Here is a 56,681-nt window from a genome sequence, read left to right on the forward strand (position 1 = left end):
GACGCGCCGACCGGCGTGGCGCTGATCGTCGTCGATGCGGCGAGCCAGAACGCCATCGTCATCGTCGCGGGCAGCAACGGGCAAGTCACGCCCGCCACGCTCGCCCGCCACGAAGCCGCGCTCGCGGCCGCCGACGTGGTGGTCTGCCAGCTCGAAACGCCCACCGACGCGGTGCAGGCCGCGCTCGCGAGCGCGCGCCGTCTCGGCAAGCTCACCATCCTCAATCCCGCGCCCGCGACCGGACCGCTGCCCGCCGACTGGCTGCCGCTCGTCGATTACCTCGTGCCCAACGAACTCGAAGCGGCCGCGCTCACGGGCCTGCCGATCGAGACACCCGCCGACGCCGCGCGCGCCGCTCAGGCGCTGCGCGACGCGGGCGCGCGCAACGTGCTCGTGACGCTCGGCGCGCAGGGCGTCTGCGCGCTGCTCGGCGACGCCGCGCCCGAACATCGGCCGGCGCCGCGCGTCGCGGCTGTCGATACGACCGCTGCGGGCGACACCTTCATCGGTGCGCTGGCCGCCCGGCTCGCGTCCGGCGCCGATGCCGCCTCGGCGATCGAATTCGCCCTGCGCGCGGCCTCGATTTCGGTCACGCGCGCGGGGGCGCAGCCGTCGATTCCCACGCTTGCGGAAATCGGTCTCGCACGTTGAACGGCGCGCCCTTTTTGCCGGGCGTCTTGTGGTCCCGATTTTGTAAATTCGTGGCCCGCGGGTTTTTCCTAATCTTCATACCATATAACTATTTCAAGCTCTCCAAACGTTTGCCGTAAACGAAATTAGTGCAGTTATTCAAATTTCGGGGCGGATCCACCGTCTCACGGCAGCAAGCAAGGAGAGCCATGAACAAGGGCATCAGCATCAAGGCACGCATCGGCATCACGATGGGTTTTCTCGCGGCGCTCATCGTCGCTATCAGCGCGGTGGGGATGCTCGGCCTCTCGCGTTCGAACGACGCGTACAGCAACACCTTTAGCAATCAGATGCCGAGCAGCCACGCGGTCAACATGGCCGAGATCTACGCGGCGCGCGAGCGTCTCGCGCTCGATCGCGCGGCGTTCCAGATCGGCACGCCCGACGCTGCCGCCACGATCGAACGCGCGCGCGCCATGCGCGCCATCTCGGACGACTTCTGGAAGAAGTACCTGAATCTGCCGCGCGGCCAGGAAGAGGACCGCCTCGCGCAAGACGCGGCCGCGCGCCGCGACGCGCTGCACCAGATGGCCGACAGCTTCGCGGCGACCGTGGCTGCGGGCGATCAGGCCAAGGTGCTCGACGGCGCCAAGGCGCTGCAAGCGGCCTACGACCAGCTCTCGAAGGCCGACGCGGCGCTCGACAAGATCCAGACCCAGCAAGCCCAGCAAGGCTTCGACGACGCCCAGACGGCGTTCAGCGAACTGCGCATCGCGGCCATCGTCGCGCTGCTGGTCGGCATCGGCGCCTCGGTGTTCTCGTTTCTCTCGCTGCGCCGCGCGATCGCCGAACCGCTCGGCGAGGCGCTGGGCGCGTTCTCGGCGATCGCGGCGGGCGATCTGCGCCGTCCGGTCGTGGTGCGCTCGCGTGACGAAATGGGCGAACTGCTCGGCGGCGTCGCGCAGATGCAGCGCAGCCTGACGGATACGGTGCGCTCGGTGCGCGCCGGCACGGAATCGATCGCGACGGCCACGCGCCAGATCGCGGCGGGCAATATCGACCTGTCGTCGCGCACGGAAGAACAGGCGTCGGCGCTGCAGGAAACCGCGTCGAGCATGGAGCAACTGACCGGCACGGTGAAGCAGAACGCCGACAACGCCCGCCAGGCGAGCGCGCTGGCCGCGAACGCCTCGGAAATCGCCAACAAGGGCAGCTCGGTCGTGAGCCAGGTCGTCGGCACGATGGGCGACATCAACCAGAGTTCGGCGAAGATCTCGGACATCATCACGATCATCGAAGGCATCGCGTTCCAGACCAACATCCTGGCGCTCAACGCGGCCGTCGAGGCGGCCCGCGCGGGCGAGGAAGGCCGCGGCTTCGCGGTGGTCGCGGGCGAGGTGCGCAGCCTGGCGCAGCGTTCGTCGGCGGCGGCCAAGGAAATCAAGGCGCTGATCGACAACTCGGTCGAGCGTGTGCAGGCGGGCTCGGCGCTCGTCGACGAAGCGGGCCGCACGATGACCGAGATCATCGGCGCGGTGCAGCGCGTGACGGACATCATGGGCGAGATCGCGGCGGCGTCGCAGGAGCAGTCGAGCGGCATCGACCAGGTCGCGCGCGCGGTCACGCAGATGGACGAGGTGACGCAGCAGAACGCGGCGCTCGTCGAGGAAGCGGCGGCGGCGGCGCAATCGCTCGAAGACCAGGCGAGCCGTCTGCGCGCGGCCGTGGCCGTGTTCCATCTCGACGACAGCGGCGTGTCCGCGCCGTCGATGGGCGCGTTCGGCGCGTCGAGCACGAAGGTAGTGTCGAAGCCGGTCGCGCGTGCGGCGGCCAAGCCCGCTGCCGCCGCTCCGAAGGCCGCACCGCGCGCCGCGGCGGCGGCACCGGCAGCGCGTCCGGCTGCCGCGCCTGCGGCCGCTGCGCCCGTCGCAGCCGGCTCGAACGACGACTGGGAAACCTTCTGACCGGTTTCGGGCGCGGCGAATCGAGAACGCATCGCGCGCTCGTGCGGGCGGCGCATGCCGCCGCCTGACCCTGGTCCGATCCGCCCCAACGCGCCGCTGCCTCGCAGCGGCGTTTTTTTTGCCAGTGCGGCACCACGCACGCCGCGCGGCTGCGGTTACGGTACATTGTGAGCCGTGTCACGCATGCGGACGGGGTCGCGCGGTACACTGCGCGGCGGTGCCCGATTAACGGGGCATGAAGCTGGGTACAGAGCGGGACACAACGCGAGGCACACGACGGAACGCAATGAGCGGCGTGATCGGAACGGTGCCGCGCGACGCGCGCGCCAGCGGGCGTGCCCGGCTGGAACGGCTGGCAGCAACGGGGTAGGACTGCGGTCAGGCAAGGGCGCCAGGGAGGGCGCACCGCAGTGCTGCGCAACATCATCGAGCGGCGCAACGCAGGGCGTGCGCGCCGCTTCGCATCACAACCACGCACACGACGGAACGCTACGGCCATGCGCGCCGCGCGCGCCGGTACGCGAACGTACAAAAAAGGACCCAGACATGACGCATGACGATCTCGCGCAAGGCCTCGTGAACGCGCGCCACCGCCATCAGCTCATCGAGACGCTGGAGCCCGAGCGCCTGCCGCCCGACGCCGCCACGGCCTACGCCATCCAGCAGGCGGTGATCGCCGGTCTCGGCACGGGAACGGGCGGCTGGAAGATCGGCGCACGCTCGCCCGGCGGCGCGGCGTCCGGCGCGCCGATTCCGGGCTCGCTCGTGCTGCCGTCGCCCGCACGCGTCGAGCGCCGAGGCTTCTTTCGCGTGCTCGTCGAACTGGAGATCGCGTTCCGTTTCGCCGAGCCGCTCGCGCCGCGCGCCGACGTCTACTCGCGCGACGAAGTGCTCGCGCACGTCGGGCACATTCTGCCGACCATCGAGATCGTCGACAGCCGCTTCGCCGAATGGCCGAACGTCGCGCCGCTCGCGCAGCTCGCCGACTTCCAGAACAACGGCGCGCTCGTGACGGGCCACGCGCAACCGTATGCGACGCTCGCGCGCGCGCTCGATTTCGTCGCCCCCGAACTCGAACTGACCTTCGACGGCACCTCGCTCGTGCCCGAGGCGCCCGGCAATCCGGCGGGCGATCCGCGCGAACTGCTGGTCTGGTTCGTCAATCATTGCGCGGCGTCGGGCATCACGATCGAGCCCGAGTGGACCATCACCACGGGTTCCTACGTAGGGGCGCACCGCATCGAAGGTCCGGGCCTGCTGCATGGACATATCGACGGTCTCGGCGAGGTCGAGATCGAGTTCGTCTGATCATCGGGCAAGGGCTTTCCCGAAGTCCTCGAATACGCTGTCATGAAAGGCCGTCGCGCGTCGTGCGTGACGGCTTTTTTATTGCCGCGCGAGCGGGCGTCCTGCACCGCGATCGCGCATGAAAGCGGCGCGCAAAGCCACTACTGCCGATAGGGGCAGTTTGCGTGCGATCCACTGCGTTTTCCGCCGCACACAGGCGCGGGCGGCAATGCGCGGCAGGTCACTGACGCGGTCGTTTTCGACGCGTAAAACGGGAAAAAATTATCCACGACGTACTCGGAAAACAACGTGGACACGCATGCGGACAACGCGCTCGCCATATCGCGTTACAACGCGTTTGCCGCTGCGTGTGCACGCGTTACGCGCCGATGCGTTTAAGGAGAAACGGCCTGGCTGCCGTAATGCTGTTTGAGCGTCGAACTTCGGCGCGATGACATGAAGGTGAAAAGCGCTTGAGGCGTGATTCTTGCGCGGGGTGGGAAGATCATTGTAAGACGCAGTTCCGCGTAGCTCCAAGCACTAAAACGAGCCCTTGAATCAGGCGCGATTTATGTGTGAAAAAAAATTCAAAAGGGTTTAGGATGAATTCGAGCGATGTCGTTTCCGATTAGCGCGCCGCGCACGACATCGGTCGCAGATCTCGGCGAGGAGGTAGCATGGATATCTACAGCAGCTTCGCGACCCGCTTCGAAAAAACGCGAGAGGAAGAGTTCTCGCTCGAGGAGTATCTCGCGCTCTGCAAGGAAGATCCCAGTGCGTACGCCACGGCTGGCGAACGCATGCTGACGGCAATCGGCGAACCTGAACAGATCGACACTCGCAACGACCCGCGCCTCTCGCGCATCTTTGCGAACAAGGTCATCAAGGTTTATCCGGCTTTCCGCGAGTTCTATGGCATGGAAGACGTGATCGAGCAGGTCGTCGCGTATTTCCGCCATGCGGCGCAAGGACTCGAAGAAAAGAAGCAGATCCTGTATCTGCTCGGTCCGGTGGGCGGCGGTAAGTCCTCCATTGCCGAGCGTCTCAAGCAGCTCATGGAGCGCGTGCCGTTCTACTCGATCAAGGGTTCGCCCGTGAACGAGTCGCCGCTCGGTCTGTTCGACTACGACGAAGACGGCCCCATTCTCGAAGAGCAATACGGCATTCCGCGCCGTTATCTCAAGAGCATCCTGAGCCCGTGGGCGGTCAAGCGCCTGCACGAGTACAACGGCGACATCCGCAAGTTCCGCGTGGTGCGCCGCTATCCTTCCATCCTGCGGCAGATCGGCATCGCCAAGACCGAGCCGGGCGACGAGAACAATCAGGACATCTCCTCGCTGGTCGGCAAGGTCGACATCCGCAAGCTCGAGCAATACGCGCAGGACGACGCAGACGCCTACAGCTATTCGGGCGGCCTGTGCCTCGCGAATCAGGGTCTGCTCGAATTCGTCGAAATGTTCAAGGCGCCGATCAAGGTGTTGCACCCGCTGCTCACGGCCACCCAGGAAGGCAACTTCAAGGGCACCGAAGGCTTCGGCGCGATTCCGTTCAACGGCATCATCCTCGCGCACTCGAACGAGTCGGAATGGAAGGCGTTCCGCAACAATCGCAACAACGAGGCACTGCTCGATCGTATCTTCGTGGTGAAGGTGCCGTACTGCCTGCGCTACTCGGAAGAGATGAAGATCTACGAGAAGCTCCTGCGCAATTCGTCGCTCGCCGAGGCGGTCTGCGCGCCGGGCACGCTCAAGATGATGGCGCAGATGTCGGTGCTCACGCGTCTGGCCGAGCCGGAAAACTCCAGCCTCTTTTCGAAGATGCAGGTGTACGACGGCGAGAATCTCAAGGACACCGATCCGAAAGCGAAGTCGTATCAGGAATACCGCGACTTCGCGGGCGTGGACGAAGGCATGAACGGCGTCTCCACGCGCTTCGCGTTCAAGATTCTGTCGCGCGTGTTCAACTTCGACTCGACCGAAGTGGCTGCGAATCCGGTGCATCTGATGTACGTGCTCGAACAGCAGATCGAACGCGAACAGTTCCCGCCGGAAACCGAGCAGAAGTATCTGTCCTTCGTGAAGGACGTGCTGGCCTCGCGTTACGCGGAATTCATCGGCAAGGAGATTCAGACCGCGTATCTGGAGTCGTATTCGGAATACGGGCAGAACATCTTCGACCGCTATGTCACGTACGCCGACTTCTGGATTCAGGACCAGGAGTTCCGCGATCACGACACGGGCGAGAGCTTCGACCGCGCGGCCTTGAACGCCGAGCTGGAGAAGATCGAAAAGCCCGCGGGCATCAGCAACCCGAAGGACTTCCGCAACGAGATCGTGAACTTCGTGCTGCGCGCGCGTGCGGCCAATGCCGGTAAAAACCCGGCGTGGATCAGCTACGAGAAGCTGCGCGTGGTGATCGAGAAGAAAATGTTCTCGAATACGGAAGAACTTTTGCCGGTCATCTCGTTCAATGCAAAAGGATCGGCCGAAGAACAGCGCAAGCATGAAGACTTCGTCAACCGCATGGTCGCGAAGGGCTACACGCCGAAGCAGGTGCGCTTGCTCTGCGACTGGTATCTGCGCGTGCGCAAGTCGTCATGAACACGCAGGCATCACCTTCCTGCTGCGCCGCCGCATCGCTCATGCGGCGGCGCAAAATGGAAATCCGGCGGGGCGCAGGCCACGCAGCCGCAAGCGGGTAAAGGCGGCACCTGGCACACAGACTGCGCACCTCGCCCATTCGAAACGTGAGCGGGAGACTGGATGTGCTTCATCAAATCATCGACCGCAGGCTGGCTGGCAAGAACAAAAGCATTGCCAATCGCGAGCGCTTCTTGCGCCGTGTGAAAAACTATATTCGTCACGCCGTCTCGGAAGCGGTGCGTGACCGCAGCATCAAGGACATACAAAGCAACCAGAGCATCACCATTCCGCGCAAGGACATCGCGGAGCCGTCGTTCCGGCACGGTCCGGGCGGGCGGCGCGAGATGGTCCATCCCGGCAACGAGGATTACATACGCGGCGACCGCATTCCGCGACCGCAAGGCGGCAGCGGCGGTGGCGGCAGTCAGGCGAGCAACGAGGGCGAAGGTCAGGACGACTTCGTATTCGAACTCTCGCGCGAAGAATTCATGCAGTACTTCTTCGACGATCTCGAACTGCCGCGTCTCGTCAAAACCCATCTGATGGCCGTGCCCACGTGGAAAAGCATCCGCGCGGGCTGGGCCGCCGAGGGCACGCCCAACAACATCGACGTGGTGCGCTCGCTGCGCAGCGCGCTCGGCCGGCGCATTGCGCTGGGCGCGCCGCTCGTCAACGAGCTGCATACGCTCGAAGAGCAGCTCGAAGCGCTGATGGCCGATCCGTCCGATCGCCGCGACGAGATCAAGACGCTCGAAGACGAAATCCATCATCTGCGTGGGCGCATCTGGCGCATCCCGTTCATCGACCCGTTCGACCTGCGTTACGTGAACCGCGTGAAGCAGCCGCAGCCGTCGAGTCAGGCCGTGATGTTCTGTCTGATGGATGTGTCCGGCTCGATGGACGAGCAGCGCAAGGACCTTTCCAAACGTTTCTTCATCCTGCTGTACCTCTTTCTTAAGCGCAACTACGAGAAGATCGAGGTGGTGTTCATCCGTCACCACACGCGCGCCGAGGAAGTGGACGAGGACACTTTCTTCCATTCGACGGAAAGCGGCGGCACGGTCGTGTCGAGCGCGCTGGAGCTCATGAAGAAGGTGATCGAGGACCGTTATTCGCCGAGCGACTGGAACATCTACGGCGCGCAGGCTTCGGACGGCGACAACTGGACCGACGACTCGCCGAAGTGCCGCAAGCTGCTCCAGGATGACATCCTGCCTCAGGTGCGCTATTTTGCGTATATCCAGGTGACGCCGGAGGAGCAGAACCTCTGGGTTGAGTATGCGCAACTGGCGCTCACCCAGCCGCAACTGGCGATGAAGAAGGTCGACACGGCGGCGGATATCTACCCGGTTTTCAGGGAGCTTTTCGAAAAGCAGGTGGAGCATTCATGACGACACGCCATCTGCACAACGAGGCGCGCGGCTATGAGCCGGAGCGCCGCAAGACGGGCGGCCACGGAACAGGACAGCACGGCGATCACGAGGCCGCCGCGGAAATGGGGGGACACGTTGCCGATCCCGGGCGCGAAGGCGCGCACGGGCTTGCTCAAGCGGATCTCCCTGAACGCCGGCTCCCGGACAGCAGGGAATTGCATATGAACGTAGCCGACAGACGGCCGTTGCCGTGCCCATCCGACTGGACCTTCGAACTGATCGAGGAATACGACACGCACATCTCGCATGTTGCGGAGCAATACGAACTGGACACGTACCCGATCCAGCTCGAATTGATCAGCGCCGAGCAGATGATGGATGCGTATGCCTCCGTCGGCATGCCGGTCAATTACCGCCACTGGTCGTTCGGCAAGCATTTTCTCTCCACGGAGAAAAGCTATCGCCGGGGTCAGATGGGCCTCGCGTACGAAATCGTCATCAACTCGAATCCCTGCATCGCGTATCTCATGGAAGAGAACACCATGACGATGCAGGCGCTCGTGATCGCGCACGCGGCCTACGGGCACAACTCGTTTTTCAAGGGCAATTATCTGTTCCGTCTCTGGACGGACGCGCACGCGATCATCGACTACCTCGTCTACGCGAAGAACTACATCGCCGAATGCGAGGAGCGCTTCGGGCTCGACCGCGTGGAAGAACTGCTCGACTCGTGCCACGCGCTGATGAATTACGGCGTGGACCGCTACAAGCGTCCGCAGAAAGTTTCGCTCCAGCGTGAGGCCGCGATGCGGCGCGAACGCGAGGCGTATCTGCAGTCGCAGGTCAACGAACTCTGGCGCACGCTGCCGAAAACGCAGCAGCCGCTCGTCGAGGAAACCGACGAACGCTATCCGCCCGAGCCGCAGGAAAACCTGCTGTATTTCGCGGAGAAAAACGCGCCGCTGCTGGAGCCGTGGGAGCGAGAAGTCATTCGCATCGTGCGCAAGGTCGGGCAGTATTTTTACCCGCAGCGCCAGACGCAAGTGATGAACGAAGGTTGGGCCACGTTCTGGCATTACACCTTGCTCAACACGCTCTATGCGCAGGGCAAGCTCGAAGACGGCTTCATGATGGAGTTCCTGCACTCGCATAGCAACGTCGTGTATCAGCCGCCGGTCACCAAGCCGTATTACAGCGGGATCAATCCGTACGCGCTGGGTTTTTCGATGATGAGCGACATTCGCCGCATCTGCGAAAACCCCACCGACGAAGACCGCAAGTGGTTCCCGGAACTGGCGGGCAGCCCGTGGCTCAAGGCGCTGCATTACGCGATGCGCAACTTCAAGGACGAGAGCTTCGTCGCGCAGTATCTGTCGCCGCATCTGATACGCGAAATGCGCCTGTTCTCCGTGCTCGACGACGACATGCGCGACGCGCTCGAAGTCTCGGCCATTCACGACGAGAGCGGCTATCAATACGTGCGTCAGGCGCTCTCGCGGCAATACGACATGCATCATCGCGAGCCGAATATCCAGGTGTGGTCGGTGAATACGCGCGGCGACCGCAGTCTCACGCTGCGTCATTTCATGAGCGACAATCGCCATCTTTCGGGCGATACCGACGAAGTGTTGCGCCACATGGCGCGGCTCTGGCAATTCGACGTCTACCTCGAAAGCGTCGATGAAAACGGCACGGTGAGGAAGCGCTATGATTGCCGTTATGTGCCGCCGCCGGTGAAGGTGTAACGCGGCGCTCGCGCATCGCTCACGCATCGCGTTGTTTGAAAAGGCCAGCTTCCACTCTGGCCTTTTTTCATGCCGATTTCCTTTGCCGATGAATGGCGAGTCTTTCCGCAGAGAATGTCGGCGCTGCCGGTTGCGGTGAGTAAAAGGGCGCAGCCGCGCTAACATAGCGGCACACCAAAAAACGTCACATCGCAACGCTACGAAGCGCGGCATCGAAACGCGAGGAGCACCAGACACGCATGCGCAGGCCCGAATCGAACACGAAGCCAACACAGCAGCCAGGACGCCGTCATGGCGTTTGAATTCTTCAAGGGCGGGCGGCCCCTCAACCGCGCCTCGGCGTTACGCGATGCCATCGCGGGCGTGCAGCTCGCGTCGATGAACGTGCCGCAACTGCTCGGCTATGCGCGCATCGCGGGCATGCCGGCCGTCACCGGCCTCTACACGGGCTTTCTGCCGCTGATCGCCTTCGCGCTGTTCGGCGCGTCGCGACATCTCGTCGTCGCCGCCGACTCGGCCACGGCGACCCTCTTCGCGAGCAAGCTCTCAACCATGGCCACGCCGTCGAGCGCCGAATACGTCGCGCTCGCGGGCATGACGGCGCTGCTTACGGCGTTCATGCTGCTGATCGCGCGCGTGTTCAAACTCGGCTTTCTCGCGGACTTTCTCTCGCGTACCGTGCTGGTCGGTTTTCTCACGGGCGTGGGCGTGCAGGTGGGCGTGGCGATGCTCGGCGACATGCTCGGCGTGCCGGTCACTTCTCGGCGCACGGTCCTGCAGATCAAGCAGATCGTGCTGCAATTGCCGCTGATTCATTGGGGCACGCTAGCGATCGCTGCGCTCGTGGTCGCGGCGATTCTCGTGTTCAAGCGCGTGCGGCCGCGCTGGCCGGTGCCGCTCGTCGCGGTGATCGGCGGCATCGTGGCGAGCGCGCTGTTCAACTTCCAGGGCCACGGCGTCGCCGTGATCGGGCCGGTGGAAGGGGGCTTGCCCCATATCGCGTTTCCGGGCGTCGGCTGGTTTCAGATGATCGACCTGTTGCAGGTCGCGGCCTCGTGCTTCGTCATCATCGTCGCGCAGAGCGCCGCCACGAGCCGCGCGTTCGCCGAAAAATACGGCGAGCGCGTGGACGAAGACGCGAATCTGCTCGGCCTCGCCGCCGCCAATGCCGCTGCGTCGATGAGCGGCGCATTCGTGGTGAACGGCAGTCTTACGCAAACCGCGATGGCCGATCAGGCCGGCGCGCGCAGCCAGTTCGCGCAGATCGTGTTCGCCGGCGTGGTGGTGGTCGTGCTGCTGTTTTTGAGCCGATGGCTCCAGTATCTGCCGCATTGCGTACTGGCCGCGATCGTCTTCACCATCGCCGTCGGGCTCGTTCATATCGGACAACTGATCGATATTCGCAAGGAAAGTCCCGGCGAATTCGGGCTCGCGGTAACGACGGCCGTCGCGGTGGTGGTGATCGGCGTGGAGAACGGCATTTTGATCGCCATCGGGCTCTCGCTGCTGCGTCATGTGCGCCACAGCTATCGTCCGCACACGATGGTGCTGGTGCCGAACGAGGCGGGCCGCTGGATGCCGGTGCCGTCTCACGCGGGCCTGCAAACCGAGCCCGGCCTGATCGTTTTTCGCTTCGGCGCAGACCTTTTCTATGCCAACGACCATCTTTTCGTCGATGAAGTGAGGCGCCTGGTCGACGGCGCGCCTGAGCCCGTGCGCTGGTTCGTGGTCGATGCCTCGGCGATCACCGATCTCGACTACTCGGCAGGTCGTTCGGTCAACGAACTATGCGAAGCGCTGCGCGAAAGCGGCGTCAAAGTGATCTTCGGCCGTGTCAACCGCTATCTGCGTTCGGACATGGACCGCCACGGCATCACGCCCGTGGTCGGCGCCGGGAATCTCTACACCACCTTGCACGAGGCGCTCGCCGCCGTGCATCCCGATCTCGGCGTGCACGCCGACGCGTGACGCCGCGCATCGCGCTCCATCCTTCCTGGCAGGGCGGCGCGGACCGATAATCCGCGCCGAATGCACCGCTGAATGCACCGCCGAATGCCCCCGGACACTCGCCAAGTAGTGAAAATCCAAAATCCGGTGCGCATAACCTACACAGGAACTACTTAAAAACGTCCAGAAAAACCCTGATTTACCGCGGGAATTAGCGGCTGATATCGTGCGCCTCAAGCGCTGTGGAAGCGCTTCCACCCAATCACTCGCCGGCACCCGCATTGCCCGGTTCCGACCCTCGCGCAGGAGCTTTCGTGACACACGATTCGCCACAATCCGCCTCGGCCATTCTCGAAGACGACGCCTTCACGCCGTCGCCCGATTCCGCGCTCTGGCGCCGCGACTTTCTGCTGGGCGCGGCCACCGCGTCGTATCAGATCGAAGGCGCCGCGACCGAGGACGGCCGTCTGCCGTCGATCTGGGACACCTTCAGCGCCACGCCGGGCAAGGTGCTCGCGGGCGACACGGGCGCCGTGGCCTGCGATCACTACCATCGCTGGCAAGGCGACCTCGATCTGCTCGGAGACCTCAATTTCGAAGCCTATCGCTTCTCGATCGCCTGGCCGCGCGTGATGGATGCGTCGGGCCGCCCGAACGCCAAGGGCATCGCATTCTACAAGCGTCTGCTCGAGCGCCTGAAAGAGAAGGGCATCCAGACCTACGCGACGCTCTATCACTGGGATCTGCCGCAGCATCTCGAAGACCGCGGCGGCTGGCTCAATCGCGACACGGCCTATCGTTTCGCCGATTACGCCGATCTCATGAGCCGCGAGCTGTCCGGTCTCGTCGACGCGTGGATGACGCTCAACGAGCCGTGGTGCTCGGCCTATCTCGGCTACGGCAACGGCCACCACGCGCCCGGCCTCGCGAGCCCGCGCTATCCGACCCAGGCGATGCACCATCTGCTGCTCGGTCACGGCATGGCGATTCCGGTGCTGCGCGCGAACGATCCGAAGTCGGCGAAGGGCATCGTCGCGAACGTGGGACGCGGCACGCCGAACTCCGATTCGGAAGCCGACATCACGGCCGCGCGCCGCTTCGAAGTCCAGCACAACGCGTGGATTCTCGACCCGCTGCTCAAGGGCGAATACCCGGCGGAACTGTTCGAACTGTGGCCGCACACCGAGCCGCTCGTGCTCGACGGCGACCTGGAGACGATTGCCGCGCCGCTCGACTTCCTCGGCATCAACTACTATTTCCGCACCAACGTAAAGAGCGATGGCGCGCACGGTTTCACCGAAGTGCCGCTGCCCGACGTCGAGCGCACGCAGATGGGCTGGGAAGTGCATCCCGACGGCCTGCGCGATCTGCTGATCGGCTTCAATCGCACGTATGAAAACCTGCCGCCGATCTACATCACCGAAAACGGCATGGCCTCCGACGACGACGTGATCGACGGCGAAGTGGTCGACACGCAACGCATCGCTTTCCTCAAGCGCCATCTGGCCGCCGTGGATGCGGCGATCAAGGCGGGCGTGAACGTGCGCGGCTATTTCGTCTGGTCGCTGCTCGACAACTTCGAATGGGCGTTCGGCTATGAGCGGCGCTTCGGCGTCGTGCATGTGGACTACGACACGCAGCAGCGCACCAAAAAACGCAGCGCGGAACTGATCGCGCGCTTCATCGCGGAACGCAACGCGCGCGGCGCCTGATACCGCGTCCACGCAACATCGATTTATCGATTTCCTCCACGCGAAATCGAAAACAAGAACGGTAGTTACCGTAATTGCCGTACCGGCTGCGCGCCGTGAGAATGCGCGACAGGGGAAAGTTGCACCAAAGCAGGATCGCGTGCGCGCAGCCACCCGCATCATCGCCAAGTTTGACTTCATCGACCAGCAGAGAAAACCGGAACAACCGGAGGAGACGCAATGAAGCAAAACGCACCCGTCCTGCGCGGCATCGCCGCCGCGCTGGCATTGGCCGGGGCTGTCGCGGCGCATGCCGCCGACGCACCGCTCAAGGCCAATGTGATTCACTGGTGGACCTCGGGCGGCGAATCGGCCGCCATCAAGCAGTTCGCGCAAGCCTACGACCAGGCGGGCGGCCAGTGGGTCGACAACGCGATCGCGGGCGCCGACCAGGCGCGCGCCACGGCGATCAACCGCATCGTCGGCGGCGATCCGCCCACGGCGGCGCAGTTCAACACCTCGAAGCAGTTCCACGACCTCATTGACCAGGGACTCCTGAACAATGTCGACGCGGTCGCGGCCAAGGAGAACTGGAACGGCATCCTGCCCGACTCGATTCTCAACCAGATCAAGGTGAACGGGCACTTCTACGCGGCGCCCGTGGACATCCACATGCAGGACTGGTTCTTCTACTCGAAGCCGGCGTTCGCGAAAGCGGGCATCGCTGCCGAGCCGAAGAGTCTGGACGAACTGTTCGCCGATCTCGACAAGCTCAAGAAAGCCGGCGTGATTCCGCTCGCGCTGGGCGGCCAGGCGTGGCAGGAGAAGATCACGTTCGACGCGATTTTCGCCGACATGGACCGCAACCTGTACATGAAGGTCTATCGCGACCGCGACGCGAACGCCGTCAATTCGCCCGCGTTCAAGAACGTGCTCGCGACCTTCAAGCGTCTGCATGGCTACGTCGATCCGGGCTCGCCGGGCCGCAACTGGAACGACGCCACGGCGCTGGTGATTTCGGGCAAGGCCGGCATGCAGATCATGGGCGACTGGGCTAAGGGCGAATTCTCGAACGCGAAGCAGGTCGCGGGCAAGGACTTCGGCTGCTTCCCGGGCTTCGCGAATTCGCCGTACATGATCGCGGGCGACGCCTTCGTGTTCCCGAAGACCGACAACCCGCAGTCCGTGAAGGCGCAGCAACTGCTCGCCAGCGTGATGACCTCGCCCACGGCGCAGGTCGCGTTCAGCGAGAAGAAGGGTTCGATTCCGATCCGTCTCGACGTCGATACGTCGAATTTCGATCTGTGCGCGAAGCAGGGCATGGCGATCATGAAGGACAAGGCGCGCCAGTTGCCGAATCCCGAAATGCTGATCCCGCCTGACGTGCAGGGCTCGCTCCAGGACGTGATCACGAACTTCTGGAACAAGGACCAGTCGGTCGAGGACGCCCAGAAGGCGTTCGCGTCGGCGATCAAGAGCTGAGAGGCTTATGTACGCGCTCAAGCTGGATCAGGCTAAACGGCAGGCGCGTGCAGCGCGCCCCATGCGGCGGCGGCTGTCGCTCGCCGCATGGATCGCGCTGCTGCCCATGGCGGTCACCGTCGTGTTCGCGTATCTCGGCACGATGCTGTGGACCGCGCGCGTGTCGGTGAGCTATTCGCGCTCGCTGCCGACGAACACCTTCGCGGGCATCACGCAATACGTGCGGCTGTTCGAAACCGAACGCTGGATCGTCTCGCTGCAAAACCTCGCGATCTACGGCGTGTGTTTCGTCGTGGCGTGTCTCGTGATCGGTTTGCTGCTGGCGATCTTCATCGATCAGCGCGTGGCCGCCGAAGGCGCGCTGCGCACGATCTTTCTCTATCCGTATGCGATGTCGTTCGTCGCGACCGGTCTCGTCTGGCAGTGGATCCTGAACCCGGAACTCGGCGTGCAGGCCGTGCTGCGGCACATGGGCTTCACGCACGCGCATTTCGACTGGATCGTCTCGCAGCAATTCGTGATCTACACGCTCGTGATCGCCACCGTCTGGCAGGCCTCGGGGCTCGTGATGGCGCTGATGCTCTCGGGCCTGCGCAGCATCGACGAGGAGATCTGGAAGGCCGCGCGGCTCGACGGCATTCCGCGCTGGCGCGTCTACGCGAGCATCGTCGTGCCGATGCTGAAGACCTCGATGTCGACCGCCTTCGTGCTGCTGTTCGTGATGGTGGTGAAGCTCTACGACGCCGTCGTGGCGATGACGCAAGGCGGTCCCGGCACCGCCAGCGAAGTGCCCGGCAAATTCGTCATGGATTATCTGTTCAACCGCGCGAATATCGGGCTCGCCTCGGCCGCCTCGATCGTGCTGCTCGCCACCGTGCTCGCGATTCTCGCGCCGGTTCTGTACGCGAAAAGCCGCGCGGCACGTAAAGGAGAACGAGCATGAGCGCGCCGCTGACCGAACCGTCGGGCGCCATTCCGCACATCGCGCGCCGCGCCCCGGGTGCCTCGAAAGGCAAGCCGAAGCGCAGCCGCTTCACGCCCGCGCGGCTCGGCGTGTATGGCTTTCTGATCATCGCCGCGCTGTTTTTTCTGCTGCCGCTCTACGTGATGCTCGTGACCTCGGTGAAGCCGATGGACGAAATCCGCATGGGCCATCTGCTCGCGCTGCCGCATCACCTCACGTTCGCGCCGTGGCAGGACGCGTGGGCCTCGGCCTGCACGGGGCTCGAATGCGCGGGCATTCGCGTGGGTTTCTGGAACTCGGTGCGCATCGTGGTGCCGAGCACGATCATCTCGATCGCCGTCGGCGCCGTGAACGGTTACGCGCTCTCGTTCTGGAAGCCACGCGGCGCGGGCGTGCTGTTCGCCGTGCTGCTCGCGGGCGCGTTCATTCCGGTGCAGGTGATGGTGTATCCGCTCGTGCGCGTGCTCGCCACGGTGCATCTGTTCAGCTCGCTGCCCGGCATCGTGCTGATCCACACCGTGTTCGGCATGCCGGTGATGACGCTGCTGTTCCGCAACTACTACGTGTCGCTGCCGCAGGAGTTGTTCAAGGCGGCGCGCATCGACGGCGGCGGCTTCTGGCGCATCTTCATGCAGCTCATGTTGCCGATGTCGGTGCCCATCATCGTGGTCGCGATCATCATGCAGGTCACGGGCATCTGGAACGACTACATTCTCGGCCTCGTGTTCGCAGGCACGAAGAACCTGCCGATGACGGTGCAACTGAACAACATCATCAACACCACCACGGGCGAGCGGCTCTACAACGTCAATATGGCCGCGACGATCCTGACCTCGCTGGTGCCGCTCGCGATCTATTTCGTGTCGGGGCGCTGGTTCGTGCGCGGTATCGCGTCGGGCGCGGTGAAGGGTTAAAGCGGGCTAAAAGCGGAGACACACAATGACGAATCTGGCAAACGTATCGGTGCGCAATCTGCGCATCGATCTCGGCGCGAACACGGTGATCGAGGACCTCGATCTCGACGTGCGCGCCGGCGAATTCGTGGTGCTGCTGGGGCCGTCGGGCTGCGGCAAATCCACCTTGCTGCACAGCATCGCCGGGCTGATCGACGTGAGCGACGGCAGCATCGAGATCGGCGGCGAAGACATGACCTGGGCCGACCCGAAGGATCGCGGCGTGGCGCTGGTGTTCCAGTCCTACGCGCTTTATCCGACCATGAACGTCGAGCGCAACATGTCGTTCGCACTTCGAATCAATGGCACGCCGAAGCCGGAAATCGAGCGCCGCGTGAAGCGCGCCGCCGACATGCTGCAACTCGGCCCGCTGCTCGCGCGCAAGCCCGCGCAGCTGTCGGGCGGCCAGCGTCAGCGCGTAGCGATCGGCCGTGCGCTGGTGCGCGAGGCCGACGTGTTCCTGTTCGACGAACCGCTCTCGAATCTCGACGCCAAGCTGCGCACCGAACTGCGCCGCGAGCTCAAGCAGCTGCATCAGCAACTGGGCGCGACGATGATCTACGTGACGCACGACCAGGTGGAAGCGATGACGCTCGCCACGCGCATGGCCGTGATGAAGGGCGGCGTGATCCAGCAGTTCGACACGCCCGCCGAAGTCTACGCGCGGCCCGAGAATCTGTTCGTGGCGACCTTCCTCGGCACGCCGCCGATGAACCTGCTGAAAGGCAAGCTCGAAGCCAACGAAGGCAAGCTCTGGTTCCGCGGCGCGCAGCTCGATGTCGACGTGACGAACTACGCGTTCAAGGGCGCGCCCGATCTCTCGAAACCGTGCGTGCTGGGCGTGCGGCCCGAGGACGTGCATGCCTCGCGCATCGGTGCGCCGGGCAGCGAGGACGCGCGCCAGGGCAGCGTCACACTGGTCGAGCCGATGGGCAATCATCGCGTGCTGTGGCTCGACTATCATGGCGCGCAGATCGCCTCGATCGATCAGGACAAGACGCCGCTCGCGACCGGCGCGGCGGTGCCGTTCAGCATCGACGCGGCGCATGTTTCCCTGTTCGACGAAGCGAGCGGGGCGCGGATTTGAGCGGCTGACCCTGGTCGGGTATTCCTCCGACCAATGCACCAAAAAAGCACGTTCGGAAGTCAGTAAGAACGTGGTAAAAAACTGGCCGTGCTGACACAGCGCGCGACGTCGCACCAAGCTCGCGCAACGACAATAAAACCGAGGGACGTACGAGAAGTGGCAACCCTGAAAGACGTGGCAACGCTGGCCGGCGTGGGACTCTCCACCGCCTCGCGGGCGATTTCCGGCAAGGGCCCGGTGTCGGCCGACGCGGCGGCGCGCGTGCAGGCCGCCATCGAACAACTGAACTTCCGGCCGTCGTCGATCGGCCGGGCGATGGCGACGCAGTCGCTCGGCATCATCGGCATTTTCGTGCCGACCTTCTTCGGCTCGTACTACGGCACGATCCTCAAGGAGACCGACACCGAGCTGCGCGCGGTGCGCCGTCACGTGGTGGTGGCGACGGGCTGCGGCGAGGCTTCGCCGCGCGAGCAGGCGATCGAGGCGGTGCGCTTTCTGATCGGGCGCGATTGCGATGGCGTGGTGGTCATCAGCCACGACCTGCACGACGAGGATCTGGGCATGCTGCACGCGCTGCATCCGCGCATGGCCTTCCTCAACCGCGCCTTCGAGCATTTCCCCGAAGCCTCGTTCTGCGCCGACCACTTTCACGGCGGCGAGCTGGCCGCGCGCACGCTGATCGAACACGGGCATCGAGAGATCGCGGCGATCGGCGGCACGGCCAGTTCATCGGACAATCAGGCGCGTCTGGATGGTTTCTTCGCCGAACTTGCGCGCCACGGCATCGAGCGCGAACGCGTGCCGCTCATCATGTCCGACTTCTCGCCCGAGGGCGGTTACGCGGCGGCGGGACAGTTGCTCGAATCGAAGCGCCGCTTCACGGGTCTGTTCTGCGCGAACGACACGATGGCGATGTCGGCGCTCGCGCGCCTGCAACATGCGGGTATTTCGGTGCCGCGCGACGTTTCCGTGATCGGCTACGACGATGACTATTCCGCGGCCTACATGGCGCCCGCGCTCACCTCGGTGCATATTCCGACTGCTGAACTCACGCGCAACGCCGTGCGCTGGCTGATCAACCAGTGCTATGGCACGGAGTGGGAGATCGAGCGCAGCTTCGACGTGAGCGTGACGATGCGCGCCTCGGTGACGCACGCGCGGTAAGGCGCGCGTCAGCGGTTCTTCACGGCTGCGTGGCCAGCGCGGGCGAGGGCGATCAGCGTTCGATGCTGCGGATGGACGGCGCGCGAGCCAGTGCGGACGGTCCATCCCCGCGTGATCGGCAAGCGCGCGGGCGATCGCAGGAATGCGGCCGAACCACGCACGAGTTCGCGTAAAATCCAGGCTTCCCTGCTTGCCTTTCATCGCCCCACATGTCCGCGGAACCACCGCTCAAGAAGGAAGAAGGCGTCGCCGTCATCGACCGCGCGTGCGCCATCCTGTTTGCCTTCCGTCCCGAAGACGGCCCGCAGAACGCGGCGCTCACGCTCGCCGAACTCGCCGCGCGCACGGGGCTCTACAAGAGCACGCTGCTGCGGCTTGCCGGCGCGCTGATCCAGCATCGGCTGCTGCTGCGGCTCGAAGACGGCCGCTATCAGCTCGGACCGGCCACGTTCGCGCTCGGCGCGCTCTATCAGCGCAGCCTGAATCTGGGCGACATCCTGCTGCCGCTGATGCGCGAACTCATGGAAAAAAGCGGGGAGAGCGTGTCGTTCTATGTGCGCGACAACGCGGTGCGCGTGTGTCTGCATCGCGTGGATTCGATGCACGTCGTGCGCCATCACGTGCGCGAAGGCGACGTGCTGCCGCTCGAAACCGGTTCGGGCGGCCGCGCGCTGCTCGCGTTCGGGCACGAGCCGGGCGAAGCGTTCGAGCAGATTCGCCGCGACTTCTATTGCATGTCGATCGGCGAGCGCGATCGGGAAACGTCGGGCGTATCGATGCCGGTGTTCGGCGTGCAGAACGCGCTGCGCGGTGTGATCACGCTCGCGGGCCCGAGTTCGCGTATCGACCGCGCGTTCGTCGAAGCGAATCTCGACGCGTTGTTCGATTGCGCCACGCGCGCCACCGATGCGTTAGGCGGCGATTCGCGCGCGCTGCGCGCGGCCCGTCAGGCGCACGCGCAGACCGCGAAACACAGCGGCTAAAGGTCGAGGCTCAGGCTTCGCGCGGCTGCGCACCATCAGGCAGATGGCGCTCGGGCGCGCCGGTGTACGCGTAGTCGATCTGGCGCGGCATCGGCCCTTTGTTGCGCTCCTTGCGTCCGCGCTGCTCCCACGCATGCGCCAGAATCCCCACCGCGCGAGAGAGAATGAACACGCCGCGCGCAAGCTCCGGCGCGAAGCCCAGCTCCGCGTAGATCACGGCGGTCACGCCGTCGATATTCATCGGCACCGGCTTGTTCTTGCGGCGCTTGAGCAGCGCTTCCACGCCGCGCGCGATCAGCGCGAAACGACCGTTGATCGCGCCCGATTCCACGCGCGCATCGACGAGTTCGAGCAGACGTCCGGCACGCGGATCGACCGGATGAAAACGATGCCCGAAGCCCGGCAGATATTTGCCGTGCGCGGCGACGAAGGCATCGACGCCGGCTTCAACCGCCTCGTCGAGCAGCGCGCCCGCATCGAGGCGCGCCGCGATCGACGCATACAGTTCCACCGCCTGCTGACCCGCGCCGCCATGCACGTCGTCGAGCGCGTTGATCGCGGACGCCATCGCGCCGTTGAGCGGCAGGCCGCAACTCGTCGCCATGCGCGAGATCGCGATCGACGGCGCATGCGGCCCGTGATCGACCGAGGCGACGAGCGCGGCTTCGAGCAGCGACGCTTCGTCGTCGCTGGGCAGCTCGCCGCGCAGCATCAGCCAGATCATCTGCGGAAAGCTCACGCGGCCAATCAACTCCTGGATCGGAAAGCCGCGCACGGCGATCGAGCCCGGATGGATGTCGATGATCGAGGTGCTCCAGTAGTCGGCGCAGAGGGCAGCGAGGTCGGGGTTCGTCGTGCTCATGTTCAGATGACTCCTTCGGCGCGGAGGGCGTCGATGTGCGCGGCGTCGTAGCCGAGTTGTGCGAGGGTTTCGCGCGTGTGCGCGCCGAGCGCGGGCGCGGGCGTGGCGGGCGCGGCGTCGCCGTCCGAGAGACGCAGGCCCGCGCGCGTCACGCGCTGCGCGGCCTCGCCGTTCGCAGGTTCGAATTCGCGCACGAATTGCCGCTCGGCCAGATGCGGATGCGCGAGAATCTGCGGCACCGACAACACGCGGCCGACCGGCACGCCTTGCGCGAGCAGCCGCGTTTCCCAGTTCGCGGCGCTGTCGGCGGCGAGCGCGGCTTCGATTTCGGCCTTCAATTCATTGCGATATTGCTTGCGCAGATGGCGCGCGGAAAAACGCGCATCGTGCGCGAGTTCGGGGCGGCCGATCACCGCGCACAGGCTCTCGAACTGACGCGTTTCGTTGGCCGCGATGTTGAGCAGCCCGTCGCCGGTCGCGAAGGTGCCCGAGGGCGCGGCGGTGAAGTTTTCGTTGCCCATCGGCACAGGCTCCACGCCCGCGTTCAGATAGTTCGAGACGACCCAGCCCATGCTCGCGAGCGTCGCTTCGAGCATCGACACGTCGAGCCGCCGTCCGCGTCCGTTCGCGCGTGCATCGACGAGCGCCGCGCAAATGCCGAACGCCGCCGTCAGGCCGCCGACCGTATCGGAGACCGGATAGCCCACGCGCAGCGGCGCGCTTTGCGCGTCGCCGGTCACGCTCATCACGCCGGCCATGCCCTGGATGATCTGGTCGTAGGCAGGGCGGGGCGACAGTTCGCCCGAATCGCCGAAACCCGAAATCGCGCAATAGACGAGACGCGGATTCACTTCGGATAACTGATCGAATCCGAGACCCAGCCGATCCATCACGCCGGGGCGGAAGTTCTCGACCAGCACGTCGGCATCGCGCACGAGATCGAGCAGGATCGCCTTGCCGCGCGGGTCCTTGAGATTGAGCGTGATCGAGCGCTTGCCCGCATTCACGGCGACGAACGACGCGCCCATGTTGCGCGCGGCGGCGTCCTTGTCGGCGCCGAGGCGGCGCGCGAGATCGCCGCCTTCGGGATGCTCGACCTTGGTGACGTCCGCGCCGAACAGCGCGAGTTGATACGCGCAGAACGGCCCGGCCAGCACGTTGGAAAGATCGAGAACGCGGATTCCTGCTAAAGGCAACATCGTGAGTCCAGCCTCTGGTTCAGTTCAATGGGAAATATCGTCGAGCGAGCGGTTGTTGGTGCGCGGACCGAACAGGCCGATCGCCGCCATCACCGCGACCATCGCGCCCGTGATCAGCGCGAACACGCCTGGTACACCGAAATGACGCAGCGCGAACGCGATCATGAAGCCCGAGAACATCGCGGACAGCCGCGACATCGAATAGACGAAGCCGACCGCCGTGGCGCGCATGCGGGTGGGAAACAGTTCGACCTGATAGGCGTGATAGCCGACCGAGAGCAGCGTGCCGCCGAGCGTGATGAGCACGCCGAGCACCATCAGCATGACGGGCGAGGTCTGCATGGCGAACAGCGAGCCGAATACGGCGATGGCGAGTGCGGAGAGCACGACGAGTGTCTTGCGCTCGATGCGGTCGGCGATCGCCATGCCAATCAGCGGGCCGAACGGATTCGACGCCGCGATCACGAACGCGTAGAGCAGGCTGTGCGTGATCGTCACGCCTTTGGAGACAAGCAGCGTCGGCACCCACGACGCGAAACCGTAGAAGCCGATCGCCTGGAACAGATTGAAGACGAGCAGCGTGATCGTGCGGCGGCGATACGGCGGCTGCCAGAGCTCGGCGAAACGGGCCTTGCGTTGCGGCGCGGCGCTCGCGCTTTCCGTCAACGGGGCGGGCGCGGGCAGCAGGCGGCCGGTCTGCGCCTCGATCTTCGCTTCGAGTTTCGCGAGCACGCGCGCCGCTTCCTCGTGACGTCCGCGCTGTGCGAGCCAGCGGGCGCTCTCGGGCACGCTGCGGCGGATCGCCCACGCGATCAGCGCGCCGGCCGCACCGAACATCACGACCCAACGCCAACCGTCGAAGCCGAGCGGCGCGCGCGGCACGAGCCACCACGCGAGCAGCGCGACGGCGGGCACGGCCGTGTACTGCACGAGATGCACGAAGGCGAACGCGCGCCCGCGCATGTGCTTGGGCACGAGTTCGCTCACGTAGGTGTCGATGGTGACGAGCTCGATGCCCACGCCGATCCCCGCGATCAGCCGCCACAGGTTGATCGCGGGCGCAGACGTCTGCAGCGCCATCACGCAGGTGGCCGCCGAGTACCAGAGCAGCGACGCGGTGAACATCGTGCGGCGGCCATAACGGTCGGCGAGCCCGGTGAAACAGAATGTGCCGATGAACAGCCCGGCGAACGACGCCGCCACGAATGCGCCGAGCCCCGAAAAGCCGAAGAACGACGCGGTCGTGGTCGAGTAAAGGCCGCTTTTGACGAGGCCCGGCCCGACGTAAGCCGTGAAGAACAGGTCGTAGAACTCGAACCAGCCGCCCGTTGCGATCAGCAGGACGAGTGTCCAGATCGCGCGCGCAGCGGGCAGGCGGTCGATGCGCGCGTTGATCTGCGCCGCGCTCGCGGGCGGGACGGATTCCCGGAGCGACTCGTGCGTCGCGCCGACCGGCAAACTGGACATGGCGGGCTCCTCCTGAGCTCGGGACAAGAACATGGTGCTGTCTCGTTCGTTGCGTCTTTGTCGTTCTATCTGATAGAACGTCGTTCTGAAAATGGATGCGACGGATGATAACCCGTGCCCGGAATGCGACCGACCAGGGCTTTTACTGAGCGAGCGCAAGCCGGAAATCGATGCGCAGGGCAAGGAGGCGCGTTTGAGGGACGCAGAAACGTGCCGCTGGTAAGCTGATTAATACGAGATGAGGGGCACGAATGAGCGTGCACGTTGCTTCACAGACGCCCCGCGTTTCGCCGACCCGAGACGCATAGGCTGCGCGCGCAACGACATGCGTCGACGGTCGAATCCGGCGAACTTTCAGTCAGGAGACGATGTGAACAAAAGAGTCTTCCCTGGAGTCATCCCGCGAGCGGCGCCGCTTTCGCTCGCGCTCACAATCTCGATTGCACTTGCCGGCGGCCTCTCGCTCGCCGGCTGCGCCCATCAGAGCAGCGGCGGCGAACACGTGCCGGCGCAATCGAACGTCCCATCACCGCTCAACGATCTGGGCATCGGCGAAGGCGGCGGCAGCGGCGCACCCGCCATCGACGAGCAGGCCACCGACGCGCTCGACGCCATGGGCGCGTATCTGCGCACGCTGCGCACCTTCGAGGTGGACGCCGACACGGTCACCGACGTCGTGCTCGACAACGGCCAGAACGCCGCGCTGCTGCGCCATACGGTGCTCAAGGTGAAGCGGCCCGACCGCATGCGCGCCGACATCTCCGGCAACGGCAACGTGCGCGGCATGGTCTACGACGGCCGTCGCTTCACGATCTTCAACGAGAAGAAGGGGTATTACGCGCGTCGCGACGCGCCGCCGACGCTCGACGAACTCGTGCGCGATCTGGCCGTGAACTGGCACATCGAGACGCCGCTCGCCGATCTGTTCTACTGGGGCGCCGGCAAGCCCGACGATCTCGCGATCAGCTCCGCGCAGTCGCTCGGCACTGAGAAAGTCGATACGCGCAGCTGCACGCACTACGCCTACCGGCAGCCGGGCGCGGATTGGGAACTGTGGATCGAAGCAGGGCGGCGGCCGCTGCCGTGCAAGATGATCATCACCGATACCACGCAGCCGTCGCGGCCCCGGCACGAGGTCACGTATCACTGGAAGCTGAATCCCGTTTTCGCGGCGTCGACCTTCGTGTTCCGGCCGCGTCCGGGCGCGCGGCAGATCGAGATGAAGCCCGCGGACCGCCCGCCTTATCAGGAGGCGGAATGATGAACAGGCACACTCAACGGGCCATCGCGGCGAGCCTCGCCGTGTCGATGGCGCTGGCGACTCCGGCGGCTTTTGCGTTCCGCGGCATGGCGCGCACCAGCATTCATCCGATGGGCGGCGGGAATTTCGGCGGTGGCGGGCAGTTTCATGGCCGGCCCGGTTTCAATGGCGGCGGCGTGCAGCACACCGGCGGACAGCCGGGGCCGCATCCGAATCCCAATCCGAACCCGGGACCGCATCCGAATCCGGGGCCGAACCCTGGGCCGCAGCCGCATCCTCCCGGACCCAATCCTGGACCGCAGCCGCAACCGCCGGGACCCGGCCCGGGTCCGGGGCCTCAGCCTGGTCCGGGGCCGGGACCGCATCCGCCCGGACCGCCGCCTCCACCACCTCCGCCTCCGCCGCCGTACTGGGGCGGCGGCTGGTATGTCGATCCGGTGGCCGTCGCCGTCACGGTAGGCGTTACGGCGGCCGTGGTCGGCACGATGGTCGCGACGCTGCCGCCGTCGTGCACTGCCGTCGTGATCGGCGGCGTCACCTACGAGCAATGCGGCGCGACGTGGTATCAGCCGCAATACATCGGTACGCAGGTGCAGTACGTGGTGGTGTCGCCGCCGCGCTGAGCGCGTGCATGGTGCTTTCCCGAGGTTTCCCTGTGAACAGCCGCGCCGTTATTGGCGCGGCTGTTTCTTTTTGGCTCGCCAAAGGCGCGAATTTCTTCTTTAATCGATTGATTTAACGGAGATTTTTTGGTGGACAGAAGGGTGATCGGAAAGACCCGGCGTAAAGCCCGGTAACGGCCCCCTCATCGCAAACCGCATTGCCGCGCAGGGGCTTAAGCAAGCCTTAAGCAACCGCAATCGAGACTATGGGCCACGTATGAAAAGTGTGCCGATGCGATGAGAGCGATCTATGCCGATCTGAAGCGAGCCCGTATGCGTCCGACCTCGAGTCGCGTCGCCGTGCTTCAGCTGTTCCATGAATTTCCGAACGAGCACATGACCGCCGACCAGGTTTTCCGGCGCGTGCCGCCGGAGACGGAGCAATGCAGCCTGGCGAGCGTGTATCGGGCGCTGTCGCAATTGCTCGAAGCCGGGCTGATCACGAATGCGTGGATCGGCGAGCAGCGCGTCGTCTATGAACTGAATCGCGGCACGCGGCATTCGCATCTGGTCTGCAATGACTGCGGCGAAGTCACCGACATCGACGATACGGAACTGGAGTCGCAGCACGAAACGATCGCCGGCTCGCGCGGATTTCGCTACGCGAGCGCGAGCCTCGTGATCTTCGGACGCTGCGCGCAATGCGAAGCGTCGCTGGAAACGAGCGTGCGGCGCTCGGGCACGATGCACGGGCTGAGCCGCCGTCCGTAACGGGAACTAACTGGAATCGAAGGCCGCCCGGAATGCAGGATCAACGCGAGATCGGGCGGCTGGATAAGCTGGAATCAGGCGAGGGAGACGGTTGAAACACGTTGGACCGCTGTCGATTTGTGATTTTACATAACATAAATTAGCGCACTTTTTAATCCCACCAAATCCGCCCCAAAACCTCAATCCTTCGCGTAATGAAACTCCGGCATTGCCTTCAGCCCGGCCTTGTCGGTTTGCAGCACGATCTGCTTGGCGCTGATCTGCAGATCGTTGAACGGCACGGCGATCAGATGTTCGCCCATGCCGAGAAATCCGCCGACCGACAAAATCGCGAACGCGCCTTCGTTCGGCGATTCGAGCACGATGTCGTCGATCGAGCCGATCTTGCTGCCGTTGTTGTCGTAGACATTCGAGCCGACGAGTTTCGATGCGCGAAAACCCGTGCCGGACTGAACCGTCGCCATGCGCTGCACGGCGATCGCCTGCGGTGCGCCCTGGGCATGCGCGAGCGGCGCGCCGCCCAGCGCGCCCGTGAAAATGGCCGCATTGGCGATGGCGGCGGCAAGCGAGATGGCGCGTCGGTTCATGATGTCCTCTCCTGATCGCAGTTCGTGCGGCGCTCGGGGCCGCTGAATGAGGAGCGAGGCGCAACTGGCGTGCCTGTCGGCGCGTGCCGGACTTCACGGCGGCTCACGCTACGCCGGTTTTCGCCAACGCTCGATCACCGGCCCGCGCGCGCCGTAGACCGGATCGCTGGCCGGAAACGGCAGCGCGTCCATCGCGCGCAGTTCGTCGGGCGTGAGCGCTTCGCGCCGGATATCCCATTGCTGACCGGCGGGATAACCGCCCGCGACATGAAACGCATCCGTGCGCGACACGAGGCAATGGCCGGTGCCGGCCGGCAGCAGCAGCACGTCGCCGGCCGCGAGCGGCAGCATCCGGCCGCCCGGCCCGCCGACGATCAGTTCCGCCGCGCCCGCGAAAACGCCCAGCACCTCGTGCGCCGTCGAATGGAAATGGTGAAAGTCGAACACGCCGTTACGCCATTGCACGGGCCACGCGTGGTGCGCGAAACGCGTTTCGATCTGCTCGGCGAGCTTCGGCGCATCGGCATCGAAAGCATGACGGTAGACGATCACCGGCAGGCGGCCGTTGTTCGGCACCCAGCCGTTCGGCGGCAGCATGAAGGCGTCGATTTCGTGCGCGAGCGCCCTGCCTTCGCCAGGCTGCCCGGTGTGTCGATGATGCAGCGCGCGAACGCGCGCCAATCCGCGTGGCAGTTGCATGATCAGTGTTCCTTGATGTCGCCGCGGGTGGCGGACGCGCCGTCCGCGGGGTCTTTCTGCGGGTTCTTCTGCACATGTTCTGGCGGCTTTTTCCCGTGTCCTTTCGCGGGAGCGTGCGCGCCGTGTGCGGCGTTCGTGGTGCGGGTCGCGCGCGGGCGGCTGGCCTCGACGCCCGGTTCGACGCCCTCCATCGGCGCCGGATACACGCCGTTCACGCCGCTCGCCGGCATGCCCGCGCCGTTCGTGTTGCCTTGCGCGTGCGCCTGCCCGCCGCCCAGCATGCAGGCCGCCGTGAGCACGGCGTAAGGAAGCGTGTTGCGAAGCGTATCGCGGCGGGTCATCGGCTCGGCCTCCTGGTTCGGTTCCTGGCGCTGACACGTTGCTGATGTCGATTCGCGATTCCGCAACTCGCGTTCCAGCGCACACTCCATCCGCATCCCATCATTTCGTTATACGAATTGAATCGAGCCAGGAGCGGCACGGCACGACGCTTGCGGTGATTCGTGATATTTCGCGCTGCGCCCAGCGCACGACGAACACACGGAGCTGCCTATGCCCCCGGTTTTCCCTGCTCGCACCTACCACGCGCATCTGCCGACCGAAGAACCCGAGACGCCTCAGCGCAAACCGCCGCCCGTCCCTGACAGCGAGGTGCCGCCGCCTCCGCCGCAAGGCGATCCGCCTTCCGATGCACCGCCCGAACGCGCGTTTCAGGCCTGACGCACGCAGACTTGAAACGCGTCGTCGGCGACCTTAGCGCGGCGCCCGTGCCGCGCGCTGCGCGCGTTGCACCTCGCCGCGCGCGCTCACCAGTTCGTCGCGCGAACGCGTGAGCAGCAGCAGGATTTCGTCGGGATCGGCGGGCTTCGTGATGTGCCAGTCGAAGCCTGCATCGAGCGTGCGTTTGCGGTCCTCGTCCTGGCCCCAGCCGGTCAGTGCGACCACCACCGTGTCCTGCGTGTCCGGCAACCGGCGCAGCGCGCGCGCCACTTCATAGCCGCTCAGTCCGGGCATGCCGAGATCGAGCAGCACGGCCTCGGGGCGGTACGTCGGCGCAAGTTCGAGCGCCGCCGCGCCGGAGTGCGCCACGCGCACTTCATGACCCGAAAGCGACAGCAGCAGCGCGAGACTTTCCGCCGCGTCCTTGTTGTCGTCGACGACGAGCACGCGCCGAGCCGCCCTCGCCGGCCGATGCGCCTCGTCCACGACCGCGCGCGAGCGCAAGGTCGGCACCACGATCGGCAGCACGATACGGAATTCGCTGCCGCGTCCCGGCCCGTCGGAGCGCGCGTGAATGGTGCCGCCGTGCAGGCGCACGAGCCCTTTCGACAGCGCAAGGCCGATCCCGAGCCCGCCCTCGGCGCGCGGCGAACGCGCGTCGATCTGCGAGAACATCGCGAACAGCCGCTCGTCGGCATCGGCTGGCAGACCGATGCCGTCGTCCGTGACGGTCAGCTCGATCGCCGCGCCGTCCACGCGTATCGCGAGTTCGATATGGCCGCCCGGATCGGTGTATTTGCCCGCGTTGTTGAGCAGATTCGAGATCACCTGCGCGAGCCGCAGCGCGTCGGCGTCGATCAGCACGTCGGACATCGGCTCGTGCACCGTGAGCGTGTGCTGCTTGCGTTCGAGCAGCGGCCGCGACGCCTCGACCGCGGTCTTGATCACGACGCCGAGACTCACGACGTCGCGCCGCAAATCGAGCTTGCCACAGGTCACGCGCGCGAGATCCAGCAACTCGTCGAGGAGTCCTGACATATGCGTGACCTGACGGCGGATCACGTCGGTGGCCCACGCCAGTTGCTCCGGGGTCAGCGACTTCGAATCGAGGATCGCCGCGGCGCTGCGGATCGGCGCGAGCGGATTGCGCAGTTCGTGCGACAGCGTGGCGAGAAACGCGTCCTTCTGATGATCGGCTTCCTCGAGTTGCTGGCGCACGCGCACCTGCGCCGAGATATCGCGGAAGTAGCAGACGAGGCCGAATTCGCCGTCCGCGAGCGGCGTGCGGTGCACTTCCCATTCGTAGCACTCGACGCGCTCGCGGTCGCGCCGCGGCTCGCTGCGTTCGGGCGTGTGATACGGCGCGCCGGTCGCCAGCGTGTCGCGAAAGATCGCCACGATCTCGTCCGCGTAGTGCGGCTGCCAGACGCGCTGCATCACCGCGCCGAAGTCCTGCCCGGTGAGATCGGCCGTGTCGCCGAAAAATGCCTGCGCGCCCGGATTGATCTCGCGGATGCGCAAATCGCGATCGACGAGATAGACGCCGAGCGGCGCTTCGTTCATCAGCGTTTCGAATTGCGCGGTGCGCACGCGGATCGCTTCCTGATCGGCCTTGCGTCCGCTGATATCGGACAGCAGCACGGCGGCGCCCTGCGCGGCCGGATAGATGCGCACTTCGTACCAGCGCCCGCGCCGCGCGCACCAGGTTTCGAACAATTGCATCGCGCGCGCCTCGTGCGCGGCGCGCAGTGCGGCGTCGAAGCCGTTCGTGGCCGCCTCGGGACAGACATCGACGATGCGCTGCCCGAGCGCCTGCGGCGCGCTCACGCCGGCCATCTCCAGGAAATGCGGATTGGCGAGCGTGATGCGCGCGCCTTCGTCGAGCATGAAGAACTGGTCCTGAATGCTGGAGAGCGCGAGTTCGAGCAACTGCTGGTTGGCGTGGCGGATCTGCGTGCGTTCGAGCAGCGCGCCCACGCGCGCGGCCAGTTCGCGCGCCGAGAACGGCTTGACGAGATAGTCGTCGGCGCCCGCATCGAGTCCTTCGATGCGCGCTTCCTCGCCCGCGCGCGCCGAGAGCAGGATCACCGGGACTTCGCTGAGCGCCGGGTCGCGCCGCACTTCGGCGAGCAGGCCGAAGCCGTCGAGGCGGGGCATCATCACGTCGGCGAGGATCAAGTCGGGCCGCGCGCGGCGCGCGCGATCGAGCGCTTCGACGCCGTCGGCCGCAAGTTCGACCTGCCACGCGCTCGAGAGCAAGGCGCCGACGTAGGCGCGCATGTCGGCGTTATCGTCGACGAGCAGGATGCGCGAGCCGAACGTGAGCGCGAAACGCCGGTCGCGCAGGCCCGCCGACCAGGCGGGTGCGGGGCTGTCGAGGCGCTGGCCCTCGCCTGCTTCGGCGTTGGCGCCGCCACGCGCGCCGAACGTGCCGCTGGCACCGCTGACACCATAAGCGCCATCAGCGGCATTCGCGCCATTGGCGCCCTCGCCGTTCGCCTCGCTCTCGCCCGGCGGCGCCGTGCCGAGCCAGCCCGCCGCTTCGGCGGCGAACGCGGCGGCCAGTTGCGCGTCGCCATTGCGCAGCATGTCGATCGCGCGCGGCGTGTCCGTCTGAAGCGCGCCCGGCGCACTCTCGCGCACGCGCTCGGCGGGCAGATGCACGCGGCCGAACGGCACGCGCACGGTGAAGCGCGAGCCGCGCCCCGGCTCGCTCCACGCCTCGATCGTGCCGCCGTGCAGCTTGACGAGCTCCTGGACCAGCGCGAGGCCGATGCCGGAGCCTTCCTGCGTGCGCCCCTGCGTGCCTTCCACGCGATGAAACCGCTCGAACAGACGCGGCATTTCGTGCGCCGGAATGCCCGTGCCGCTGTCCTCGACCGTGAGCGCCGCGCAATCGCCGTCACGCGCGAGACGGATGCCGACCTGCCCCGCGAGCGTGAATTTGAACGCATTCGACAGCAGATTGAGGACGATCTTTTCCCACATCTGCCGGTCGACGTAGACCGGCTCATCGAGCTGGCATTGCACGCGATACGCGAGTCCGCCGCGCTCGATGGCCGAGCGGAACGTGCTCGCCACGTGCTGCGTGTAGCGCGCGAGATCGGTGGCCTCGTAGCCGACGTCGCTGCGGCCCGCCTCGATGCGCGCGAAGTCGAGCAGCGAGTTCACGAGCCGCAGCAGCCGGTGGCCGTTGCGGCGCGCGAGGCGCAGCAAGGCGAGTCGCGCGGGATCGCGGTCGGCGGCCACGAGATCGTCGATCGGCGCGAGCATCAGCATCAGCGGCGTGCGCAATTCGTGGCTCACGTTCGAGAAAAACGTGGTTTTGGCGCGGTCCAGCGCGGCCAGTTGTTCGAGGCGCTCGCGTTCGGTTTCCACCGCGCGCGCGCCTTCGACGATGCTGGCCGCCTGCGACGCGACGAGGCCGATGAAGGCGCGGTAATCGTCGTCGAACAGCAGACGCGGACTCGCGCCCGTCACCAGAAAACCGAGCGTGGCGCTGTGCTCGCCCGGCGCTCCGTCCGCACCTTGCACGCCCGGCGCGCGGCGCATGAGCGGCACGATGGCGGCGCGGCTCACGGGTTCGGACCACGCCGATTCGGCGGGCAGCACGTCGTCGAGCCACGCGGTGTCGACGACCGCGCCTTCGTGCGGCGCGCGCGACGCCTCGGCGAGCGCTGCCGCGAGACTGCCGGGCGCCGCGCCATCGAAGCTCAGCGCGGCTGACAGCGGCGTCGGTCCCGCGTGATTGCTGGCCGCGAGGCGCGCACCCTGGCCGTCCGCGTCGAGCAGATAGAGCGCGATGAAAGGCAGATCGCGGCGATTGCCGTCGAGCGCGACGAGGATCTCGCCGCAGGCCTCGGCGACCGACTGCGCGTTGCGCGCCGTGCCCGAAAGCTGCGCCACGGTGGCGAGCCGCCGCTCGGACAGCACGCGCCGCGTCTCCTCCGTGACCACGCAGAGCATGCCTTGCACGCCGCCACTATCGTCGTGCACTGGGCCGTACGAAAACGTGTGATACGTCTCTTCCTTGAAGCCGTTGCGTTCGAGAAACAGCAGCAGGCTTTCGTCCCACGTGGCTTCGCCGGTCGCAAGCACGTGCTCGATGCGTGAGCCCGCCTCGGTCCAGACTTCGGCCCAGACTTCGCGCGCGGGCATGCCGATGAACTGCTGCTTCGCGCCGAGCGTCGGGCGGTAGGCATCGTTGCAGAGAAACGTGAGTTCGGGGCCCCAGGCGAGCCACATCGCGTAACGCGAGGCCAGCATCAGACGCACGACGCTCTGGAGACTGTGCGGCCAGGCCGCCGTGGCGCCGAGCGGCGTCGCCGACCAGTCGTAGGCGTGCACGAGTTCGGCCATCGTCGCCCACGCGCCGGCGGCGGCTGGCGCCTGAGCGACGACAGCCTGGGGAATTTCTTCCGCGCTTGCCGGTAGGTTCTGCCGGAGCGCCGGGCGCACGACCTCCTTCACGACCGTGCTGACGGCCGGAGTCTGGGCGTGTCGATCGTCGTTCCGTTCAGATGTCATGGACACTCCCGCATTGGCGTAGGGTCGGCAGGCGGCTTCGTGCGCGCGCGAATCGGCGTTTTCGCGCACTGGCGTTCTGGCGAGCGGGCGCAAGGAACGGGCCGCGTTGCGCAGGGAGCGCTTCGCGAGCACTGGATGATGGAGCCAATCACGAGCAATTTGCGCGCCCGGTGCCGATTGGCGCGGGCGCTGGCCGCAAGTGGCTGTTGCGCGTGTGGTTTGCGAGCGTGCGCCGCGCGCCGGACGGCTGTCAACGGCGGCTCGATAAGATGGCGGCGGGCCGTTTCGCGCGCCCCGCCACACCGATTGATCGGACGAATGTGGCAAGCCTGGCGGCCCGCGCCCGTGTGCCCGCATAGGCTCGCGCGCGCCGAACCGCTACAATCGCGGCTTGCGCGCGGGCGCCGTGGATGAGACACGCGGCATGGACAACCCGCCGCGACGCCTTTCTTATTCGATTATCCGCATTGCGCCATGGCCCGCATCGAGCTCCACTTCCCCGAAGACCAATACTTCTATTCGACGCATCTGACCGTTCGCGTCACCGACATCAACTCGGCGAACCACCTCGCCAACGACTCGATGATCTCGATGATTTCGGAGGCGCGGGCGCGCTTCCTGTTCGACGCCGGCATCGAGGACATGAAGGACGCGCACACGAGCATCATCGTCACCGACCTCGCGACGACCTATCGCGCCGAAGCCTACGCGCGCGACCAGCTCTGCTTCGAAGTCGGCATCATGGATTTCAACAAGTACGGCGGCGACATCATCTTCCGCATCACGCGTCCCACGGACGGCGCACTGATCGCGATGGCCAAATCGGGCTTCGTGTTCTTCGACTACGAGGCGAAGAAAGTCGTGCCGATGCCGGGCGCGTTCCGCGCGAAATTCCCCAGCGTCAACTCGCTCGTTTAAGCGCAAATCCGGGCGCGGGTTCGGGCGCCCGCGCGGCGCGCTCAGCGCGGCTGGAACGCGATCAGCGCCATGCCCGCTAGCGTGAAGGCGATGCCGGCCCAGTCCCACGGGCTCGGCCGGATCGCCTCGACGCCCCAGAGCCACAGAATCGCCACGCAGACATAGACGCCGCCGTAGGCCGCGTAAGTGCGCCCCGCCGCGCTCGGATGCAGCGTGAGCAGCCACGCGAACAGCGCCAGCGACGCGGCGGCCGGCACGAGCCACCAGGCGCTCGCGCCTTCGCGCAGCCAGCGATACGGCAGATAGCAGCCGACGATTTCGGCGAGCGCGGTAACGACGAAAAGCAGGAACGTCTTCATGACGGGCGTGGATGGCGCAAGGGCGCACATGGTAGCGCAGGCGGCGCTTCTTCGCCCTCCTCGCTCTCCTCGCCCTCTCTGCCCTCTTCGTAGCCGGAAATGCAAACGCCCCGTTCGCGCCCCAAGCCAGAGGCACGAACGGGGCGTGTTCAACCGATCAAACGCTCAAGGCCGCTCGCCGCGCGCGAGCCGCGTCTCGATCTCCGTGACCACCGGCAGCAGGTCGGCGACGCTGTCGATCACGTAATGCGCGCCCGCCGCGCGCAGACGCTCGATCGCCGCCGCACGGCGCAGCGCGAACTCGTCGGGCGCGAGTGCGTGCACTTCGTCTTCGCTCAGGCCGAACGCGTTGCCGCTCACCGCCACGCCCACGGCCCACGTGCCGCCGTTGAGGCCTTCCTCGATGCCCACTTCGGTGTCGTCGACCTTGATCGCCTCGCGCGCGCGCCATACGCCCAGTTGCGGCAGCGTGCGATAGATCATGTACGGCGACGGACGGCCCTCGGGCGTGTCGCCGGTGCAGACGATGCTGTCCGCTTCGAAGCCCTGCCTCGCCGCGCCCGGCACGATCTGGTCGATGATCTCGCGCGTGTAACCCGTGGTGGAACCGATGCGCACGCCGTCGGCGCGCAACTGCTTCGTCACGGCGGCCACGCCGGGAATCACGTCGCTGTACTGCGCGGCGACGGCTACATTACGCGGCACAAAAACATCGTAGACGGCGTCGATGTCGGCGTCGCACGGCACGTGGCCGTATCGCTCCTTCCACGCCTGCGCCACGCGCGGCAGCGCCATCAGCGCCGCGATGTGCGGACGCTTGGCCATGCCCATCGGGCCGCGCGCCTCGTCGATCGAAATCGGCACGCCGAATTCCTCGAAGGTCTCGACGAACGCGCCCATCGGCGCGCGCGAGCCGTAGTCGACCACCGTGCCGGCCCAGTCGAAAATCACTGCCTTGACGTGTTGCATAGTCGTGAGTCCTGAAGTTACGCAGATCGCTGCGCGGCAATCAATAGTGCTTGAAACAAGGCCTGATCCGCTCAGGCCGCGAGCGCCTCGCGGGCATCGAGCGAGGCATGCGCCGGTGCGCCATCGGGCACGCCGAGCGTGCGCAGCGCGTTGCCGCACGCTTCGACCACACGGCGCATCACGCTTTCATCCAGCGCGCCGATGCAGCCGATGCGAAAACTCTCCACATTCGTCAGCTTGCCCGGATAAATGATGAAACCCTGCGCCTTCATCAGCTCATAGAAACGCTCGAAACTGAACGACGCGTGCGCCGGCGAAAAGAACGTGACGATGATCGGCGAGCGCCACGCTTCGGTCAGCAGCGGCTCGAAACCGAGCGCGCGCATGCCGTCGACCATCACATCGCGATTACGCGTATAGCGCGCGAGCCGCCCAGGCTGACCGCCTTCCACCTCAAACAGGCGCAGCGCTTCAAGAAACGCGGCCACCGCGTGCGTGGGCGGCGTGAAGCGCCATTGCCCCGTGCGGTTCATCACGTCCCACTGATCGTGCAGATCGAGCGCGAGCGAATGGCTGTTGCCTTTCGCGCCTTGCAGCGCGCTTTTCTTCGCGATCACGAAGCCAAAGCCCGGCACGCCCTCGATGCATTTATTCGCCGACGACACGAACGCCTCGCACGGCAGCGTGCGCACGTCGAGCGGCACGGCGCCGAACGCGCTCATCGAATCGATCAGCAGACGGCGGCCGTGGCGCGCGGTGACTTCGGCGATTTCCTCGATCGGATTGAGGATGCCCGAACTGGTCTCGCAATGGACGACCACGACGTGCGTGATGTCGTCGTGCGCGACGAGCAGACGATCGACGTCGGCGGCGCGCGGCGGCAGGTAATCGCCCGTGTCGTGCACCGTGTGGCTGCGGCCCAGATAGCGCAGCGTGGTGGCGATGCGCTTGCCATAGGCGCCGTTGGCGAGCACGAGCGCGTGGCCGTTGCGCGGCACGAAGCTGCCCAGCATCGCTTCCACGCAGTAGCTGCCGCTGCCCTGCAAGGGCACGCAGTCGTAGTCGCCGTTTGTGTCGCCGGCGACGGCCAGCAGCGCGGCGCGCAGACGCGCCGTCATCGCGCGGAAATCGGCGTCCCACGAGCCCCAGTCGCGCAGCATCGCGGCTTTGGTCGACGCAGCCGTGGTCAGCGGGCCGGGGGTCAGCAGGTACGGATCGGCGTGGGTATTCAAGGGGTGCTCCCGTCAATCTTCAGCTTGGATGCCGTTACGGTACGCGAATGAAACCCATCGGTAAAATCGATATAATCGATGGCGCTATCAGTTGGACTTATGGATTGTCGATGACCGTTTTAAGGCGGTTCGATGAATTTTCGATGATGCGCGCGAAGGAGAAATCGCCATGCAGTACGCGCAGTTGCGGGCCTTTCATGCGGTCGCCGAGCACGGCGGCTTTTCGCGCGCCGCGCAGGCGCTCTCGCTCACGCAGCCGGCGGTGTCAGACCACGTGAAGCGGCTGGAGCAGGATTTCGGCGTGAAGCTGTTCGAGCGCGCGCCGCGCGGCGTCGAGCTGACCGATCTCGGGCGGCGGCTCTATGCGGTGACGCGGCAGATGGTCGGCGGCGAGCGCGCCGCGCGGCGGCTGCTCGAATCGGCGGGTGCGCTCGAATCGGGCGAACTGGCGCTGGTCGCCGACGCGCCCGATCTCGCGATCAAACTCGTCGGCGCGTTCCGGCGCCGTTATCCGGGCGTGGTCGTGAAGCTCGCCATCGCGAACGCCACGGAATGCATGCGGCGTGTCATGGCGAGCGAGGTGGACGCGGCCATCACGGCGGCGCATCAGGTGCATAGCCGGCTGGAGACGCGCGTGCTGCGCGAGGAGCCGCTGGTGGCGGTCGTGCCCGCAGATAGCGCGGCGGCGAAAAAGCGCCGTATGAGCTACGAGGAATTGATCCGCGAACCGATGATCTTTCGCGAGGCGCATTCGGTCACGCAGCAGCTGCTCGAAGCGGAACTCGTGCGCAAGGGCCTGCAGGTGCATCCCGTGCTTTACGTCGATGGCCGCGAGGCGCTGCAGACCGCCATCGCGCAGGGCTTGGGCGCGGGCGTGATCGCGGGCGCGGAGTTCGGCGAGTCGCGGCGCATCCGCGCGATCGCGCTGGTCGATTGCCAGGTGCGCATGGTCGAGTCGCTGACGCGGCTCGCTGACTCGTCGTCGAATTTGCTCGATGCGCTGTTCGACACGCCGCTCGACTGAGCCCGCTATCCTGGCACGCCAGGCACAAGCGGCACAAGCGGCACAAGCGCCCCGCTACGACACCACGATATCGGCACCGACTTCGTGCAGCAGATCGCGCAAGGTTTCCGCCTGTTCCATGCGCGCGCCGTGCCGGAGATGGATACGCAGCGCGCGGCCCGCGATGCCGTCGATCGGGCGCACGAGCCGTAGCTCCAGTGCGAGCCCGAGACCGTCGGGCGCATCGGCCTCGACGGGTTCGACGACGCGCGGCGAGAAACAGGCAGATTCGGACATGGCGTGGACCTCGTCGGTGAAAGGCACGGCTCATCGTAACCACGCGATCGCGTCGCGCCAAACGAGAAATCTGCGTATGCAAATGAGCGCGCGGCGGGAGACGTTTGCTGCGCACGCGCTTTGCGCAACGGCGCGCGGCGCGTGCCGCGATGCGTGCGTCGGGTCCGCATCCAGTCCGCATTGCGCGGACAAAACGGACACCGCGAACGACGCGCAGGACCAACAAGTGGCACACTGGGCGGATCGTTCCGCCTGGATTTTGGACGGGATCGGCCGCCGCGCCGATCGACAGGAACCGCTTATGGAACGCCCTTTCACCGATCGCCGCGAGGCGGGCCGCCTGCTCGCCGCGCAACTCGCGCCCTACGCCGGGCGCGCCGACGTCATCGCGCTGGCGCTGCCGCGCGGCGGCGTGCCGGTTGCATTCGAAGTCGCGCAGGCGCTGGGCGTGCCGCTCGACGTGCTGCCCGTGAGCAAGCTCGGCATGCCGTGGCAGCCCGAACTGGCGATGGGCGCGCTGTCGTCGAACGGCGCGCAATACGTCGACGACGCGCTGATCCGCGAAGCCGGTGTGAGCGCGGCGCAATTGCAGAGCGCGCTGGCGCTCGCGCGCATCGAACTCGGACGCCGCGAGGCGCGTTATCGCGGCGAGCGCGCGGCGATCCCGGTCGCGGGGCGCGTCGCGCTGCTGATCGACGACGGCATGGCCACGGGCGCGTCGATCAAGGCCGCGGCGCGCGCGCTCGCGACGCTCGGTCCGGCGCGCATCGTCGCCGCGTTGCCGGTGGCCCCGGCAGGCGCGCGCGCCCGGCTCGCGGGCGCCGTCGACGATCTGGTCTGCGTGCGCACGCCGCTGTCGTTCATGAGCGTCGGCCAGTTCTATCTGGATTTCGATCAGGTCGACGACGAGACCGTGCGCGACCTGCTCGAACGCGCGGCAAAGCCGGCCTCGTGACGCCGCACTCATGCACTAAAGCACTAAAACAGCGCGCCACGGTTGTCCCTGCCGCGATCTCAGTCCGGGCGCACCGGCTTCGACGCCTGCTCGCCCACCACGGTCTGCCACGGCCGCACGCGCCACGACTTCACCAGCCCCGCGCGCACATAGGGATCGGCTTGCGCGAACGCCTCGGCGGCGGCCGGGCTGTCGCCCTGGAACAGCAGCAGCGCCGTGTCCGTCGGCTCGGCCACCGCGCCCGCGAGCAGCAGCTCGCCGCGCTCGGCGGCGGCCCACGCGAGGCGCAGATGTTCGTCGCGATATTCGCCGCGCCGGTCGAGGTAATCGTCCACGAGCTCGTACTTCAGGAGGTAGTGCATCGTCGCTCTCAGCTGGGGCCGACCGTCGAATCGCCGGCCAGCTCGATGATGAATCGATCGATGAACCGATCGTCAAGAATGGTTAGGCGAATGCGCAGGCCACCCGCCTGCGGTGCATTGTGCCGCACGCGCGTCAACCAAAGGCAACATCAGTTCGTTTTCAGGTTGGCTTTGCCATAATGGTCGCGGCGATGGGCAATGACAATTCGGCCTGCTCGCACCACGAACGACAACGTCCAAATCCCATGGGAGTGAACGATGAAGATCCAATCCGTCATTGCTGCAATCGTGCTGGGCGGCGTGTTCGCCGCGCCGGCTTTCGCACAAACCGCTGCGCCCGCGGCATCCTCGGCGCCCGCTGCGCCGAACAGCCAGCAGACGAAAATGAAGACCTGCAACACGCAGGCCGGCGACAAGAAAGGCGACGACCGCAAGGCCTTTATGAAGGACTGTCTCTCGACGGGCGGCGCCACGCCGCCGGCGAAGATGACGCAGCAGGAGCGCATGAAGATGTGCAACACGCAAGCCGGCGACAAGAAGGGCGACGATCGCAAGGCCTTCATGAAGCAGTGCCTCTCCACCAAGGGTTGAGCGCGCATCCGATCGCGCAGGGGTCCTGAACGACTCGCTATGCTTCGCGCCATTCGCGCCATTCGCGCGAATTGTGCGACCTGCGCGCCTCCCGCTGTTCCCGCGACGCGCCGTGGCTTATGCTGCGGCGCGTCGTTTTTCATGGTGCACCGCACACGCGCCATGCTGCGCCGCACCGTCCTGACAAAGCGCCCTCGCCCGTGCGCCGACGCCGCGTTTTTCTCCTATGATGGCTCCAGCGGCAGCCCTTCCGTTACACGAAAAAAGCACGCACGCCCTCGGGCCGCCGCCTGGACGCTCAAGTCTGGATGATGCGCACAGCATCGAATGGAGGCGCGGATGGCATGGAGACACAAGAATCGCTGGTTCCGCCGCTGGCTGGTGGTGATCGTCTTCTGGCTGGTGCCGGTGATGATCGTCGCGGTGCGCGAGATCCAGGACGAGATGGCCTATAACCGCGCCGACCTCCAGCGCGCGCTCACCGCCTGGACGTTCACCGACGCCGAACGCGCGAACGGCGCGCCGCTGCGCTGCCACGGCACGCCCGAGGCGGCGCGCGCGGAAGGCTGCCCCGCCGCCGTGCTGGCCGAAAACGCCGCGCGTCACGCCGACGCGCTCAGCGAGTACGCCGTGCGGCGCGCCACGCTGCTGCGCTACCTCTGGCATGCATTCGTCGGCTACTGGGTCGTGCCCGCGGCCGGCCTGCTCGCGATCGGCATCGTGCTCGGCGGCGTCAAGCGCGCGCTGCGCCGTCCGGCGGCCGCCAAACCCTTCCCCGAACGCTGATTACGCCGCTTGCCCGGCTGACTCCGCTCGCGGCGCCGTCCGCGACTGGCCGGAAGGCCTGTGCCTGCTCAGAAAGCCGCATTGGGACCCTGTGATATAAACATCAGGCTGATCCCGTCATCGGCACAGCCATGGCGGCACGGCTTCCGGAAAACAGAACGGAGAAGAATATGCATGCACGTCGCTTGATCCTGAAGACTTCCGTTGCGGCCGCACTCGCGTGCGCCGCACTCGCAGGCTGCACCACCACCGGCAATCAGCCGCCCACCGAACAATCCGACGCCTCGCGCCGCCAGTCGATCGACGCCAGCGTCGACGGCACGATGTCGCGTCTGTATCAGACCGTACCGGGCGCGCGCGAGCTGGTCGGCAAGGCGCGCGGCGTGCTGGTGTTCCCTTCGGTGGTTCAGGCGGGCGTCGTGGTCGGCGGCGAGCACGGCGACGGCGCGCTGCGCGTCGGCGGCAGCACCGTCGGCTACTTCAGCACCTCGGGCGCCTCGGTGGGCGCCACGCTCGGCGTGCAGTCGAAGGCCATCGTCTATCTCTTCATGACGCAGGACGCGCTCGACAAATTCCGCAACTCGGACGGCTGGGCAGCGGGCGGCGACGCCTCGGTCGCGCTCGTGAAGGTCGGCGCGAACGGCACGATCGACACCACCACGGCCACCAAGCCCGTGCAGGTTTTCGTGCTGACCAACAAGGGCCTGCTCGGCGACCTCTCGCTCGGCGGCACGAAGATTTCGCATCTGAAGATCTGAGGCGCGTTCGGCGCAAGCCCAATGAAAAACCGGCGGCACAGGCCGCCGGTTTTTTTGACCTCAAGGTTCAACCTCAAGTCGCCGACGTGTCGATCACCTTGAAGCGCGAGCGCTTGTTCGCGCGAATCACCGCCTGATACGCCTCCACGTATTCCTGCGCCATGCGGCGCGACGTGAAGCGCTCCTCGAAGCGTTGCCGCACGCCCGCGCGCGGCACGCGCGACAGCCGGTTCACGGCGGCCACCGCGCCGATTTCGTCCTCGACGATGAAACCCGAGATGCCGTCGTCCACCACTTCCGGCACCGCGCCGCGATTGAAGGCGATGACCGGCGTGCCGCAGGCCATCGCCTCGATCATCACAAGACCGAACGGCTCCGGCCAGTCGATCGGGAACAGCAGCGCATGCGCGCCCGAGAGGAATTCGGCCTTCTGGCCGTCGTTGATTTCGCCGATGAACTCGACGTGCGGCAGCGCGAGCAGCGGCTTGATATCGCGCTCGAAATACTCGCGGTCGGCCTCGTCGACCTTGGCGGCGATACGGATCGGCAGGCCGCAGCGCCCGGCGATGCGAATCGCGGTATCGACGCGCTTTTCGGGCGAGATGCGGCCAAGGAACGCCAGATAGCGCTGCTCGACCGGCTGCGGCGTGTAGAGGTTCTCGGGCAGCCCGTGATACACCGTGCGCAGCCATTTGGCCTGCGGAATCGGCTGGCGCTGCGCGTTCGAGATCGAGATCACCGGCGCGGTGTTGAAGGTGTCGAACACCGGCTGCTGCTCGGGCAGATCGAGACGGCCGTGCAGCGTGGTGACGAACGGCGTTTCCTGGCGCTTGAACACCGAAAACGAGTAGTAGTCCATATGGAAGTGCAGCACGTCGAACTGGTCGGCCTGGCGGCGCACCAGTTCCATCAGCAGCATGTGCGGCGCGATCCGGTCGCGGATGCTCGGATCGAGCCGCAGCGCGCGCGGCCAGACGGCTTCGAGCTTCGCGCCCGTAACCGAGTCGCCGCTGGCGAACAGCGTGACGTCGTGGCCGAGATCGACGAGCGCCTCGGTGATATACGACACGACACGTTCCGTGCCGCCATAGAGCTTGGGCGGGACCGATTCGGTCAGCGGGGCGATCTGCGCAATTCTCATCGGGTTCTCCAGCGAGTGTCTCCAGCGACGTCGGCGTCGACCTCGACCTTGACCTCGGTTGACGGCGCATCGTTCGATTATGGGACCGCACGCCTCGTCCACGGGCGCCGCGGTTGCGCGCGCACCACACGCGGGGACAGAACCGCTCGTCCGCACGATCCCCCATGCGATGCGCCCATGCGCGGCGCGCAAGCCTTCATTATTCGGGAAGCGCTCGGGCCGGGCCGCAAGACTTTCAATTGTTATACAGACTTACACGCGGATACATCCTCGCTTTCTCGCATGGTCCGCGCGCGCGACTGCGGCTAGCGCGACGGCCATTTCCACGCGGGCACGTCGAGCGCGTCCTCGTCGGCGAGCGCGGTGGCGCCGAGCCGGCGCTCCAGCACGATGGACTGGCTGCCCGCCTCGCGCTCCAGCGCGGCGACGAGCCGCGCCGCATGCGACACCACCAGCACCTGCGAATGCGCCGAGGCCCGCGCGATCAGCCGCGCGAGCGACGGCAGCAAATCGGGATGCAGGCTCGTCTCGGGCTCGTCGAGCACCAGCAGCGCGGGCGGACGCGGGCTCAGCAGCGCCGCCGCGAGCAGCAGATAGCGCAGCGTGCCGTCCGACAACTCCGCGCCGCGCAAAGGCCGCAAGAGCCCTTCCTGGCGCAGCGCCACCTCGAAGCGCCCTTCGTGATTGACGATCTCCGCGCGCGCGCCCGGAAACGCATCGCCGATCGCCGCATCGAGCGCCGCGCCGTCGCCGATCTCGCGGATCGTCTGCAGGGCCGCGGCGAGATTCGCGCCGTCGTCGGACAGCACCGGCGAATGCGTGCCGATCTGCACCTGGCGCGCGGCCGCCTGCACGTCGGTGCGGAAATGATCGTAGAAGCGCCACGAGCGGATCTGCTCGCGCACCGCGATCATCTCGGGCGCGCTGCGCGGGTCGGCGAACTCCGTCATCATGCTGTCGAAGCTCGCCACGGGCTGGGCGAGCGTGGTCCAGTCGTCGCCGCCTTCGCCCCGGATGCGGATCATCGGCCCCTGACGATCGACCAGCAAGGCCGAGGGCCGCAGGATCGGCCCGCTCCAGATGCATTCGCGCTTGATCACCGGATCGAGCGCGAACTGCGAAGTCGATGCCGGCGGCGGCAAGCCGAGATCGATCGCATAACCGAAGGTCTCGCCCGCGAACCCGAGCTTGAGACTCACAGCGTCCTTGCGCACCGTGCCCTGCACCGCGTGCTCGCCCGAACTCACCGCGCGCGAGAAGCGCTCGGGCCCGGCCCAGAGCGTCGATTGCAGCCCGCCCTCGCGCGCCAGCGACGGAATCACGCCGCCGCGCGCGGTCAGCGCGAGCAGGCGCAAGGCGCGATAGAGATTCGATTTGCCGCTGCCGTTCGGCCCCGTGATGACGTTGAGCGGACCGAGCGGGACGATGAGCTCGCGCAGCGAGCGGTAGTTGGCGATGGCAAGCGTGGTGAGCATGAGTCGATATCGATGCGCGTCGGCGTGAAGATCCTCGCAGGATCATACGCAATCGCACGCGCATCGATACTCGACGCGCATCGACACGCATCCCCATTCAGCGCTGATGCGGCAACGGCACGCGCGCGAGATCGCTCAGGAAACGGTCGCGCCACACGCCGAGGTCGTTGCGGCGCAGCGCCTCCATGTTGGTGTGATAGCGCTGCTTGCGTTCGTCGAGCGGCATCGAGAGCGCGCGTTCGAGCGCCTCCGACATGCCCGCCGCATCGTGCGGATTGACGAGCAGCGCGCCCGCAAGCTCGGCGGCCGCGCCCGCGAAAATCGACAGCACGAGCACGCCCGGATCCTCGGGATTCTGCGCGGCCACGTATTCCTTCGCGACGAGATTCATGCCGTCGTGCAACGGCGTCACATAGCCCACCTGCGACTCGCGGAACAGCGACATCAGCTTCCAGCGGTCGTACTGCTGGCTCAGATAGCGGATCGGCGTGTAATCGAGGCCCGAGTAGCGGCCGTTGATGCGCCCCGCCTCGCGCTCCAGTTCCTCGCGGATCACCTTGTAGCTCGCGACGTCCGAGCGCGTGGGCGGCGCGATCTGCACGAGCGTGACCTTGCCGCGCCACTCGGGCGAATGTTCGAGCAGTTGCTCGAAGGCGTGAAAGCGCTCGACGAGGCCCTTCGAATAATCGAGCCGGTCCACGCTCATGATGAGCTTGCGCCCTTCGAGGCTCTGCTTGAGGTCGAGCACGTGCTGGCGGCTTTCGTAGCGCGCGGCCTGCTCAGCGATCTCGTCGGGAAACACGCCGATGCGATACACGCCCGTGCGCAGCTTGCGGCCGTAGGCTTCGACGTCGCCCTCTTCCTCAGTCGGCTCACTCGGCTTGCCCGGCTCTTTCTGCACGTCGCGTTCGTGCACCGTGCCGCGCGCCTCGCGCGCGATGTAGTCGTGAAATGCCTGCTGGTCGTTGCGGGTCTGAAAACCGAGCAGGTCGTAGCAGCACAGCGACTTCACGAGTTCTTCGTGCGGCGGAATCGTCTGCAAGACCTGCGGCGACGGAAACGGAATATGCAGGAAGAAGCCGATGCGGTTGCGCACGCCTTCCGAGCGCAGCGCCTCGGCGAACGGAATCAGATGGTAGTCGTGGACCCAGATGATGTCGTCGGGCTCGATCAGTTTGATGAGCTTGTGCGCGAGCCAGGCGTTCACACGCCGGTAGCCCGCGTATTCGTCGCGCTCGTAACGCGCGAGGTCGTTGCGGTAGTGGAACACCGGCCACAGCGTGGCGTTCGAGAAACCCCGGTAATACTGGTCGTAATCCTTTTTCGTGAGACCGACGGTCGCGAACGTCACCGGCCCTTCCTGATCGAGCGTCGGGCCCGCGTTCGCCACCGTTTCGCTCACGACGTCGCCGCTCCAGCCGAACCACACGCCGCCCGCGTCCTTGAGCGCGCCGAACACGCCCACGGCGAGGCCGCCCGCCGAACCCTTCGTTTCGGTGGGCGTCGCCACGCGGTTAGAGACGACTATCAGTCTTGCCATCGTGCTATTTCTCCTCGGATCGCCTGCATCGCGATGTCTTCTCGTTGTTCAGCTTCAGTTATAGGCCGCGCGGCGTTGCTGGTGCGCGTCTTGTGCTGCGTTCTGTCCTCGTTGCTTCCCTAGCGCGACTGCGCCGCCTCCTCCGCCGCGCGCGCGCCGCTTTCCGCGACCGGATCGGCTTCGGTGTTGGCCGCCGTGCTCGACGCCGCGGGCGCGCCCGATTCAGCCGATTGAGCCGCTTGCCCCGATCGAGCCGATCCCGGCTCAGCGCGACGCGCGGAAGACGGCGGCAACTCGCCCGTCGGCGCCTCCTCGCGGCTCGCCAGTTCCGCCGACACCTCCGCGCGCGTGCGCGGCAAAAACTGCGGATAGTGCGCGTTGACGAAATCGAACAGCCCTTCGCGCACGCGGCAGCGCAAATCCCAGTTCAGCCCCGAATCCTGCGAGCTCACGAGCACGCGCAACTGCATCGCGCGTTCGCTGGCATCGGTCACCTGCAGCACCTGCACGCGCCGGTCCCATTCGGGCGCGCGCTCGACGATGCGTGCCAGTTCCTCGCGCAGCGGCGCGAGCGGCATGCGGTAGTCGAGCCACAGAAACACCGAGCCGATGATCTGCGAGCTGCTGCGCGTCCAGTTCGTGAACGGATTCTCGATGAACCATTGCAGCGGCACGATCAGCCGCCGCTGGTCCCAGATGCGCACCGAGACATACGTGCCGGTAATTTCCTCGATGCGCCCCCACTCGCCCTGGATCACGACCACATCGTCGAGCCGGATCGGCTGCGAAATCGCGATCTGGAGGCCGGCAATCAGATTCCCCAGCACGGGGCGTGCCGCGATACCGGCGACCAGTCCGGCGACGCCCGCCGAGGCCAGCAGACTCGCGCCGATCTGGCGCACGTTCGGGAAGGTCATGAGCGCCGCGCCCAGTCCGAAAACGATGATCACGACCATCACCGTGCGCGCGAGCACGCGCGCCTGCGTGTGGATGCGGCGCGCCTGCAGGTTGTCGGCGATATCGAGCGGATGCGCGGCCACGATCGCCTCGCCGATGGCCGCCGCGCAGCGCACCGACAGCCAGGTAATCGCGGCGATCAGCGCGAAGGCGCACAACTCGCGCAGGGTGCCGATGAAGCGCAGCGTGTCCGGCGCCTGCCACCAGACGAACTCGAGCGCGATCACGCCGAGCACCACGCGCGCGGGCTGGTGCACGTAGCGCACGAATACGCTCGCATGCGGATACGGCCGCGCGAGGCGGCGCACGACGCGCGCGCCGAGCCAGTGGACCGCGAAGGCGAAGGCCAGCGCGAACGCGCTGACGAGCAGCGTGCCGAGCCAGTTTTGCAACGGGGCGTCGGTCAGGCGGGAGAAGTCGTCGAGAGTGGGCATCGGTGGCCAGTTCCTCCTACGCGTGGCGACCTGGTGGAAACGGCACGGGCGGCGGGCCCGCGGACGAAGCGTGGCGAGGCAAAGGCGGCGCTGACGGCAAGTGGCGGCAAGCGGCGGCGCGTGGGAACGCGGAAGAACGCGTGAAAACACGTGACGCCGATGCCGGGATCGCGCCCTGCGTAACGCTACGCGAATGCGTGTAAAGACGCGCTAAAGATTGCGCGGATGCTGCGGGCCGTGCTGAACGTACTGAACGTGTTGAACGAGCCAATGTGCGCGCCGCCGTGGGCGGCCGCTACGCGAGACGCGGCGGCGCAAAAATGCCGCCGCGCAGGAGAATCGACTGATGATCGCGCCGTTGGTTCAACGGCGCACAGGATGCGAAATGAAGCGGCAGGACGGTGCGAGTCTGCGCTCAGCGGCGCACTCAGTTACCCGTCTTGCAGGGAAACGCCTTGCCGAGCCCAAGCGAAATCGCCGTGCTGGCGTTGTAGCCCGCGATGTTCGGGTTGTCGGCGATGTACTTGCGCACGGCATCGGTCAGTTGCGAGGAACGCGCATCCGCCGGCAGGCAGAAATATTGGCCGACGCGCGGACCGGTCGTGCCGCCGATCGCGTCGATGGTGTTGAAGATGCCGTCGGCGGCACCTTCGATATACGCCGCGCACGCACTGCGCGAGGCCACGTCGGTCTTCGAGCAAAGGCGGTTGAGGTCGCTTGCGGTGAATGCGAAAGCCGAGAGCGGCAAAACGAGCGCGCCGGCGCAGAACAGAGCCCGCAGCATGGTTCTCCTTGAATCGTCGTGTGGTGCGGCGCCCCCGCGCCGCAAGCCGCCCGCCGGTGCGCGCCTGAGGCGCCGCCGCCGGCAAGGGGCAATTTCGCTATTGTGCACTGTTTTGCATGACTGCCGCTCAGGTCCGGTTCGCGCCGCACCCTCGGGAGCCATGCATGGGGGCAGAACAGAGGCCGCGTGGCGGCGGCCCCCCATGCGGTGGCGCGCTTACTGCGCCGTCTGGCCCATGCGCGCCGAGAGGTCCTTGATCGCGTCCGGCGCCTTGTACTGCTTGGCGAAATCGAGCGCGTTCATGCCGATCTGGTTCTTGGCCTGCAGATTCGCGCCGTGGTCGAGCAGCAGCTTGGCGGTGGTCATGTGGTCGCCGCGCGCCGCCATCATGAGCGGCGTGGTGCCGTTGGGCGACGGTGCGTTCACATCGGCCGAATAGCCGATCAGCAGCTTCGCGACTTCGTCGTTGCCGTTCGCGGCCGCGTAGTGCAGCGGGGTCCAGCCCTGCTTGTTGACGTCCGCGCCCTTGGTGATGAGCATTTTCACGAGATCGACGTCGCCGTTCAGCGAGGCCAGCATGAGCGCGTTCTCACCCGCCTTGTCCTGCGCGTTGATCTTGATGGCCGGATTGTCGAGCAGCACCGCCGCGACCTTGTCCGACTTTTCCCGCGCGGCCAGCACGAGCAGCGGCATGCCCTGAGCGTCGGTAGCGTTCGGGTCCATGCCGTTGGCGATGTCCTTGGCGACGCCCTTGTCGTCGTCGAACTTCACGCCTTTCACGAGCGAATCGATCGGCGCGGCGTGGACCGGCGCGCTGACGAGCACGGCGGCGCCCATGCCGAAAGCAAGCGCGGCGGCGACGCGGCGCACGGCGGCGCCCCGGACGGTTTGCGCGGATTTCACGGTGGACAGTTGCGAATTCGAGTTCATGTCAGGCCTTAACGTTATTCGATATCTGATTGATAACACGCCGTTTTTTCAGCGGCATTGCCCGTGGCGGCCGCGTTTCAGGCCGAAGCCGGAATCTTGAAAAGCCGGAAAAAATTCTGCGTGGTGGCAGCGCCGAGTTCGGCGTCCGGCAATCCGCGTTGCTGGGCAATGAATCTTCCGACATGGCTGACGTACGCAGGTTCATTGGGTTTGCCACGAAATGGCACTGGCGCAAGATAAGGCGAGTCCGTTTCGATCAAAAGGCGCTCGATCGGCACGCGGCGCGCGACCTCCTGCACGTCGGTCGCGCTCTTGAAGGTCACGATGCCCGACAGCGAAATGAAGAAGTTCTGCGCGATGGCGCGCTCGGCGATCGCCCAGGGCTCCGTGAAGCAGTGCATCACGCCGCCCGGCTCGCCCGCGCGCTCCTCTTCCATGATGCGCAGCGTGTCCTCGGAGGCGGCGCGCGTGTGCACGATCAGCGGCTTGCCCGTAGCGTGCGCCGCGCGGATATGCACGCGAAAGCGCTCGCGCTGCCATTCCATGTCGTCGATGGTGCGTTCGCCGAGACGGAAGTAATCGAGCCCCGTTTCGCCGATCGCGACCACTTTCGGGTGTTTCGCCAGTTCGACGAGATCGGCGACCGAAGGCTCCTGCACGTCCTCGTGGTCAGGATGCACGCCCACCGACGCGTAGACGTTCTCGTAGCGGCTCGCGATGTCGAGCACCGAGGGCAGCGTCTCCAGATCGACCGAGACGCACAGCGCGTGCGTGACGGCCTGCTCGCGCATGTTCTCGAGCACCTGCGGCAGCCGGTCGGCGAGGCCCTCGAAGTTGATGTGGCAATGCGAATCGACAAACATGGACTAGTCCTGCGGTGAATTTCGTTAAGGCTGAGCGAGGCTCAAGGCGCGGGGCGCGCTGGGCGCACCGCGTCGCATCGTCAAAAGCGCGTCAGGCGAACATTTCACGATAGCCGAGAAACAGTTCCTCGAACACGAGCCGCGCGTTGAGCGGATGGTTTTCGATGGCGCGCTGGCGCGTCACGGTCTTCATGTAGCGCGCGAGCGCCGGGGCGTCGAGCTTCGCGGCGCAGCGCCCGAGCGCGGCCGCCGACTGCGGGTAATAGCGCGGACGGCCCGCCGTGCGTTCGGCCAGCAGATCGTAGACCCAGCGCTGGAGCCAGCCGAGCACCAGCGGCACCGGCAGCTTTTGCAGCGTCTCGCCGCAGGCGAACGGATCGCAGGCCGGACCGGCGGCGAGCTGGGCGAGCGTCCAGTCGCGCAGCGTGCGGTTTTCGTCGCTCGCGAGCGCCAGCGCCGCAAGCGGCGCGCCGCCGGCTTCGGCCAGCAGCCCGGCCGGATCGTCCACGCCCTGCTGCGCGAGCCAGGCCTGCGCCTCGGCGGGCGCGGGCGTGCTCATCGGCCACTGGCGGCAGCGGCTGATGATGGTCGGCAGCAAGCGGTCGATGCGCGCCGACACCATCAGGAACACCACGCCCGAAGGCGGTTCTTCGAGCGTCTTCAGCAGCGCGTTCGCGGCGGCCACGTTGAGCGCCTCGACCGGATACAGCACGACCACGCGCAACCCGCCGCGATGCGAGCCCACGCCCGTGAAGTCGAGCAGCGCGCGCACCTGCTCGATGCGGATTTCCTTGCTGGGCGCGCGGCCCTTCTTGCCTTCGTCGTCGCCCTTGTCGGCTTTCTCCGGCTTGCCGTCGCTGTCGTCGCCGCCCGTGGGACCGACGAGGCTCGCGAGCGCCTCGGGCACCACCGCGCGGTAATCGGGGTGATTGCCCTGCTCGAACCAGTGGCACGCCGGACAGGCGCCGCACGGCTGGCCGTCGGCGTGCGCCGACTCGCACAGCAGTCCCTTCGCCAGATGCTGGGCGAACTGGAGCTTGCCGATGCCGGCCTGGCCGTGCAGCAGCAGCGCATGCGGCCAATGGCTGCGCAACTGCTGAAGGCGTTCCCAGTCGCCGCTCTGCCACGGATAGATCATATTTAAAATCAATCAGTTAGGCATAGTTCGCGAGACATCGCACGAACTTCGCCGTTCATATAACTTCGCCAAATAACGCTTTGCAATCAAAGCGTTGCGATGATCTGCTCAAGCTTCGTGCGAATCTCGTCGATGCTCTGCGAGGAATCGACGATCGCGAAACGGTACGGCGCCTCTTCCGCGCGGCGCAGGTACTCGGTGCGCGTGCGCGTGAAGAACGCGTCGGTTTCGCTTTCGAAGCGGTCCGGCTCGCGCGCCGCGCCGCGCCGCTCGCTGGCGGTGTCGGGCGCGATGTCGAACAGGATCGTCAGATCGGGCTGAAAACCGCCCTGCACCCAGCGTTCGAGCGTTTCCAGCTTGTCGCGCGGGAGGCCGCGCCCGCCGCCCTGATAGGCGAAGGTCGCATCGGTGAAGCGGTCGGACAGCACCCAGTCGCCGCGCGCAAGCGCCGGCTCGATCACGCGCGCGAGGTGCTCGCGGCGCGCCGCGAACATCAGCAGCGCCTCGGTTTCGAGGTCCATCTGCTCGTGCAGCAGGAGATCGCGCAGCGATTCGCCGAGCGGCGTGCCGCCCGGTTCGCGCGTCATGACGACCGTGCGGCCCCCGGCAGCGAGCTTCTGCTCGAGCTGCTCGCGAAACCAGGCCAGATGCGTGGTCTTGCCCGCGCCGTCGATGCCCTCGAACGTAATGAATCGGCCACGCGCCATTTAGTTACCCCGGATATATTTGTCGACGGCCTTGTTGTGGTCGACGAGATTGTCGGAAAACACGCTGCTGCCGTCGCCGCGCGCCACGAAATACAGCGCGCCGGTCGCCGCCGGATTGAGCGCCGCTTGCAATGCCGCGACGCCGGGCAACGCGATCGGCGTCGGCGGCAGCCCTGGGCGCAGGTAGGTATTGTAAAGAGTGTCGGTCTGGAGATCGCGCTTGTGCAGACGCCCCAGATAGCCCGCGCCCATCCCGTAGATCACCGCCGGATCGGTCTGCAGCGGCATGCCCACTTTCAGGCGGTTCGTGAACACGGCGGCCACCAGCGGACGGTCGCCGGCCTTGCCGGTTTCCTTCTCCACCAGCGAGGCGAGCGTGAGCGCCTCGTAAGGCGACTTCAGCGGCAGGCCGGGCGCGCGCGCGGCCCACGCCTCGTTCAGATGCGTCTGCATCAGCTTGTAGGCGCGGCGGTAGACGTCCAGATCGCTCGAACCCTTGTCGAACAGATAGGTGTCGGGGAAGAACAGGCCCTCGCCGCTGCCCTCGGGCGCCTCGGGCGCGCCGATCGCCGTCAGAAGCTGGGCGTCGTTCATGCCCGCCGTGTCGTGGCGCAGCGCCGGATTGGCGTCGAGCTCGTCGCGCATGCGCTTGAAGGTCCAGCCTTCGATGATGGTCGCGACATATTCGTTGACGTCGCCGAGCGCCATTTTCTGCAGCACTTCGTAGGGCGTGACGCCCGCCTTGAATTCGTAGTTGCCGGACTTGAGATGGCTTTGCAGCCCGAGCGCGCGGGTCATCAGCACGAACAACTGGGGCTGGACCGGCACGCCGCCGTGGCGCAACTGGGCGGTAACACTGCGCACGGTGCTGTGCGGCTTGATGGTGACGTCGAGCTGCTGGACCGCAAGTGCGACGGGCGTGGTGGCCCAGTACCAGACACCGCCTGCGGCGGCTGCGCCCAGCACGGCGCACGCGACGCCGGCGGCAAGGCATTTCTTCAGGAGGGACATGGAAACATGACTCAGGGGGACCTCATATAATAACTGCTTGCCCTCGCTAAAGTCAGGATTGACTGTTCCCCGAATCCATGAACTCCCCGCTCGCTCCCGCTGCTCCGCTTTCCTCCACGCCCGCCACGCAGGCTGATTTGCCAGCGGCATTGCCCACACCGACGGCCGCCGACTTCGACGCCGCGCTCAAGGGCGGCGCCTACGCGATCCTGCCGCAGTTCGGCGTGATCGACGCCAACGGCGACGACGCCGCCAGTTTTCTGCACAGCCAGCTCACCAACGACATCCAGCATCTGGACGTCGCGGGCGCGCGCCTCGCCGGTTACTGCTCGGCCAAGGGCCGCCTGCTCGCGTCGTTCCTCGTCTGGAAAACCGGCGAGACCGTCCGTCTGCTGATCTCGAAGGACGTGCAGGCCGCCGTGCAAAAACGCCTGTCGATGTTCGTGCTGCGCGCCAAGGCGAAGCTCGTCGACGACAGCGACAAGCTGCTCGTGGTCGGCTTTGCCGGCGACGTGCGCGGCGCGCTCTCGGGCGTGTTCGACGCGCTGCCCGACGGCGTGCACGTGAAGGTCGACGACACCGCCGGCTCGCTGATCCGCCTGCCCGACGCGGCCGGCCGTCTGCGCTATCTGCTGGTCGGTCCGAAAGACGCGGTCGAAGCGAAGCTCGCCGCGCTCGACGGCCAGATCGCGCGCGTCACGCCCGCGCTCTGGGACTGGCTCGACATCCGCGCGGGCGAGCCGCGCGTCACCCAGGCGGTGAGCGAGCAGTTCGTGCCGCAGATGATCAACTACGACGTGCTCGGCGGCGTGAACTTCAAGAAGGGCTGCTATCCGGGCCAGGAAGTGGTCGCGCGCAGCCAGTATCGCGGCACCATCAAGCGCCGCACGGCGCTCGCGAGCGTCGCGGCCGGTCTGGACGCCGCGCGTCCGGGCGTCGAGCTGTTCCATGCCGACGATCCGGGCCAGCCCTGCGGCATGATCGTGAACGCGGCGGCCGCGCCCGAAGGCGGCGTCGACCTGCTCGCCGAGATCAAGCTCGCGGCGCTCGAAGCGGGCAGCGTGCATCTGGGCGCCGCCGACGGCCCCGCGCTGCGCTTCCTGCCGCTGCCCTACGCGCTGCCCACCGAGGTCTGACGCGTTGCCGCCGCTCGCAGTGACGGCGTGCGCGCCGGTTGAAACGCGGCTGCGCGCCGCGTGCGGTCTCCATGACGGAGGCCGCGCGCCATGTGCCTGATCGTGTTCGACTGGCGCCCGCATGCGACCGAAGGCGCGCGCTTCACGCTCGCCGCGAACCGCGACGAGTTCCTGCGCCGCACCGCCGCGCCGCTGCAATGGTGGGACGACGCGCCCGGCGTGCTCGCGGGCCGCGATCTGGTCGGCGGCGGCACGTGGCTCGGCATGACGCGCGGCGGACGCTTCGCCGCGCTCACCAACTATCGCGCGCCGCGCGACATGCGCCCCGACGCGCCCACGCGCGGCACGCTGGTTTCTCGCTGGCTGATGGGTTCGTCGGCGGCGACCGGGACATTGCCCGACACCGCGCTCGGCTATCTCGACGAAGTCGCGCGCGACGGCGCGCTCTACAACGGCTTCAATCTGATCGTCGGCGACTGGACGCGCGGCGAGCTGGCCTGGTACTGCAATCGCGCCGACCGCGCGCCCGCCCTGCTGCCCGAAGGCACGCACGGCATTTCCAACGCGGTGCTCGATACGCCGTGGCCGAAGCTCGTGCACAAACGCGCGGAACTCGCGCAATTCACGCAACGTGCGCGCGAAGGCGCGGACGTGCCGCTCGAACGTCTGATCGAGATGATGCGCGACCCGCGCGTGGCGCCCGACGCCGACTTGCCCGCGACCGGCATTCCGCTCGAACGCGAACGCGCGCTGTCGGCGGCCTTCATCGAAACGCCCGAATACGGCACGCGCGGCACGACGGCGCTGCGCGTGCGCGTGGACGGCACGCGCCTGGACGTCGAAGCGCTCGAACGCAGCGACGACGATGGTTCGCACCGCATCGTGCGTCCCGGCGCGTTCGAGCGCCGCGAGACTTACATCATCGACGCGGCGCGCTAAACCGCCGCTTTACCCTTCCTCACCGAACGCCGCGCGCAACGCTTGCGCGGCTTCGGCATGCGCGCGCCGCGCGTCGTCCACGTAGGCGCCCATCTTGAAGAACTCGTGGATCATGCCATCGTAGCGCGCCAGCGTGACGGCGTTACCCGCCGCACGCAGTTTCTCCGCATAGGCCACGCCCTCGTCGACGAGCGGATCGAATTCCGCCACCGCGATCCACGCGGGCGCGAGGCCGCGAAAATCCAGCGCGCCTTGAGGACCTTTCGTGCCGTCGAGCGGCGCGAATCGCCAGTCGTCGCGATCGGACGCATCACGCACGTAATGATTGAAGAACCACTGGATCGTGGGCGCGGTCAGCAGATAGCCGTCGGCGAGACGCCGGTGCGAGTCCGTGTCCTGATGGCCGCCCGTGCCCGGATAGATCAGCATTTGCAGCACGGGCGCGAGGCCCGCGTCGCGCGCGAGCACGGCGCAGACGGCGGCGAGCGTGCCGCCCGCGCTGTCGCCGCCCACAGCCAGGCGCGCGGCGTCGATGCCGTATTCGGCCGCGTGCGCGTGCAGCCACGCGTAGGCGTCGAAAGTGTCGTGAACGGCGGTCGGAAACTTGTGCTCGGGCGCGAGCCGGTAATCGACCGAGAGCACCGCACAGTGCGCGTCGCGCGCGAACATGCGGCACAGCGCGTCGTGCGTATCGACGCTGCCGACGGTGAAACCGCCGCCGTGGAAATACACCAGCGCGGGCAGCGGCTGCGCCCAGTTCGGTTCGACTGGTTGATAAAGCCGCGCGCGGATCGTCTCACCATCGCGCATGGGAAGACGCAGATCGTCGACCGAATGCATCGGCGCAGCAGGGATCTCCAGCACCGACGCGCTTTTCTCGTAGGACGCGCGCGCGTCCTGCGGCGTGAGTTCGTGATACGGCGTGCGGCCCGCGCGGGCCACCATTTCGAGGACGAGTGCGATCTTCGCGTTCAGCGGCATGGTCCCGGTACGTGCAAGAGATAAGTTGGCGGATAACGCGTTGCGCAACCGGGACCGTCAGGCTGAATTCGCGTCAGGACGCAGCGCTGGTTTTCGCCTCGGCCTTCACCTCGGGCTTGAGCGAGAGCGGATCGGTCGGATTGCGCAGCGTTTCGATGTCTTCGTGGCGCAGCTTCACCGAAGCGAGTATGCCCGGATGCGTGAGGATGTAAAAGCGCGCGTCGCGCACCGCGTCGAAGGTCGCCTTCGCGACATCGTCGGGCGTGAGGCGGCCCGAACGCACGGCGCGCTGCAATTGCAGATCGGCGGCCTGTTGCGAGCGCGTGGGCGGCTCGTCGTTGCGCAGATCGTCGGGACGGCTGCGCTCGGCGTTGGCGATGCCGGTCGGCACGAACGCCGGGCACAGCAGCGAGCAGCTGACCACGTCGCTCACATTCTTGAGGTCGTGATAGAGCGTTTCCGTAAGCGAGACCACGGCGTGCTTCGACGCGTTGTACACGCCCATCGCGGGCGGCGACAGCAGACCCGCCACCGACGCCGTATTGACGATATGCGCGCGCTCGCCCTGCTTGAGCATGATGGGCGCGAAGCTGCGCACGCCGTTTGCCACGCCCATCACGTTCACGCCGAACACCCACTCCCAGTCCTTCGCGCTGCTTTCCCAGAGGTAGCCGCCGGTGCCCACGCCCGCGTTGTTGAACAGCAGATGGACCTTGCCGTAGGCGTCGAGCGCGGCTTGCGCGAGCGCGTCGACCTGAGCCGGATCGCGCACGTCGGTGCGCACGCCGATCGCCTGTGCGCCCTGTTCGCGCATCGCCTGCACGGCGGCGTCGAGCGTGGCGGCATCGACATCGGCGAGCACGAGCTTCATGCCTAGCGCGGCGGCCTGCTGCGCGAATGCGCGGCCAAAGCCGCTCGCCGCGCCGGTGATGACGGCCACGCGGCCTTCGAACTGAAATGGATCGGACATCGCGTCTCCCGCCTGTTCGTTAGGTGTACAAAGATACCGGTCAGAAGCCGGTAGATGATCGGTGAAAATACGGGCCGCCGCGCGGGCGGCCCATCAAGTGCATCAGATCAGCTTGACGAGTTGCTTGCCGAAATTCTGGCCCTTGAGCATGCCGAGGAACGCGGCGGGCGCATTGTCCAGGCCATCGGCGATCGTCTCGCGATACGCCAGTTGCTGCTTCGCGACCAAGGTGCCCAGTTCGCCGAGCGCCTGCGGCCAGACGTCCATGTGTTCGCTCACGATGAAGCCCTGCACCAGCAGGCGCTGCGTGAGCAGCAGTTGCGGATACTTGAGCGGCATCGGCTCGCCGTCGTAGCCCGCGATCATGCCACACAGCGCGATGCGGCCGAACGCGTTCATGCGCGCGAGCGTGGCGTCGAGCACCGCGCCGCCGACGTTTTCGAAGTAGCCGTCCACGCCGTCCGGCGTCGCGGCCTTGAGATCCTGATAGAGATTGCCGGCCTTGTAGTCGACGCAGGCGTCGAAGCCCAGTTCCTCGACCACGTAACGGCACTTTTCCGCGCCGCCCGCAATACCGACCGCGCGGCAGCCCGCGCGCTTCGCCAGTTGGCCGACGACGCTGCCCACCGCGCCGCTGGCCGCGCTCACAACCACGGTCTGGCCGGCCTTCGGCGCGATGATGCGGTTCAGCCCGTACCACGCGGTCACGCCCGGCATGCCGACCGGACCGAGATACGCGGAAAGCGGCACATGCGTGGTATCGACGACGTGCATGTCGTTGCCCTCCGAGGTGGCGAATTCCTGCCAGCCGGCCATGCCGACCACCTTGTCGCCGACC

The 56,681-nt window shown here is 66.3% G+C and carries 51 protein-coding genes (1 of these 51 running past the window's edge); 26 read left to right on the plus strand and 25 right to left on the minus strand.

Annotated elements, in window-relative coordinates:
• From LDO54_RS38805 to LDO54_RS06145, 14 genes are all read left to right on the plus strand, one after another.
• Positions 1-651 (plus strand): PfkB family carbohydrate kinase (locus LDO54_RS38805; RefSeq protein ID WP_253074381.1); only part of this gene is annotated, 651 nt, incomplete at its 5' end.
• Between the two features lie 188 nt (positions 652-839).
• Positions 840-2,594 carry a methyl-accepting chemotaxis protein gene (locus tag LDO54_RS06085; RefSeq protein WP_224008000.1) on the plus strand — a complete coding sequence of 585 codons (1,755 nt, stop codon included), beginning with the start codon at positions 840-842 and terminating at the stop codon, positions 2,592-2,594.
• Between the two features lie 546 nt (positions 2,595-3,140).
• Entirely contained in the window at positions 3,141-3,902 is a 762-nt protein-coding gene (locus LDO54_RS06090) for a 2-keto-4-pentenoate hydratase (RefSeq protein WP_224008003.1), read from the plus strand.
• Between the two features lie 656 nt (positions 3,903-4,558).
• Entirely contained in the window at positions 4,559-6,481 is a 1,923-nt protein-coding gene (locus tag LDO54_RS06095; protein WP_224008005.1) for a PrkA family serine protein kinase, read from the plus strand.
• 164 nt (positions 6,482-6,645) lie between these two features.
• Positions 6,646-7,914, plus strand: coding sequence for a YeaH/YhbH family protein (locus LDO54_RS06100; RefSeq protein WP_224008008.1), 1,269 nt, complete (start codon positions 6,646-6,648; stop codon positions 7,912-7,914).
• On the plus strand, positions 7,911-9,641 hold the full coding sequence (locus tag LDO54_RS06105) for a SpoVR family protein (RefSeq protein WP_224008010.1): 1,731 nt from the start codon (positions 7,911-7,913) through the stop codon (positions 9,639-9,641). The genes LDO54_RS06100 and LDO54_RS06105 overlap by 4 nt, the downstream gene beginning before the upstream one ends.
• Positions 9,642-9,932: 291 nt before the next feature.
• Positions 9,933-11,609: a SulP family inorganic anion transporter gene (locus LDO54_RS06110; protein WP_224008012.1), complete on the plus strand. Its 1,677-nt coding sequence runs from the start codon at positions 9,933-9,935 to the stop codon at positions 11,607-11,609.
• Between the two features lie 293 nt (positions 11,610-11,902).
• The gene (locus LDO54_RS06115) at positions 11,903-13,300 is read left to right on the plus strand and encodes a GH1 family beta-glucosidase (RefSeq protein WP_224008014.1); all 1,398 of its coding nucleotides are present in this window, start codon (positions 11,903-11,905) and stop codon (positions 13,298-13,300) included.
• Between the two features lie 219 nt (positions 13,301-13,519).
• Complete coding sequence (locus LDO54_RS06120) at positions 13,520-14,761, plus strand: ABC transporter substrate-binding protein (protein ID WP_224008016.1); 1,242 nt, start codon at positions 13,520-13,522, stop codon at positions 14,759-14,761.
• Between the two features lie 7 nt (positions 14,762-14,768).
• Positions 14,769-15,704, plus strand: coding sequence for a carbohydrate ABC transporter permease (locus LDO54_RS06125; RefSeq protein WP_224008019.1), 936 nt, complete (start codon positions 14,769-14,771; stop codon positions 15,702-15,704).
• Positions 15,701-16,639 carry a carbohydrate ABC transporter permease gene (locus LDO54_RS06130; RefSeq protein ID WP_224008021.1) on the plus strand — a complete coding sequence of 313 codons (939 nt, stop codon included), beginning with the start codon at positions 15,701-15,703 and terminating at the stop codon, positions 16,637-16,639. The genes LDO54_RS06125 and LDO54_RS06130 overlap by 4 nt, the downstream gene beginning before the upstream one ends.
• A 25-nt stretch (positions 16,640-16,664) precedes the next feature.
• Complete coding sequence (locus tag LDO54_RS06135; RefSeq protein WP_224008024.1) at positions 16,665-17,765, plus strand: ABC transporter ATP-binding protein; 1,101 nt, start codon at positions 16,665-16,667, stop codon at positions 17,763-17,765.
• Positions 17,766-17,921: 156 nt separating this feature from the next.
• Positions 17,922-18,929, plus strand: a complete 1,008-nt coding sequence (locus LDO54_RS06140; protein ID WP_224008026.1) for a LacI family DNA-binding transcriptional regulator — start codon at positions 17,922-17,924, stop codon at positions 18,927-18,929.
• 209 nt (positions 18,930-19,138) lie between these two features.
• Positions 19,139-19,912, plus strand: coding sequence for an IclR family transcriptional regulator (locus tag LDO54_RS06145; RefSeq protein WP_224008029.1), 774 nt, complete (start codon positions 19,139-19,141; stop codon positions 19,910-19,912).
• Between the two features lie 10 nt (positions 19,913-19,922).
• Here the strand turns inward: LDO54_RS06145 and LDO54_RS06150 are convergent, their stop codons facing one another.
• Genes LDO54_RS06150 through LDO54_RS06160 form a run of 3 tightly spaced genes read right to left on the minus strand, consistent with a single transcriptional unit; the run spans position 19,923 to position 23,440 of the window.
• Positions 19,923-20,774, minus strand: a complete 852-nt coding sequence (locus LDO54_RS06150) for a citryl-CoA lyase (RefSeq protein ID WP_224008033.1) — start codon at positions 20,772-20,774, stop codon at positions 19,923-19,925.
• A 2-nt stretch (positions 20,775-20,776) separates the two neighbouring features.
• Positions 20,777-21,973, minus strand: a complete 1,197-nt coding sequence (locus LDO54_RS06155; RefSeq protein ID WP_224008035.1) for a CaiB/BaiF CoA transferase family protein — start codon at positions 21,971-21,973, stop codon at positions 20,777-20,779.
• Between the two features lie 24 nt (positions 21,974-21,997).
• The gene (locus LDO54_RS06160) at positions 21,998-23,440 is read right to left on the minus strand and encodes an MFS transporter (RefSeq protein ID WP_224008038.1); all 1,443 of its coding nucleotides are present in this window, start codon (positions 23,438-23,440) and stop codon (positions 21,998-22,000) included.
• A gap of 370 nt (positions 23,441-23,810) precedes the next feature.
• Between LDO54_RS06160 and LDO54_RS06165 the strand changes: the two genes are divergently transcribed.
• From LDO54_RS06165 to LDO54_RS06175, 3 genes are all read left to right on the plus strand, one after another.
• Positions 23,811-24,701 carry a DUF2092 domain-containing protein gene (locus LDO54_RS06165; RefSeq protein WP_224008041.1) on the plus strand — a complete coding sequence of 297 codons (891 nt, stop codon included), beginning with the start codon at positions 23,811-23,813 and terminating at the stop codon, positions 24,699-24,701.
• Positions 24,701-25,324 carry a DUF6515 family protein gene (locus tag LDO54_RS06170; protein WP_224008044.1) on the plus strand — a complete coding sequence of 208 codons (624 nt, stop codon included), beginning with the start codon at positions 24,701-24,703 and terminating at the stop codon, positions 25,322-25,324. The genes LDO54_RS06165 and LDO54_RS06170 overlap by 1 nt, the downstream gene beginning before the upstream one ends.
• Positions 25,325-25,636: 312 nt before the next feature.
• Positions 25,637-26,074, plus strand: a complete 438-nt coding sequence (locus tag LDO54_RS06175; RefSeq protein WP_224008047.1) for a Fur family transcriptional regulator — start codon at positions 25,637-25,639, stop codon at positions 26,072-26,074.
• A 179-nt stretch (positions 26,075-26,253) separates the two neighbouring features.
• On the opposite strand, the gene LDO54_RS06180 is transcribed toward LDO54_RS06175, so the two are convergent.
• The 3 genes from LDO54_RS06180 to LDO54_RS06190 all read right to left on the minus strand — a co-directional run bounded on the left by LDO54_RS06180 (position 26,254) and on the right by LDO54_RS06190 (position 27,701).
• On the minus strand, positions 26,254-26,661 hold the full coding sequence (locus LDO54_RS06180) for a PRC-barrel domain-containing protein (RefSeq protein ID WP_224008050.1): 408 nt from the start codon (positions 26,659-26,661) through the stop codon (positions 26,254-26,256).
• 108 nt (positions 26,662-26,769) lie between these two features.
• Positions 26,770-27,258: a cupin domain-containing protein gene (locus tag LDO54_RS06185; RefSeq protein ID WP_224008184.1), complete on the minus strand. Its 489-nt coding sequence runs from the start codon at positions 27,256-27,258 to the stop codon at positions 26,770-26,772.
• Between the two features lie 104 nt (positions 27,259-27,362).
• Positions 27,363-27,701 (minus strand): hypothetical protein, encoded by a 339-nt coding sequence (locus LDO54_RS06190; protein WP_224008055.1) that lies wholly within the window; start codon positions 27,699-27,701, stop codon positions 27,363-27,365.
• Between the two features lie 211 nt (positions 27,702-27,912).
• Here LDO54_RS06190 and LDO54_RS06195 point away from each other — a divergent pair, with 211 nt between their 5' ends.
• A complete protein-coding gene (locus LDO54_RS06195) occupies positions 27,913-28,080 on the plus strand; it encodes a hypothetical protein (protein ID WP_224008058.1) in 168 nt (55 codons plus the stop codon).
• Positions 28,081-28,113: 33 nt separating this feature from the next.
• Here LDO54_RS06195 and LDO54_RS06200 read toward each other — a convergent pair whose 3' ends face one another.
• A complete protein-coding gene (locus tag LDO54_RS06200) occupies positions 28,114-32,607 on the minus strand; it encodes an ATP-binding protein (protein ID WP_224008061.1) in 4,494 nt (1,497 codons plus the stop codon).
• 474 nt (positions 32,608-33,081) lie between these two features.
• Here LDO54_RS06200 and LDO54_RS06205 point away from each other — a divergent pair, with 474 nt between their 5' ends.
• Complete coding sequence (locus tag LDO54_RS06205) at positions 33,082-33,525, plus strand: thioesterase family protein (RefSeq protein ID WP_224008064.1); 444 nt, start codon at positions 33,082-33,084, stop codon at positions 33,523-33,525.
• Between the two features lie 41 nt (positions 33,526-33,566).
• On the opposite strand, the gene LDO54_RS06210 is transcribed toward LDO54_RS06205, so the two are convergent.
• The 3 genes from LDO54_RS06210 to LDO54_RS06220 all read right to left on the minus strand — a co-directional run bounded on the left by LDO54_RS06210 (position 33,567) and on the right by LDO54_RS06220 (position 36,085).
• Positions 33,567-33,884, minus strand: coding sequence for a YnfA family protein (locus tag LDO54_RS06210; protein ID WP_027814707.1), 318 nt, complete (start codon positions 33,882-33,884; stop codon positions 33,567-33,569).
• A gap of 165 nt (positions 33,885-34,049) precedes the next feature.
• Positions 34,050-34,853 carry a phosphonoacetaldehyde hydrolase gene (phnX, locus tag LDO54_RS06215; RefSeq protein ID WP_224008068.1) on the minus strand — a complete coding sequence of 268 codons (804 nt, stop codon included), beginning with the start codon at positions 34,851-34,853 and terminating at the stop codon, positions 34,050-34,052.
• Positions 34,854-34,924: 71 nt separating this feature from the next.
• The gene (locus tag LDO54_RS06220) at positions 34,925-36,085 is read right to left on the minus strand and encodes a 2-aminoethylphosphonate--pyruvate transaminase (RefSeq protein WP_224008071.1); all 1,161 of its coding nucleotides are present in this window, start codon (positions 36,083-36,085) and stop codon (positions 34,925-34,927) included.
• 169 nt (positions 36,086-36,254) lie between these two features.
• Between LDO54_RS06220 and LDO54_RS06225 the strand changes: the two genes are divergently transcribed.
• Entirely contained in the window at positions 36,255-37,109 is an 855-nt protein-coding gene (locus LDO54_RS06225; protein ID WP_224008074.1) for a LysR substrate-binding domain-containing protein, read from the plus strand.
• A gap of 54 nt (positions 37,110-37,163) precedes the next feature.
• Here LDO54_RS06225 and LDO54_RS06230 read toward each other — a convergent pair whose 3' ends face one another.
• Positions 37,164-37,385 (minus strand): hypothetical protein, encoded by a 222-nt coding sequence (locus LDO54_RS06230; protein WP_224008077.1) that lies wholly within the window; start codon positions 37,383-37,385, stop codon positions 37,164-37,166.
• A 301-nt stretch (positions 37,386-37,686) separates the two neighbouring features.
• On the opposite strand from LDO54_RS06230, the gene LDO54_RS06235 reads away from it, so the two are divergent.
• Positions 37,687-38,340 carry a phosphoribosyltransferase gene (locus LDO54_RS06235; protein WP_224008080.1) on the plus strand — a complete coding sequence of 218 codons (654 nt, stop codon included), beginning with the start codon at positions 37,687-37,689 and terminating at the stop codon, positions 38,338-38,340.
• 59 nt (positions 38,341-38,399) lie between these two features.
• Here LDO54_RS06235 and LDO54_RS06240 read toward each other — a convergent pair whose 3' ends face one another.
• Positions 38,400-38,702, minus strand: a complete 303-nt coding sequence (locus LDO54_RS06240; RefSeq protein WP_224008083.1) for a YciI-like protein — start codon at positions 38,700-38,702, stop codon at positions 38,400-38,402.
• Between the two features lie 258 nt (positions 38,703-38,960).
• On the opposite strand from LDO54_RS06240, the gene LDO54_RS06245 reads away from it, so the two are divergent.
• The 3 genes from LDO54_RS06245 (at position 38,961) to LDO54_RS06255 (ending at position 40,837) form a co-directional block, all read left to right on the plus strand.
• Complete coding sequence (locus LDO54_RS06245) at positions 38,961-39,293, plus strand: PsiF family protein (protein WP_224008087.1); 333 nt, start codon at positions 38,961-38,963, stop codon at positions 39,291-39,293.
• 339 nt (positions 39,294-39,632) lie between these two features.
• Complete coding sequence (locus LDO54_RS06250) at positions 39,633-40,079, plus strand: hypothetical protein (RefSeq protein ID WP_224008090.1); 447 nt, start codon at positions 39,633-39,635, stop codon at positions 40,077-40,079.
• Positions 40,080-40,249: 170 nt separating this feature from the next.
• Entirely contained in the window at positions 40,250-40,837 is a 588-nt protein-coding gene (locus LDO54_RS06255; protein ID WP_224008093.1) for a BPSL1445 family SYLF domain-containing lipoprotein, read from the plus strand.
• A gap of 73 nt (positions 40,838-40,910) precedes the next feature.
• On the opposite strand, the gene LDO54_RS06260 is transcribed toward LDO54_RS06255, so the two are convergent.
• The 10 genes from LDO54_RS06260 to mltG all read right to left on the minus strand — a co-directional run bounded on the left by LDO54_RS06260 (position 40,911) and on the right by mltG (position 51,817).
• Complete coding sequence (locus tag LDO54_RS06260; protein ID WP_224008096.1) at positions 40,911-41,978, minus strand: glycosyltransferase family 4 protein; 1,068 nt, start codon at positions 41,976-41,978, stop codon at positions 40,911-40,913.
• A 305-nt stretch (positions 41,979-42,283) separates the two neighbouring features.
• Positions 42,284-43,453 carry an AAA family ATPase gene (locus LDO54_RS06265; RefSeq protein WP_224008100.1) on the minus strand — a complete coding sequence of 390 codons (1,170 nt, stop codon included), beginning with the start codon at positions 43,451-43,453 and terminating at the stop codon, positions 42,284-42,286.
• Between the two features lie 97 nt (positions 43,454-43,550).
• Positions 43,551-44,993: an alpha,alpha-trehalose-phosphate synthase (UDP-forming) gene (gene otsA, locus LDO54_RS06270; protein WP_224008103.1), complete on the minus strand. Its 1,443-nt coding sequence runs from the start codon at positions 44,991-44,993 to the stop codon at positions 43,551-43,553.
• A 119-nt stretch (positions 44,994-45,112) separates the two neighbouring features.
• Positions 45,113-46,384 (minus strand): mechanosensitive ion channel family protein, encoded by a 1,272-nt coding sequence (locus LDO54_RS06275; protein ID WP_224008107.1) that lies wholly within the window; start codon positions 46,382-46,384, stop codon positions 45,113-45,115.
• 427 nt (positions 46,385-46,811) lie between these two features.
• Positions 46,812-47,168 (minus strand): Rap1a/Tai family immunity protein, encoded by a 357-nt coding sequence (locus LDO54_RS06280; protein WP_224008110.1) that lies wholly within the window; start codon positions 47,166-47,168, stop codon positions 46,812-46,814.
• A 216-nt stretch (positions 47,169-47,384) separates the two neighbouring features.
• The gene (locus LDO54_RS06285; protein WP_224008113.1) at positions 47,385-48,098 is read right to left on the minus strand and encodes an ankyrin repeat domain-containing protein; all 714 of its coding nucleotides are present in this window, start codon (positions 48,096-48,098) and stop codon (positions 47,385-47,387) included.
• Positions 48,099-48,175: 77 nt separating this feature from the next.
• On the minus strand, positions 48,176-48,961 hold the full coding sequence (locus LDO54_RS06290) for a TatD family hydrolase (protein WP_224008116.1): 786 nt from the start codon (positions 48,959-48,961) through the stop codon (positions 48,176-48,178).
• A 91-nt stretch (positions 48,962-49,052) separates the two neighbouring features.
• Complete coding sequence (locus LDO54_RS06295; RefSeq protein ID WP_224008119.1) at positions 49,053-50,099, minus strand: DNA polymerase III subunit delta'; 1,047 nt, start codon at positions 50,097-50,099, stop codon at positions 49,053-49,055.
• Positions 50,100-50,185: 86 nt separating this feature from the next.
• Complete coding sequence (gene tmk, locus LDO54_RS06300; protein WP_224008122.1) at positions 50,186-50,806, minus strand: dTMP kinase; 621 nt, start codon at positions 50,804-50,806, stop codon at positions 50,186-50,188.
• Complete coding sequence (mltG, locus tag LDO54_RS06305; protein WP_224008124.1) at positions 50,807-51,817, minus strand: endolytic transglycosylase MltG; 1,011 nt, start codon at positions 51,815-51,817, stop codon at positions 50,807-50,809.
• A 77-nt stretch (positions 51,818-51,894) separates the two neighbouring features.
• Between mltG and ygfZ the strand changes: the two genes are divergently transcribed.
• Together ygfZ and LDO54_RS06315 are read left to right on the plus strand one after the other, a co-directional pair.
• A complete protein-coding gene (gene ygfZ, locus LDO54_RS06310) occupies positions 51,895-52,953 on the plus strand; it encodes a CAF17-like 4Fe-4S cluster assembly/insertion protein YgfZ (RefSeq protein WP_224008127.1) in 1,059 nt (352 codons plus the stop codon).
• Between the two features lie 90 nt (positions 52,954-53,043).
• On the plus strand, positions 53,044-53,892 hold the full coding sequence (locus LDO54_RS06315; protein WP_224008130.1) for an NRDE family protein: 849 nt from the start codon (positions 53,044-53,046) through the stop codon (positions 53,890-53,892).
• Positions 53,893-53,901: 9 nt separating this feature from the next.
• On the opposite strand, the gene LDO54_RS06320 is transcribed toward LDO54_RS06315, so the two are convergent.
• The 3 genes from LDO54_RS06320 to LDO54_RS06330 all read right to left on the minus strand — a co-directional run.
• On the minus strand, positions 53,902-54,873 hold the full coding sequence (locus LDO54_RS06320; RefSeq protein WP_224008133.1) for an alpha/beta hydrolase: 972 nt from the start codon (positions 54,871-54,873) through the stop codon (positions 53,902-53,904).
• A gap of 73 nt (positions 54,874-54,946) precedes the next feature.
• Entirely contained in the window at positions 54,947-55,843 is an 897-nt protein-coding gene (locus LDO54_RS06325; RefSeq protein ID WP_224008135.1) for an SDR family oxidoreductase, read from the minus strand.
• 102 nt (positions 55,844-55,945) lie between these two features.
• Positions 55,946-56,681: the 3' portion of an NADP-dependent oxidoreductase gene (locus LDO54_RS06330; RefSeq protein ID WP_224008138.1), read on the minus strand. It continues 263 nt past the right edge of the window; 736 of the gene's 999 nt are visible here — the last part of the coding sequence; the start codon falls outside the window, past its right edge; it ends in the stop codon at positions 55,946-55,948.

The organism is Paraburkholderia tropica, from assembly GCF_914484835.1.
GTDB classification, from domain to species: Bacteria; Pseudomonadota; Gammaproteobacteria; order Burkholderiales; family Burkholderiaceae; genus Paraburkholderia; species Paraburkholderia tropica_A.

What these genes read in the sequence shown, in the direction of transcription:
- LDO54_RS06195 (WP_224008058.1), top strand. Translation starts at nt 27,913, where the DNA reads ATGCCCCCGGTTTTCCCTGCTCGCACCTACCACGCGCATCTGCCGACC.
- LDO54_RS06265 (WP_224008100.1), bottom strand. Translation starts at nt 43,453, where the DNA reads ATGCTCACCACGCTTGCCATCGCCAACTACCGCTCGCTGCGCGAGCTC.
- LDO54_RS06290 (WP_224008116.1), bottom strand. Translation starts at nt 48,961, where the DNA reads ATGTTTGTCGATTCGCATTGCCACATCAACTTCGAGGGCCTCGCCGAC.
- LDO54_RS06230 (WP_224008077.1), bottom strand. Translation starts at nt 37,385, where the DNA reads ATGTCCGAATCTGCCTGTTTCTCGCCGCGCGTCGTCGAACCCGTCGAG.
- LDO54_RS06120 (WP_224008016.1), top strand. Translation starts at nt 13,520, where the DNA reads ATGAAGCAAAACGCACCCGTCCTGCGCGGCATCGCCGCCGCGCTGGCA.
- LDO54_RS06145 (WP_224008029.1), top strand. Translation starts at nt 19,139, where the DNA reads ATGTCCGCGGAACCACCGCTCAAGAAGGAAGAAGGCGTCGCCGTCATC.
- LDO54_RS06210 (WP_027814707.1), bottom strand. Translation starts at nt 33,884, where the DNA reads ATGAAGACGTTCCTGCTTTTCGTCGTTACCGCGCTCGCCGAAATCGTC.
- LDO54_RS06130 (WP_224008021.1), top strand. Translation starts at nt 15,701, where the DNA reads ATGAGCGCGCCGCTGACCGAACCGTCGGGCGCCATTCCGCACATCGCG.
- mltG (WP_224008124.1), bottom strand. Translation starts at nt 51,817, where the DNA reads ATGTCCCTCCTGAAGAAATGCCTTGCCGCCGGCGTCGCGTGCGCCGTG.
- LDO54_RS06185 (WP_224008184.1), bottom strand. Translation starts at nt 27,258, where the DNA reads ATGCTGCCGCCGAACGGCTGGGTGCCGAACAACGGCCGCCTGCCGGTG.
- LDO54_RS06135 (WP_224008024.1), top strand. Translation starts at nt 16,665, where the DNA reads ATGACGAATCTGGCAAACGTATCGGTGCGCAATCTGCGCATCGATCTC.
- LDO54_RS06285 (WP_224008113.1), bottom strand. Translation starts at nt 48,098, where the DNA reads ATGAACTCGAATTCGCAACTGTCCACCGTGAAATCCGCGCAAACCGTC.
- LDO54_RS06255 (WP_224008093.1), top strand. Translation starts at nt 40,250, where the DNA reads ATGCATGCACGTCGCTTGATCCTGAAGACTTCCGTTGCGGCCGCACTC.
- LDO54_RS06095 (WP_224008005.1), top strand. Translation starts at nt 4,559, where the DNA reads ATGGATATCTACAGCAGCTTCGCGACCCGCTTCGAAAAAACGCGAGAG.
- otsA (WP_224008103.1), bottom strand. Translation starts at nt 44,993, where the DNA reads ATGGCAAGACTGATAGTCGTCTCTAACCGCGTGGCGACGCCCACCGAA.
- LDO54_RS06295 (WP_224008119.1), bottom strand. Translation starts at nt 50,099, where the DNA reads ATGATCTATCCGTGGCAGAGCGGCGACTGGGAACGCCTTCAGCAGTTG.
- LDO54_RS06235 (WP_224008080.1), top strand. Translation starts at nt 37,687, where the DNA reads ATGGAACGCCCTTTCACCGATCGCCGCGAGGCGGGCCGCCTGCTCGCC.
- LDO54_RS06180 (WP_224008050.1), bottom strand. Translation starts at nt 26,661, where the DNA reads ATGAACCGACGCGCCATCTCGCTTGCCGCCGCCATCGCCAATGCGGCC.
- ygfZ (WP_224008127.1), top strand. Translation starts at nt 51,895, where the DNA reads ATGAACTCCCCGCTCGCTCCCGCTGCTCCGCTTTCCTCCACGCCCGCC.
- LDO54_RS06155 (WP_224008035.1), bottom strand. Translation starts at nt 21,973, where the DNA reads ATGTTGCCTTTAGCAGGAATCCGCGTTCTCGATCTTTCCAACGTGCTG.
- LDO54_RS06090 (WP_224008003.1), top strand. Translation starts at nt 3,141, where the DNA reads ATGACGCATGACGATCTCGCGCAAGGCCTCGTGAACGCGCGCCACCGC.
- phnX (WP_224008068.1), bottom strand. Translation starts at nt 34,853, where the DNA reads ATGCAACACGTCAAGGCAGTGATTTTCGACTGGGCCGGCACGGTGGTC.
- LDO54_RS06225 (WP_224008074.1), top strand. Translation starts at nt 36,255, where the DNA reads ATGCAGTACGCGCAGTTGCGGGCCTTTCATGCGGTCGCCGAGCACGGC.
- LDO54_RS06320 (WP_224008133.1), bottom strand. Translation starts at nt 54,873, where the DNA reads ATGCCGCTGAACGCGAAGATCGCACTCGTCCTCGAAATGGTGGCCCGC.
- LDO54_RS06150 (WP_224008033.1), bottom strand. Translation starts at nt 20,774, where the DNA reads ATGAGCACGACGAACCCCGACCTCGCTGCCCTCTGCGCCGACTACTGG.
- LDO54_RS06315 (WP_224008130.1), top strand. Translation starts at nt 53,044, where the DNA reads ATGTGCCTGATCGTGTTCGACTGGCGCCCGCATGCGACCGAAGGCGCG.
- LDO54_RS06325 (WP_224008135.1), bottom strand. Translation starts at nt 55,843, where the DNA reads ATGTCCGATCCATTTCAGTTCGAAGGCCGCGTGGCCGTCATCACCGGC.
- LDO54_RS06160 (WP_224008038.1), bottom strand. Translation starts at nt 23,440, where the DNA reads ATGTCCAGTTTGCCGGTCGGCGCGACGCACGAGTCGCTCCGGGAATCC.
- LDO54_RS06125 (WP_224008019.1), top strand. Translation starts at nt 14,769, where the DNA reads ATGTACGCGCTCAAGCTGGATCAGGCTAAACGGCAGGCGCGTGCAGCG.
- LDO54_RS06275 (WP_224008107.1), bottom strand. Translation starts at nt 46,384, where the DNA reads ATGCCCACTCTCGACGACTTCTCCCGCCTGACCGACGCCCCGTTGCAA.
- LDO54_RS06085 (WP_224008000.1), top strand. Translation starts at nt 840, where the DNA reads ATGAACAAGGGCATCAGCATCAAGGCACGCATCGGCATCACGATGGGT.
- LDO54_RS06170 (WP_224008044.1), top strand. Translation starts at nt 24,701, where the DNA reads ATGAACAGGCACACTCAACGGGCCATCGCGGCGAGCCTCGCCGTGTCG.
- tmk (WP_224008122.1), bottom strand. Translation starts at nt 50,806, where the DNA reads ATGGCGCGTGGCCGATTCATTACGTTCGAGGGCATCGACGGCGCGGGC.
- LDO54_RS06245 (WP_224008087.1), top strand. Translation starts at nt 38,961, where the DNA reads ATGAAGATCCAATCCGTCATTGCTGCAATCGTGCTGGGCGGCGTGTTC.
- LDO54_RS06190 (WP_224008055.1), bottom strand. Translation starts at nt 27,701, where the DNA reads ATGACCCGCCGCGATACGCTTCGCAACACGCTTCCTTACGCCGTGCTC.
- LDO54_RS06260 (WP_224008096.1), bottom strand. Translation starts at nt 41,978, where the DNA reads ATGAGAATTGCGCAGATCGCCCCGCTGACCGAATCGGTCCCGCCCAAG.
- LDO54_RS06200 (WP_224008061.1), bottom strand. Translation starts at nt 32,607, where the DNA reads ATGACATCTGAACGGAACGACGATCGACACGCCCAGACTCCGGCCGTC.
- LDO54_RS06205 (WP_224008064.1), top strand. Translation starts at nt 33,082, where the DNA reads ATGGCCCGCATCGAGCTCCACTTCCCCGAAGACCAATACTTCTATTCG.
- LDO54_RS06105 (WP_224008010.1), top strand. Translation starts at nt 7,911, where the DNA reads ATGACGACACGCCATCTGCACAACGAGGCGCGCGGCTATGAGCCGGAG.
- LDO54_RS06250 (WP_224008090.1), top strand. Translation starts at nt 39,633, where the DNA reads ATGGCATGGAGACACAAGAATCGCTGGTTCCGCCGCTGGCTGGTGGTG.
- LDO54_RS06280 (WP_224008110.1), bottom strand. Translation starts at nt 47,168, where the DNA reads ATGCTGCGGGCTCTGTTCTGCGCCGGCGCGCTCGTTTTGCCGCTCTCG.
- LDO54_RS06110 (WP_224008012.1), top strand. Translation starts at nt 9,933, where the DNA reads ATGGCGTTTGAATTCTTCAAGGGCGGGCGGCCCCTCAACCGCGCCTCG.
- LDO54_RS06240 (WP_224008083.1), bottom strand. Translation starts at nt 38,702, where the DNA reads ATGCACTACCTCCTGAAGTACGAGCTCGTGGACGATTACCTCGACCGG.
- LDO54_RS06175 (WP_224008047.1), top strand. Translation starts at nt 25,637, where the DNA reads ATGCGTCCGACCTCGAGTCGCGTCGCCGTGCTTCAGCTGTTCCATGAA.